58 protein-coding genes (2 of these 58 running past the window's edge) are annotated in these 57671 nt (G+C 42.8%); 13 read left to right on the forward strand and 45 right to left on the reverse strand.

The window, feature by feature from the left end; genetic code table 11:
- The 10 genes from prfA to BW986_RS13355 all read right to left on the reverse strand — a co-directional run.
- Window positions 1-644 carry the 5' portion of a peptide chain release factor 1 gene (gene prfA, locus BW986_RS13310; protein WP_076368363.1) on the reverse strand. The gene continues 427 nt to the left of window position 1, outside the view, so only the first 644 of its 1071 coding nucleotides appear in the window; it begins with the start codon at window positions 642-644; its stop codon lies off the left edge, out of view.
- Between the two features lie 160 nt (window positions 645-804).
- Window positions 805-1260, reverse strand: coding sequence for a hypothetical protein (locus tag BW986_RS13315; protein WP_076368364.1), 456 nt, complete (start codon window positions 1258-1260; stop codon window positions 805-807).
- Between the two features lie 198 nt (window positions 1261-1458).
- The gene (locus tag BW986_RS13320) at window positions 1459-2064 is read right to left on the reverse strand and encodes a thymidine kinase (protein ID WP_076368365.1); all 606 of its coding nucleotides are present in this window, start codon (window positions 2062-2064) and stop codon (window positions 1459-1461) included.
- 138 nt (window positions 2065-2202) lie between these two features.
- On the reverse strand, window positions 2203-2403 hold the full coding sequence (gene rpmE / locus BW986_RS13325) for a 50S ribosomal protein L31 (protein WP_034315847.1): 201 nt from the start codon (window positions 2401-2403) through the stop codon (window positions 2203-2205).
- Window positions 2404-2552: 149 nt separating this feature from the next.
- Window positions 2553-3842 carry a transcription termination factor Rho gene (gene rho / locus BW986_RS13330; RefSeq protein ID WP_034315849.1) on the reverse strand — a complete coding sequence of 430 codons (1290 nt, stop codon included), beginning with the start codon at window positions 3840-3842 and terminating at the stop codon, window positions 2553-2555.
- Window positions 3843-4160: 318 nt separating this feature from the next.
- Window positions 4161-5123, reverse strand: coding sequence for a class II fructose-bisphosphatase (gene glpX, locus BW986_RS13335; RefSeq protein ID WP_076368366.1), 963 nt, complete (start codon window positions 5121-5123; stop codon window positions 4161-4163).
- Between the two features lie 99 nt (window positions 5124-5222).
- Window positions 5223-6506 carry a UDP-N-acetylglucosamine 1-carboxyvinyltransferase gene (locus BW986_RS13340; RefSeq protein ID WP_076368367.1) on the reverse strand — a complete coding sequence of 428 codons (1284 nt, stop codon included), beginning with the start codon at window positions 6504-6506 and terminating at the stop codon, window positions 5223-5225.
- 208 nt (window positions 6507-6714) lie between these two features.
- Complete coding sequence (fsa, locus tag BW986_RS13345) at window positions 6715-7365, reverse strand: fructose-6-phosphate aldolase (RefSeq protein WP_034315855.1); 651 nt, start codon at window positions 7363-7365, stop codon at window positions 6715-6717.
- Window positions 7366-7553: 188 nt separating this feature from the next.
- Complete coding sequence (locus BW986_RS13350; protein ID WP_076368368.1) at window positions 7554-8411, reverse strand: class II fructose-bisphosphate aldolase; 858 nt, start codon at window positions 8409-8411, stop codon at window positions 7554-7556.
- Between the two features lie 247 nt (window positions 8412-8658).
- Window positions 8659-9030, reverse strand: a complete 372-nt coding sequence (locus BW986_RS13355; RefSeq protein WP_034315860.1) for a response regulator — start codon at window positions 9028-9030, stop codon at window positions 8659-8661.
- A gap of 309 nt (window positions 9031-9339) precedes the next feature.
- On the opposite strand from BW986_RS13355, the gene BW986_RS13360 reads away from it, so the two are divergent.
- Entirely contained in the window at window positions 9340-9870 is a 531-nt protein-coding gene (locus tag BW986_RS13360; RefSeq protein ID WP_076368369.1) for a DUF2529 domain-containing protein, read from the forward strand.
- 51 nt (window positions 9871-9921) lie between these two features.
- Here the strand turns inward: BW986_RS13360 and BW986_RS13365 are convergent, their stop codons facing one another.
- The 10 genes from BW986_RS13365 to BW986_RS13405 form a co-directional block, all read right to left on the reverse strand.
- Window positions 9922-11529 (reverse strand): CTP synthase, encoded by a 1608-nt coding sequence (locus tag BW986_RS13365; RefSeq protein WP_076368370.1) that lies wholly within the window; start codon window positions 11527-11529, stop codon window positions 9922-9924.
- 411 nt (window positions 11530-11940) lie between these two features.
- On the reverse strand, window positions 11941-12534 hold the full coding sequence (rpoE, locus tag BW986_RS13370; protein WP_076368371.1) for a DNA-directed RNA polymerase subunit delta: 594 nt from the start codon (window positions 12532-12534) through the stop codon (window positions 11941-11943).
- Window positions 12535-12746: 212 nt separating this feature from the next.
- Window positions 12747-12908, reverse strand: a complete 162-nt coding sequence (locus BW986_RS30230) for a hypothetical protein (RefSeq protein ID WP_179086067.1) — start codon at window positions 12906-12908, stop codon at window positions 12747-12749.
- 138 nt (window positions 12909-13046) lie between these two features.
- Window positions 13047-16313 carry a fused isobutyryl-CoA mutase/GTPase IcmF gene (gene icmF, locus BW986_RS13375; RefSeq protein ID WP_076368372.1) on the reverse strand — a complete coding sequence of 1089 codons (3267 nt, stop codon included), beginning with the start codon at window positions 16311-16313 and terminating at the stop codon, window positions 13047-13049.
- A 30-nt stretch (window positions 16314-16343) separates the two neighbouring features.
- On the reverse strand, window positions 16344-16976 hold the full coding sequence (locus BW986_RS13380) for a TetR/AcrR family transcriptional regulator (RefSeq protein WP_076368373.1): 633 nt from the start codon (window positions 16974-16976) through the stop codon (window positions 16344-16346).
- A gap of 111 nt (window positions 16977-17087) precedes the next feature.
- Window positions 17088-18227, reverse strand: a complete 1140-nt coding sequence (locus tag BW986_RS13385; protein WP_076368374.1) for an acyl-CoA dehydrogenase — start codon at window positions 18225-18227, stop codon at window positions 17088-17090.
- 25 nt (window positions 18228-18252) lie between these two features.
- Window positions 18253-19389, reverse strand: a complete 1137-nt coding sequence (locus BW986_RS13390; RefSeq protein WP_076368375.1) for an acyl-CoA dehydrogenase — start codon at window positions 19387-19389, stop codon at window positions 18253-18255.
- A gap of 35 nt (window positions 19390-19424) precedes the next feature.
- Window positions 19425-20276, reverse strand: coding sequence for a 3-hydroxybutyryl-CoA dehydrogenase (locus tag BW986_RS13395; protein ID WP_076368376.1), 852 nt, complete (start codon window positions 20274-20276; stop codon window positions 19425-19427).
- 31 nt (window positions 20277-20307) lie between these two features.
- The gene (locus BW986_RS13400; protein WP_076368377.1) at window positions 20308-21498 is read right to left on the reverse strand and encodes an acetyl-CoA C-acetyltransferase; all 1191 of its coding nucleotides are present in this window, start codon (window positions 21496-21498) and stop codon (window positions 20308-20310) included.
- A 200-nt stretch (window positions 21499-21698) separates the two neighbouring features.
- Window positions 21699-23828 (reverse strand): (Fe-S)-binding protein, encoded by a 2130-nt coding sequence (locus BW986_RS13405; RefSeq protein WP_076368541.1) that lies wholly within the window; start codon window positions 23826-23828, stop codon window positions 21699-21701.
- Between the two features lie 298 nt (window positions 23829-24126).
- On the opposite strand from BW986_RS13405, the gene cls reads away from it, so the two are divergent.
- Both cls and uvsE read left to right on the forward strand, forming a co-directional pair.
- Window positions 24127-25323, forward strand: coding sequence for a cardiolipin synthase (gene cls, locus BW986_RS13410; RefSeq protein WP_397222294.1), 1197 nt, complete (start codon window positions 24127-24129; stop codon window positions 25321-25323).
- Window positions 25324-25351: 28 nt separating this feature from the next.
- Window positions 25352-26305 (forward strand): UV DNA damage repair endonuclease UvsE, encoded by a 954-nt coding sequence (gene uvsE, locus BW986_RS13415; protein ID WP_076368379.1) that lies wholly within the window; start codon window positions 25352-25354, stop codon window positions 26303-26305.
- 50 nt (window positions 26306-26355) lie between these two features.
- Here the strand turns inward: uvsE and argS are convergent, their stop codons facing one another.
- The 4 genes from argS to speE all read right to left on the reverse strand — a co-directional run bounded on the left by argS (window position 26356) and on the right by speE (window position 30464).
- A complete protein-coding gene (gene argS, locus BW986_RS13420) occupies window positions 26356-28026 on the reverse strand; it encodes an arginine--tRNA ligase (RefSeq protein WP_076368380.1) in 1671 nt (556 codons plus the stop codon).
- 3 nt (window positions 28027-28029) lie between these two features.
- Window positions 28030-28470: a YwiB family protein gene (locus BW986_RS13425; RefSeq protein ID WP_076368381.1), complete on the reverse strand. Its 441-nt coding sequence runs from the start codon at window positions 28468-28470 to the stop codon at window positions 28030-28032.
- 274 nt (window positions 28471-28744) lie between these two features.
- Window positions 28745-29623 carry an agmatinase gene (gene speB, locus BW986_RS13430; protein ID WP_034315888.1) on the reverse strand — a complete coding sequence of 293 codons (879 nt, stop codon included), beginning with the start codon at window positions 29621-29623 and terminating at the stop codon, window positions 28745-28747.
- A 13-nt stretch (window positions 29624-29636) separates the two neighbouring features.
- Window positions 29637-30464: a spermidine synthase gene (speE, locus tag BW986_RS13435; protein WP_053348438.1), complete on the reverse strand. Its 828-nt coding sequence runs from the start codon at window positions 30462-30464 to the stop codon at window positions 29637-29639.
- 207 nt (window positions 30465-30671) lie between these two features.
- On the opposite strand from speE, the gene BW986_RS13440 reads away from it, so the two are divergent.
- On the forward strand, window positions 30672-32741 hold the full coding sequence (locus BW986_RS13440) for a transglycosylase domain-containing protein (protein ID WP_076368382.1): 2070 nt from the start codon (window positions 30672-30674) through the stop codon (window positions 32739-32741).
- A gap of 149 nt (window positions 32742-32890) precedes the next feature.
- On the opposite strand, the gene BW986_RS13445 is transcribed toward BW986_RS13440, so the two are convergent.
- Both BW986_RS13445 and BW986_RS13450 read right to left on the reverse strand, forming a co-directional pair.
- Entirely contained in the window at window positions 32891-33400 is a 510-nt protein-coding gene (locus BW986_RS13445; protein WP_063589657.1) for a YwhD family protein, read from the reverse strand.
- Between the two features lie 34 nt (window positions 33401-33434).
- Entirely contained in the window at window positions 33435-34115 is a 681-nt protein-coding gene (locus tag BW986_RS13450; protein WP_260320849.1) for a site-2 protease family protein, read from the reverse strand.
- Between the two features lie 139 nt (window positions 34116-34254).
- Between BW986_RS13450 and BW986_RS13455 the strand changes: the two genes are divergently transcribed.
- On the forward strand, window positions 34255-34440 hold the full coding sequence (locus tag BW986_RS13455; protein ID WP_034315897.1) for a 2-hydroxymuconate tautomerase: 186 nt from the start codon (window positions 34255-34257) through the stop codon (window positions 34438-34440).
- A gap of 29 nt (window positions 34441-34469) precedes the next feature.
- Here BW986_RS13455 and BW986_RS13460 read toward each other — a convergent pair whose 3' ends face one another.
- The 3 genes from BW986_RS13460 to BW986_RS13470 all read right to left on the reverse strand — a co-directional run bounded on the left by BW986_RS13460 (window position 34470) and on the right by BW986_RS13470 (window position 36777).
- On the reverse strand, window positions 34470-34979 hold the full coding sequence (locus tag BW986_RS13460) for a YwgA family protein (RefSeq protein ID WP_076368383.1): 510 nt from the start codon (window positions 34977-34979) through the stop codon (window positions 34470-34472).
- 32 nt (window positions 34980-35011) lie between these two features.
- Window positions 35012-36319 (reverse strand): HD domain-containing protein, encoded by a 1308-nt coding sequence (locus tag BW986_RS13465; protein WP_076368384.1) that lies wholly within the window; start codon window positions 36317-36319, stop codon window positions 35012-35014.
- Between the two features lie 236 nt (window positions 36320-36555).
- Entirely contained in the window at window positions 36556-36777 is a 222-nt protein-coding gene (locus BW986_RS13470; RefSeq protein WP_048683566.1) for a YuzB family protein, read from the reverse strand.
- A gap of 290 nt (window positions 36778-37067) precedes the next feature.
- On the opposite strand from BW986_RS13470, the gene BW986_RS13475 reads away from it, so the two are divergent.
- Window positions 37068-37814, forward strand: a complete 747-nt coding sequence (locus BW986_RS13475; RefSeq protein ID WP_076368385.1) for an RsfA family transcriptional regulator — start codon at window positions 37068-37070, stop codon at window positions 37812-37814.
- A 226-nt stretch (window positions 37815-38040) separates the two neighbouring features.
- Here BW986_RS13475 and lipL read toward each other — a convergent pair whose 3' ends face one another.
- Both lipL and pta read right to left on the reverse strand, forming a co-directional pair.
- Entirely contained in the window at window positions 38041-38889 is an 849-nt protein-coding gene (gene lipL, locus BW986_RS13480; protein ID WP_076368386.1) for an octanoyl-[GcvH]:protein N-octanoyltransferase, read from the reverse strand.
- A 34-nt stretch (window positions 38890-38923) separates the two neighbouring features.
- Complete coding sequence (gene pta, locus BW986_RS13485; RefSeq protein ID WP_076368387.1) at window positions 38924-39910, reverse strand: phosphate acetyltransferase; 987 nt, start codon at window positions 39908-39910, stop codon at window positions 38924-38926.
- Between the two features lie 258 nt (window positions 39911-40168).
- Here pta and hemQ point away from each other — a divergent pair, with 258 nt between their 5' ends.
- Window positions 40169-40918, forward strand: coding sequence for a hydrogen peroxide-dependent heme synthase (hemQ, locus tag BW986_RS13490; RefSeq protein WP_076368388.1), 750 nt, complete (start codon window positions 40169-40171; stop codon window positions 40916-40918).
- 516 nt (window positions 40919-41434) lie between these two features.
- A complete protein-coding gene (gerQ, locus tag BW986_RS13495; RefSeq protein ID WP_076368543.1) occupies window positions 41435-41851 on the forward strand; it encodes a spore coat protein GerQ in 417 nt (138 codons plus the stop codon).
- 75 nt (window positions 41852-41926) lie between these two features.
- Here gerQ and BW986_RS13500 read toward each other — a convergent pair whose 3' ends face one another.
- The 3 genes from BW986_RS13500 to BW986_RS13515 all read right to left on the reverse strand — a co-directional run bounded on the left by BW986_RS13500 (window position 41927) and on the right by BW986_RS13515 (window position 43526).
- Window positions 41927-42295, reverse strand: a complete 369-nt coding sequence (locus tag BW986_RS13500; RefSeq protein WP_076368389.1) for a DUF423 domain-containing protein — start codon at window positions 42293-42295, stop codon at window positions 41927-41929.
- A 22-nt stretch (window positions 42296-42317) separates the two neighbouring features.
- Window positions 42318-42575: a YwdI family protein gene (locus BW986_RS13505; RefSeq protein WP_076368544.1), complete on the reverse strand. Its 258-nt coding sequence runs from the start codon at window positions 42573-42575 to the stop codon at window positions 42318-42320.
- 270 nt (window positions 42576-42845) lie between these two features.
- Window positions 42846-43526 (reverse strand): uracil-DNA glycosylase, encoded by a 681-nt coding sequence (locus BW986_RS13515; protein WP_076368391.1) that lies wholly within the window; start codon window positions 43524-43526, stop codon window positions 42846-42848.
- Window positions 43527-43678: 152 nt separating this feature from the next.
- Between BW986_RS13515 and BW986_RS13520 the strand changes: the two genes are divergently transcribed.
- Together BW986_RS13520 and BW986_RS13525 are read left to right on the forward strand one after the other, a co-directional pair.
- The gene (locus BW986_RS13520) at window positions 43679-45112 is read left to right on the forward strand and encodes a phospholipase D family protein (RefSeq protein ID WP_076368392.1); all 1434 of its coding nucleotides are present in this window, start codon (window positions 43679-43681) and stop codon (window positions 45110-45112) included.
- Window positions 45113-45247: 135 nt separating this feature from the next.
- Complete coding sequence (locus tag BW986_RS13525; RefSeq protein WP_053536921.1) at window positions 45248-45595, forward strand: YflT domain-containing protein; 348 nt, start codon at window positions 45248-45250, stop codon at window positions 45593-45595.
- A gap of 69 nt (window positions 45596-45664) precedes the next feature.
- On the opposite strand, the gene BW986_RS13530 is transcribed toward BW986_RS13525, so the two are convergent.
- The 4 genes from BW986_RS13530 to mobA are packed head-to-tail and all read right to left on the reverse strand — an operon-like array spanning window position 45665 to window position 48024.
- Window positions 45665-46684, reverse strand: coding sequence for a MoeB/ThiF family adenylyltransferase (locus BW986_RS13530; RefSeq protein WP_076368393.1), 1020 nt, complete (start codon window positions 46682-46684; stop codon window positions 45665-45667).
- A 24-nt stretch (window positions 46685-46708) separates the two neighbouring features.
- The gene (moaD, locus tag BW986_RS13535; protein WP_076368394.1) at window positions 46709-46942 is read right to left on the reverse strand and encodes a molybdopterin converting factor subunit 1; all 234 of its coding nucleotides are present in this window, start codon (window positions 46940-46942) and stop codon (window positions 46709-46711) included.
- Window positions 46935-47399 carry a molybdenum cofactor biosynthesis protein MoaE gene (locus BW986_RS13540; protein ID WP_076368395.1) on the reverse strand — a complete coding sequence of 155 codons (465 nt, stop codon included), beginning with the start codon at window positions 47397-47399 and terminating at the stop codon, window positions 46935-46937. Before BW986_RS13540 ends, moaD begins: the two co-directional genes overlap by 8 nt.
- Window positions 47389-48024, reverse strand: a complete 636-nt coding sequence (gene mobA, locus BW986_RS13545; RefSeq protein ID WP_081395610.1) for a molybdenum cofactor guanylyltransferase — start codon at window positions 48022-48024, stop codon at window positions 47389-47391. Before mobA ends, BW986_RS13540 begins: the two co-directional genes overlap by 11 nt.
- Before the next feature lie 370 nt (window positions 48025-48394).
- Here mobA and pdxK point away from each other — a divergent pair, with 370 nt between their 5' ends.
- The 3 genes from pdxK to bshB2 all read left to right on the forward strand — a co-directional run bounded on the left by pdxK (window position 48395) and on the right by bshB2 (window position 50457).
- Window positions 48395-49222: a pyridoxine/pyridoxal/pyridoxamine kinase gene (pdxK, locus tag BW986_RS13550; protein ID WP_142244595.1), complete on the forward strand. Its 828-nt coding sequence runs from the start codon at window positions 48395-48397 to the stop codon at window positions 49220-49222.
- Between the two features lie 124 nt (window positions 49223-49346).
- A complete protein-coding gene (locus BW986_RS13555; RefSeq protein WP_076368396.1) occupies window positions 49347-49694 on the forward strand; it encodes a YojF family protein in 348 nt (115 codons plus the stop codon).
- Between the two features lie 97 nt (window positions 49695-49791).
- A complete protein-coding gene (gene bshB2, locus BW986_RS13560) occupies window positions 49792-50457 on the forward strand; it encodes a bacillithiol biosynthesis deacetylase BshB2 (RefSeq protein ID WP_076368397.1) in 666 nt (221 codons plus the stop codon).
- Between the two features lie 154 nt (window positions 50458-50611).
- Here bshB2 and BW986_RS13565 read toward each other — a convergent pair whose 3' ends face one another.
- From BW986_RS13565 to gntK, 7 genes are all read right to left on the reverse strand, one after another.
- Window positions 50612-51817, reverse strand: a complete 1206-nt coding sequence (locus BW986_RS13565) for an MFS transporter (protein ID WP_076368398.1) — start codon at window positions 51815-51817, stop codon at window positions 50612-50614.
- Between the two features lie 18 nt (window positions 51818-51835).
- Window positions 51836-52255 carry a MarR family winged helix-turn-helix transcriptional regulator gene (locus BW986_RS13570; protein WP_076368399.1) on the reverse strand — a complete coding sequence of 140 codons (420 nt, stop codon included), beginning with the start codon at window positions 52253-52255 and terminating at the stop codon, window positions 51836-51838.
- A 403-nt stretch (window positions 52256-52658) separates the two neighbouring features.
- Window positions 52659-53750, reverse strand: coding sequence for a PQQ-dependent sugar dehydrogenase (locus BW986_RS13575; protein WP_076368400.1), 1092 nt, complete (start codon window positions 53748-53750; stop codon window positions 52659-52661).
- A gap of 26 nt (window positions 53751-53776) precedes the next feature.
- Complete coding sequence (locus tag BW986_RS13580) at window positions 53777-54643, reverse strand: Cof-type HAD-IIB family hydrolase (RefSeq protein ID WP_076368401.1); 867 nt, start codon at window positions 54641-54643, stop codon at window positions 53777-53779.
- Between the two features lie 166 nt (window positions 54644-54809).
- Window positions 54810-55928, reverse strand: a complete 1119-nt coding sequence (locus BW986_RS13585) for a PRK06851 family protein (RefSeq protein WP_076368402.1) — start codon at window positions 55926-55928, stop codon at window positions 54810-54812.
- 88 nt (window positions 55929-56016) lie between these two features.
- Window positions 56017-56493 (reverse strand): Cys-tRNA(Pro) deacylase, encoded by a 477-nt coding sequence (ybaK, locus tag BW986_RS13590; protein WP_076368403.1) that lies wholly within the window; start codon window positions 56491-56493, stop codon window positions 56017-56019.
- 97 nt (window positions 56494-56590) lie between these two features.
- Window positions 56591-57671, reverse strand: the 3' portion of a protein-coding gene (gene gntK / locus BW986_RS13595) for a gluconokinase (RefSeq protein ID WP_076368404.1). 464 nt of this gene lie beyond the right edge of the window; 1081 of the gene's 1545 nt are visible here — the last part of the coding sequence; the start codon falls outside the window, past its right edge; it ends in the stop codon at window positions 56591-56593.

Here is a 57671-nt window from a genome sequence, read left to right on the forward strand (position 1 = left end):
ATTTCAACTTCCACTTCCTCAGCTTCAGGTAAAACGGCAACAGTGGCTGTAGATGTATGAATCCGTCCGCCTGATTCAGTTTCAGGTACCCGCTGAACGCGATGCGCTCCATTTTCGAACTTCAATTTCGAATAAGCACCATTGCCATTAATCATGAATATGATTTCCTTGTAACCTCCAAGCCCTGTAGGACTTGCTTCAATGACTTCAGTCCGCCAACCCTGCACCTCGGCAAAACGGCTATACATTCGGTAAAGACTACCTGCAAATAAGGCTGCCTCATCTCCGCCTGCCGCTCCGCGGATTTCCATGATCACGTTTTTATCATCGTTAGGGTCCTTCGGAATAAGCAATATTTTCAGTTTATCCTCAAGGCCTTGTATGGTTTCATCAAGTTCATTGATCTCTTCTTTTACCATTTCCCGCATTTCCGCATCAAGTTTCTCGTCCAGCATCGCCTTCGCTTCCTGGAGTTGCTCACGAACCGCTTTATATTCTTTATAAGTCGATGCGGTCTCTTGAATGCTGGATTGCTCCTTAGAATATTCCCTTAGCTTCTTAGAATCATTAATGATCTCCGGGTCACTCAATAGTTCATTCAATCTTTCATATCTATCTTCTACTGCTTGTAAACGATCAAACAAATTATTCACCTCATAAATTTTCCAAAACATCTGAAACGAATTGGAAGTAATCCATCTTTTCTAACTATAAATAAGTAGCTCAGTGCCCCATCTCAGTTCACTTCTAGGTTAATTATAGTATAGGTGAATAATCAACGTCAAAGAGGTTTCAAAAATGTCGTTATTTCTTTAATTCGACATCTAAATTATATTGAGGCACAACCCTGTTTATCATGCCCTGTATTCGCTGCAATTCCTTTTTTCTTTCTTTTTCCGTCTTGATTTCACCTTTATCATGTACCGTAACATGTATGGTATTTCCATTAAACCAAACGGAGCCTGCCTCATAATTAGTTTCCGATTCAATGACTCCGCGGATTTCATCAATTTGCTGCCCCATGGATGGAGAATTATTGGATGTATGATGCGGTGTATTGAGGACCTGATCCGATGGCCGTTCCGCTTCATTGTCCCAATCCTTATTGGATACTTGATTTAAACCCTTCCCAACAAAATCCCTGCCATCACGGGATTGATCCCCATATTCCGAATCATTATTTATTGCATTGTCATTTTGGCCGCATGCCGTTAGTACAGCAAGCAGAAAGGCCGTCATAATAAGCAGTTTCGATTTCAAATCTTTTCCCTCCATTTTGACTGGTTAAGAAGAACCTTTCCCCGTTAGCCTGCCCAAAATGGGGAAATATTTATCTTTTATTTCCCTTCCATGTATTGGTGATGCACCCCCAGTTTTCCAACCCTTATAATTGTTCCCGACCATTTCTTCATAAAAAAAAGCACCCTACGATCGCAGTGGATCATAGGGCACCATCATTCAAATATGTTCTTTAACCCCAACAGCCTGCTTACCCGGAACTTCGTGATGATGGCGGCAGCGGGGCTCGTATGATTCCGATGCACCCACAAGGATGATCGGCTCATCATAGGAGGCCGGCTCCCCATCTATCAATCGCTGTGTCCTGCTCGCAGGTGATCCGCACACTTCACACACAGCCTGCAGCTTAGTCACCGATTCTGCAAGCGATAATAGAACAGGCATGGGACCGAATGGTTCACCTCTGAAATCTTGATCGAGTCCAGCCATGATCACTCGATAACCGCTGTCCGCAAGATGCTGGGCAACCCCGATAATTTCATGATCAAAAAATTGCACTTCATCTATTGCAATGATATCCAGGGGTTTGTCCAAATACTTAAAAATATCCGTTGAATGGGCAATCGGTTTTGCCATCACAGAAGAGCCATTATGTGATACGACAGCCTCTTCCGCATAGCGATTATCAATAGCTGGTTTAAATACCGCTATTTGCTCTTTAGCAAATTGAGCACGGCTGACTCGTTTAATCAATTCCTCAGATTTACCTGAAAACATGCTTCCGCAAATAAGCTCGATCCAGCCTGTTTGTTTCATTACATACATGGAAACAGCTACTCCCTTCCACCTGTCGATCCCTTGGCCATAATTGAAGTCGACCCGGCTTTATATAAATTCTTACTTGTTTATGGAAAAGAAAAAACAGGCAAGAAAAATACTTGCCTGTTTTTTAAAAATTCCGGCTTATTTAATACCGTATTTTTTGTTGAAACGATCAACACGTCCGCCAGCTTCAGCGAATTTTTGACGACCAGTATAGAATGGATGGCACTCTGAACAAGTCTCAACTTTGATCTCTTCTTTAACTGAACCAGTTTCAAAAGTGTTTCCGCAAGAGCAAATTACTTTTGAAAGCTTATAATTTGGATGAATTCCAGTTTTCATTCTTTTCAGCTCCTTATGCCCTGAATCATTCGAAACAGAGTTATATACTTCAAGTTGAGGGAAAAACACCCTCACATTTATTGTAAAAACACATGAACTCATTATAACAACTTAAGACTAGTTGTGCAACTGTTTGTTTCTTACAGGGTTTAAGAACGTTTTACGCTCGCTGGCCCCTTTTTCATTTCTGACATCTCTTCATCCAGCTTACTGAAAAATTCTTCATTACCTTTTGTCTGTTTTAGACGGCGAAGGAATTTCTCCGAGAAATCAGGTGAATCTGACATCGTTTTCCTAATGGCCCATAGTTTATCCAGGCGATCTTTCGGAATTAACAATTCTTCTTTACGAGTGCCTGAGCGACGAATATCGATTGCCGGGAAGATGCGTCTTTCGGCAAGGGCACGATCTAAATGCAGCTCCATATTGCCCGTACCTTTAAATTCTTCATAAATGACATCGTCCATTCTTGAACCCGTATCCACCAACGCTGTAGCTAGGATCGTCAGGCTGCCGCCTTCCTCTATATTCCTCGCCGCACCGAAAAAGCGTTTTGGGCGGTGGAATGCAGCAGGGTCAATCCCCCCTGACAGCGTACGTCCGCTTGGCGGAATGACAAGGTTGTAAGCACGGGCAAGTCGAGTGATGCTGTCCATTAAAATGATGACATCCCGTTTATGCTCAACAAGGCGCATGGCTCGTTCTAATACCAGCTCAGCCACCTTGATATGGTTTTCCGGCACTTCATCGAAAGTCGAACTTACCACGTCTCCTGCGACGGAACGTTCAATGTCTGTCACTTCTTCCGGGCGTTCATCGATCAACAGCACAATCAATTCCGATTCGGGATGGTTTGTGGTTATCGCATTGGCAATTTCCTTGATGAGCATCGTTTTACCAGCTTTTGGCGGTGCGACAATCAGACCACGCTGCCCAAAACCGACCGGTGCCAGGACATCCATAATCCTGGTCGATAAGTTCTTCGGTGTCGTTTCCAGTTTAATTTGCCTGTTTGGATACAGCGGTGTTAAACCTGGAAAGTGGACACGCTCTTTAGCTGATTCCGGATTATCGCCATTGACTGCTTCGACATGCAGCAATCCATAATAGCGCTCGTTTTCTTTAGGAGGCCTTACCTTACCGGAGACTTTATCTCCATTTCGCAAATCGAACCTGCGGATCTGTGAAGCAGAAATATAAATATCCTCCGAGCTTGGAGAATAATTAATTGGACGCAGGAAACCGAAGCCCTCTGAAGGTATGATCTCTAAAACGCCCTCCATGAATAGGAGACCATCCTGCTCAGCTTGTGCTTTCAGGATAGCGAAAATAAGTTCCTTTTTTGAAAGTTTGCTGTAATAGGAAACTTTATATTCACGGGCGTGCTCATATAGATCCTTTAGTTTCATGTTTTCTAAATTAGAAATAGTTAAATTCATTATGACACCACACTTTTATTAATTAAACGTTTTCACCCATACTGAAAAAGAATTGGTTTGTTAGATGGAAGAAAAACCGCAATCCATGTACCCGACCAGAGTTTTCTTAGAAAGGATGATACATTTTTACATGTAAAGAAGAAAATTATTTGAAGGCTTCTTGAAGTTTGGAGTGAAAGGGCAGATTTTAAATTATCAATAGTAGACCAAGCTTTATTTTACTTTTTTTATTTTAATTATTCAACTTAAATTTTTTTAAAGAGAAAGCGAGCGATTAAACCGCTCGCTTTTTAAAAGTGATTTTTCTAAAAAACGCTATCAGTCAATCAAACCATTCGGTTTAATCTTAAGACTGTGACGCCCATCAATGAATCGAACGGTACCAGATTTAGCACGCATGACCACGGATTGGGTTTCACCGTAATGGCCTTTGAATTGTACACCGCGTAAAAGTTCTCCATCAGTCACACCTGTTGCAGCAAAAATTGCGTCATCTCCGCGAACAAGGTCTTCCATTCTGAGGACTTTTCCTAAATCAAGGCCCATTTTTCCACAGCGTGCCACTTCTTCATCACTATGAGGAACGAGCTTACCCTGAATTTCCCCTCCAAGGCATTTCAAGGCAACGGCTGCAATAACTCCCTCTGGAGCACCGCCAGATCCGAATAGGATATCAACACCGGTAAGATCGAAGGCCGTATTTATGGCTCCTGCTACATCTCCATCGTTGATCAACTTGATACGTGCGCCCGCCTCACGAAGTTCATGAATGATCTTCGAATGACGATCACGGTTCAATACTGTGGCAACCACGTCTTGGATATCTTTATTCTTTGCCTTGGCTACCGCTTTCAGGTTGTCCAATACGGAAGCATTGATATCAATCTGACCAACAGCCTCGGGTCCGACAGCTATTTTATCCATATACATATCCGGGGCATGAAGCAAGTTCCCCTTATCGGCTATCGCCAATACAGCCAATGCATTCCAGCCGCCAGATGCAACGATGTTCGTTCCTTCCAAAGGATCGACCGCAACATCCACTAGCGGCCCAAGACCCGTACCAAGTTTTTCGCCAATATAAAGCATTGGCGCTTCATCCATTTCCCCTTCACCGATTACAACCGTTCCTTGCATGGGAATAGTATTGAAAACATCCCGCATTGCAGTCGTTGCTGCATCATCTGCTTCGTCTTTCTTTCCTCTTCCCATCCAACGAGCTGAATTCAGTGCCGCCGCCTCTGTTACGCGGACAAGCTCCATCGATAAACTTCTTTCCATTTCCGGTTCCCCCTCATGTACACTAGCATGATTTATTTATATATTAGTATAACACATTATATCATTTATAGTAACACAATGAGGTAACAAGAAAAGGGATCAGCTTTTAAGCTGCTCCACTTCTTCTTGCGTCATTTCTTCACGCCAAATCGTCGCTCCCAAACCTGAAAGTTTTTCAACAAGATGGCTATATCCGCGATCTATATGTTCAAGCCCGGTCACTTCCGTAATCCCTTCAGCCATTAAACCGGCAATTACAAGAGCTGCCCCGGCACGTAAATCGCTTGCCTTCACTTTTGCCCCATGAAGTTGGACAGGACCATCGACGATGGCTGCCCTGCCCTCGACTTTGATCTTCGCATTCATGCGTCGCAGTTCATCAATATGCTTGAATCGTGCCCCATATATCGTATCTGTCACCATGCTAGAACCGCTTGCTTTTGTTAAGAGGGAAGTGAAAGGTTGCTGAAGATCTGTTGGGAATCCAGGGTAAACCAATGTCTTGATATCAACGGATTTATATTTTTCACCCGGTGAGACAAATATCTGGTCATCACCCGCTTCAATATTAATCCCCATTTCCCTTAATTTGGCAGTCAGTGACTCCAAATGCTGGGGAATGACATTATCGATCAGAATCCCTTCACCAACAGCAGCGGCTAAAATCATGAAAGTACCGGCCTCAATCCGATCCGGTATGATCGTATGCTTGCACCCATGCAAACTTTCCACACCATCAATACGAATGATATCCGTTCCTGCACCCTTTATTTTCGCTCCCATATTGGTCAACAGTGTGGCAACATCGATGATTTCCGGTTCTTTTGCAGCGTTTTCAATCACAGTGCGGCCTTTGGCCAAAACGGCGGCAAGCATGATGTTGATCGTTGCCCCTACACTAACGACATCCAAATATATGCGTGCTCCACGGAGCTCGTCCGCCCTAAGGTAAATGGCTCCTTGTTCATTAGTCACTTGAGCGCCTAGTGCTTCGAACCCCTTAATATGCTGATCTATCGGACGGGGTCCTAAATGGCAGCCTCCAGGCAAGCCGATCACTGCCTTTTTGAATTTACCAAGCATTGCCCCCATCAAATAATAAGAGGCACGTAACTTCTTGACCCTTCCATTGGGAAGAGGCATTGAAATCATCCTGCTTGGGTTGACTGTCATTTCCCCTTCATCAAAGGATACCTCACCGCCAATTTCCTCCATCAACGCTTTCAGCATCTGTACATCCGAGATATCAGGCAAGCCTTCAATCGTTACGGGAGAATCCGCTAAAATTGTTGCCGGAATGAGGGCAACCGCACTATTTTTTGCTCCGCTGACACGAATGCTTCCCTTTAGAGGATAGCCACCGGCAATTTTAAGTTTTTCCATAATAAACTCCCTTCCACGCTAAGCACTTAGAAGCTACTTTCAAAAGTAATATTTTACCACAGGAAAATTGCATAATCCGACAACATTTACTATCTAGTTCTTTAGTTTACACAAAAGTAGAAAATTCATGTAAAAAAAAGATAAAAATTTCTAATTTATGTTAATTTTATTAAAAGGGTGCAATCTATAGCGACTTAGCGGCAAGGCATTATGCTTCAGTACGTGAATTCCAATCGTTCAAGAAAGCTTCAATCCCTTTATCCGTTAATGGGTGGTGGAATAATTGCATCAAAACTTTATAAGGGATCGTTGCAATATGTGCCCCTTTAAGAGCCGCTTCTGTAATATGCATCGGATGGCGGATGGAAGCTGCAATGATCTCAGCGTTGATATCATGGATAGCAAATATGTCAGCAATATCCGAAATTAAATCCAAACCATTTTGGCCGATGTCGTCCAAGCGTCCTAAAAATGGCGATACATAAGTTGCTCCAGCCCTAGCTGCCAATAAAGCTTGGTTGGCACTGAAAATAAGCGTGACATTAGTTTTGACGCCTTGTTTCGTAAGTGCTGAAACAGCCTTCAAGCCGTCTGGGGTCATTGGCACTTTAATCGTGATATTAGGTGCAATTGCAACGAGTTCCTTGGCTTCAGCCATCATTCCTTCAAAATCAAGCGCAATGACTTCAGCAGAAACGGATTCCTTAACAAGGCTTGTGATTTCTTTTAGCCGGTCATGGAAAGAAACTCCCTTTTCTCTTGCAACAAGGGACGGGTTAGTCGTAACACCTGCTAAAACGCCAAGTTCGTGCGCTTGTTTGATTTCTTCCATGTTTGCTGTATCTATAAAGAATTTCATAAAATATCCTCCGTATGTAATCGATTTTTTATTTCCCAATATGCCTCTGAATTCTAATTGTTCTAAAAATGGAGCCCGGATTCAGCCCTGCATCTAAAAGAAACCATTAGGGGGGAGCCCCCCAATGGGAATATTGCCTTTATCATCTTACATTTATAGGGATGGAACCCTTATGTTACGTTTCTAAATCATGCTTTGCCGTTTGAACCGAATTCACGAATTTTGCCGATGACAGTTTCTTTAATAGCTTCACGGCCAGGTACCATGTATTTACGAGGATCGTACACTTCAGAATCGCTATTCAAAATTTCACGAACCGCTTTTGTGAACACAATTTGATTTTCCGTATTCACATTGATTTTTGATGTTCCAAGAGAAATCGCTTTTTGGATATCTTTCGTAGGTATGCCTGTACCGCCATGAAGAACAAGAGGTTTGTTCGTTAAATCCCGTACTTCTTCCATTTCTTTATAGCCAAGGTTAGGTTCACCTTTGTATGGTCCGTGAACGGATCCCAAAGCTGGAGCAAAACAGTCGACATTCGTTTCTTTAACTAACTGTTCACATTCTTGAGGGTCTGCATATACGACTCCATCAGCGATTACATCATCTTCTTGTCCGCCAACCGTGCCCACTTCCGCTTCAACCGAAACATTCCGTGCGTGAGCGAATTCGACAACCTTCTTGGTTGTTTCGATATTTTCTTCGATCGGATGATGTGAAGCATCGATCATTACTGAAGTGAATCCGGCTTCGATAGCTTCCTTACATTTATCAAAACTTGAACCATGGTCAAGGTGAATCGCCACAGGAACAGTGATTTTCATGTCTTCCAACAACCCTTGAACCATCATGACAGTCGTTTTAAATCCACCCATATGGCGGGCAGCACCTTCGGAAACACCAAGGATGACTGGAGATTTTTCTTGTTCTGCAGCAGCTAAAATGGCTTGAGTCCATTCAAGGTTATTGATATTGAATTGACCTACTGCATATTTTTCATCAAGGGCTTTATTAAGCATATCTTTCATAGAAACTAAAGGCATTTGATTTCCTCCTACTAGTGGATGTTATGATTTTTAAAGATAATTCTTTCTAGATATTCCCTAAAACCAAAGTAGCATACGCTTATAAATCAGAATATCTCTCCTCTTTTAGCATATCAATACATCAAAAAAACAGCAACAATTACACTATTCCAAGCCTCAAATTTTATTCCAAAAAAACACGGCCCATCTAAAAAAAGATAGCCGCGGCAATTTTCCCGTCAATATTATTAAATTTTCAAGACCATTAACTTGATTGAATCGGTAAGTATTCTCGAACGGCCTTTCTAATATCATCAATATCAAACGGCTTTGCAAAGTGTGTCATTGCCCCTAAATCCTTTGCTTCCTGAATCATATCAAGTTCACCATATGCCGTCATGATTATGACCCGGATGTCCGGATCGACGACTTTCATCCTTTTCAAGATCTCGATGCCATCCATTCCTGGAATCTTCATATCCAGCAATACAAGATCAGGTGAATGATTATTTAGCACTTCCAAGGCTTGAATGCCATTAGCCGCTTGAAATGTTTCATACCCTTCTTTATGTAAAACCTCGTTCAATAAAATACGTATCCCGAATTGATCATCAACAATCAATATTTTCCCTGGCATTTTATCACCTCTCCCCTTCCCGATTCATCAATAAAATATATTAGCCTATTCGGCCATATTACCCGAAAAAGGGTAGTTACATAGATTGCGTCACTTGAGGTCCAACGCATTTATTCCATCATGATTTCTATGTTCTATTCGATAATTGTAACAAAATTCCTGCTATATGGCTAAAAGGAATTTTAATTTTTTTGTTTTTTCGACCGATTTAGTAAATTCAGCCTTTCCGGATCAAAAGCCCTGAAACCTGTCAATGCAAAGGAAAGTCCTTTATAATAAGTATATTATTTTTTAAAGGAGTCCCGGATCATGTTAAAAATTTTCTCGACACAGATAAGCGGTTTATTTAAAAAGATGATTGAAAATGAGGCCTTTGAAATGGAGGATGCCGGACGCTTGCTCGCTCAGGCTGCGGTTGGGGACGGTTCTGTGTTCATTCACGGTTTTGGTGAAATGCAGGGCGTCACTGCCGAGGCTTTGAATGGGGCAGAGCCCTTTCCCAAAGCAAAAACATATGAATTAGGGGAAACCATTTCCAAGGAAGATCGATTTCTTATATTCAGCCGCCATTCGGACGATTCGGAAGCATTGATGCTGGCAAAACAACTCAAGAAAAAAGATATACCATTTGTTGCAGTTTCTACATCCGTCCCTTCTGAGGAAGATTCTCTTTTGGAGTTGGCTGACGTTCATATTGATTTACGCATCCAACGGGGATTGATTCCCGACGAAACTGGAAATCGATATGGGTACCCTACCCTCATTGCCGCTCTTTTCGCTTATTATGGGATTAAATTCACTCTTGAAGAAATCATAAAAGAATATGAAGATGAAGAATGATATCTTCATCCTAAACAAAAAAAACAGCCACATGGGCTGTTTTTTTATTTATTAAAGATTTTTGCCGTACTTTAATGACATACCGACAAAGTCACGGAATAGCGGCTGTGGACGGTTAGGACGTGACGTGAATTCCGGATGGAATTGAGAAGCCACAAACCAAGGATGATCTTTTAGTTCAACGATTTCAACTAGACGACCATCTGGACTTGTACCTGAGAACACGAATCCTGCCTCTTCCATAGCTTGACGATAGTGGTTATTGAATTCATAACGGTGACGGTGACGTTCATAAACAACCTCGTCATTATACGCTTCATATGCTTTAGTTCCTTCGATAAGCTTACATGGATACAAACCAAGACGCAGTGTTCCGCCTAAGTCTTCTACATCCTTCTGCTCAGGAAGAAGATCGATGATTGGATCTGGAGTATCTTCTTTAATTTCAGCTGAATGCGCTTCTGGCAATCCCAGGACGTTGCGTGCATACTCAATGGACGCCAGCTGCATGCCTAAGCATATTCCGAAGAATGGTTTTTTTGTCGTGCGGGCAAATTCGGTCGCTGCAATTTTCCCTTCAATTCCACGATCTCCAAATCCGCCAGGGACAAGGATTCCATCTGCATCTTGAAGAAGTTCAGCAACATTTTCTTTAGTTACGTCTTCGGAATTCACCCAGTCGATTTCAACATCTGCATCAAATGCGTAACCAGCATGCTTAAGTGCTTCCACTACAGAAAGATAAGCATCTTGCAATTCAACATATTTTCCGACTAAGGCGATTTTCGTTTTCTTCGATAAAGAAGTAACCTTTTTGACTAGTTCCTTCCAATCTTCCATGTCCGCTTCGCCACAGTCCAATTGCAAGTGATCACAAACGATTTGGTCCATATTTTGTGCTTGAAGCGCAAGAGGGATGGAGTAAAGCGTATCCGCATCAAGACATTCGATAACAGAATTTTTATCGATATCGCAGAATAAAGCGATTTTATCCTTCATATCTTGTGAAATCGGGCTTTCTGTACGTGCAACGATGATATTTGGCTGAATGCCCAGACTGCGTAATTCTTTTACACTATGCTGTGTCGGTTTTGTTTTCATTTCACCAGCAGCTTTGATGTAAGGAACCAATGTACAATGGATATACATAACATTATTGATGCCGATATCACTCTTGATTTGGCGAATCGCTTCAAGGAATGGAAGAGACTCGATATCCCCAACAGTACCGCCAATTTCAGTGATGACTATATCGGCATTCGTTTCATTACCTGAACGGAAAACGCGTTCTTTAATTTCATTCGTGATATGGGGAATGACTTGGACCGTTCCACCCAGATAATCGCCACGGCGTTCTTTCCTCAGGACGGTTGAATAAATTCTGCCTGTAGTCACATTGCTGTGTTTACCAAGGTTGATATCAATGAAACGCTCATAGTGCCCCAAATCCAAATCCGTTTCAGCACCATCATCCGTTACAAACACTTCACCATGTTGATATGGACTCATCGTACCAGGATCCAAGTTGATATAAGGGTCAAACTTCTGGATCGTAACATTCAATCCCCTATTTTTTAATAATCTACCTAAAGAAGCGGCCGTTATCCCTTTTCCCAAGGAAGAAACTACTCCACCTGTCACAAAAATATATTTTGTCATCTTATATCCTCCTATAGAATGTTTTCTTCCAATTCTGTTCTCCACATCAGTAAATCGGAACCTGAATCGAATCTTTCGCCACATGGGCGGTTAAAAGCCATAAAACGCAAACCAGTACAAACCATTAATCACTTAAAGGTCTTTAGTGAGAGTCATGCAGGATACATGAACAAGAATAAATTTCCTTAAATGACGTAAACATAAATATGTTCTCTATAGTTTTTACAATTCTACGAGAAATCATTTTTAAAAATAAAAAAATGATGTCATTTATTCATTCCATCATTAAAAACAAAAACGCTCCGCTTACAAAAAAAGTAAGGGAGCGATATAATTTAATCATTGTGTCCTTTTTTAAGGAGCCCAAAAATGATTCTACAAATTTCGCCTCAAAAAGTCAAGGGCGATTATTTATTTCTCATCCTCTTCATCCAAGTCATCTAAGTCATCTTCGTCTTCATCTTCGTCCTCATCATCTTCCAGGACAAATGCATCATCTTCGATTATTTCTTCTTCCAGATCGTCGTCATCATCCACGTCATCATCCAAAAGCACTTCGTCGATGACTGGAGAACCTAGAATATCATCATCATCGTCGTCATCTTCATCCTCGTCCAGATCATCGATATCTTCTTCAAAGTCAAGGTCTTCGTCTTCAAGTTCATCGAAATCGTCGATAACGACAGCTGCCTTTTTGGTTTTCTTTTTCTTTTTAGGTTTTACAACATGTACGACTTCTTCCTCGATTTGGTCAACCGGGTACCATGTTTTCAATCCCCAGCGGTTGTCCCCAAGTGAAGTGAAACGGCCATCCACATTTAAATCCGTATAGAATTGTGCAATTTTCTTTTCCACTTCGGCTTTGGATAAATGGTGCAGCGAAGCTAATTCACTTATTAAGTCTTTAAATGGAATCGGTTCATTTCTTTCCACTAACAAATCATATGCCATCTCTATTAAGGACATTTCCAACAATTGCTCTTTTGAGTATTGTTTTAAACTCAAATTCCGCACTTCCCTTCTCTATTCAAACACTGAATTCCGTGTTTTTTCACATAAAAAAATAATCTAAAACAGTAGTTCGATAAAATAACGACAATTCCTGCTAGACATATACTCCATTATAAACAATCTAAATGGGTTTATGCTAGTTCTATATGATACTTTCACACATTTACCTTATTGTCTATCATTCACGGGAAACCAAATGGTAAATATCATTCCTTTTCCTTTTTGGATTTCTGACGATAGGCTGCCGTAAAAAAGACAATCGTCAGGATAAAAAAAGAAATGGCACCCAATTGATGCTCATACAGCTCAAATAAAAAAATGATGGCAAGAATGTAACCTATGATTAATCCAATCATTTTCAGGTTCATTTTCTCAACTCCAATAGGGCTGATTCTTCATTTTTGCCCCTTTTCCAAATAATTATAAGGTAAAATCTTCATTTTGTTAAAAAAGAGGGGAATTATTTAAAAAAAGAGGCCCCTAAATGTTCGGAGCCCCTTCTTCGTTTACATATTTCTTCGATATTGACCGCCTACATCATATAGCGCCCTCGTTATCTGACCCAGACTGGCCACTCTCACGCAGTTCATGAGTTCGGCAAAGATATTTTCACCATTCATGGCTGCCAATTTCAGTTTAGTCAGCGCCTCATCCGTGAACTCCTTATTTCTTTCCTGGAATGCCCGGAGATTCATGATTTGCCCTTCCTTTTCTTCCTTTGTTGCACGGGCAATTTCCATGCTGTTCACCGCTTCTTCGGAAGGAGGGTTTGGATTCAAATACGTATTGACACCAATGATCGGCAATTCTCCTGTATGCTTTTTCATTTCGTAATGCATCGATTCATCCTGGATTTTCCCGCGCTGATACTGCGTCTCCATTGCGCCCAGGACACCGCCTCGATCGTTGATGCGATCGAACTCTTGCAGTACTGCCTCTTCAACCAGGTCCGTCAATTCCTCTACGATGAAGGCACCTTGCATCGGGTTTTCATTTTTTGAGAGACCATGCTCCTTTGTAATGATCATTTGTATGGCCATTGCCCGGCGCACGGATTCTTCGGTAGGCGTCGTGATGGCTTCATCGTACGCATTAGTATGCAGGGAGTTACAGTTGTCCTGCAGTGCCATCAAAGCCTGAAGCGTCGTTCTGATATCATTAAAATCAATTTCTTGCGCATGAAGGGAGCGTCCAGAAGTCTGTATATGGTATTTGAGCTTCTGGCTACGATCATTCGCACCATATTTATCCCGCATGACAGTCGCCCAAATCCTTCTTGCCACCCTCCCGATAACCGTATATTCCGGGTCGAGCCCATTTGAGAAGAAGAACGACAAATTCGGGGCAAAGTCACCGATATTCATTCCGCGACTTAAATAATATTCGATGTAAGTAAAGCCATTCGCTAATGTAAAAGCCAGCTGTGAAATGGGATTGGCACCCGCTTCTGCAATGTGATAGCCGGAAATGGATACTGAGTAGTAGTTCCTGACTTTGCGATCGATGAAGTATGCTTGAATGTCCCCCATTAACCTTAAAGCAAATTCCGTAGAGAAGATGCATGTATTCTGGCCTTGGTCCTCTTTCAGAATATCCGCTTGAACAGTTCCGCGTACCGTTTGAAGGGTATAAGCCTGCACTTCTTCAGTTTCGGCATCAGTAAGGGGACGGCCTAACTCTTCTTCTTTCCGTTGAATCTGCTGATCGACTGCAGTGTTCATATACATGGCCAAAATGATTGGTGCCGGTCCATTGATGGTCATGGAAACAGATGTTGAGGGGTGGCAAAGGTCAAAGCCTGCATACAGCTTTTTCATGTCATCCAACGTACAGATGCTGACTCCGCTTTCCCCTACCTTTCCATAGATATCAGGCCGATGATCAGGGTCCTCGCCATATAAAGTTACAGAATCGAAAGCCGTACTAAGCCGTTTAGCAGTATCATCCTTTGACAAATAATGAAAACGCCTGTTGGTTCGATCGGGCGATCCTTCACCGGCAAATTGACGCTTCGGGTCTTCCCCTTCACGCTTGAATGGAAAGACTCCCGCTGTGTACGGGAAGAAGCCCGGAACGTTTTCACGGTATACCCATCCTAAAATCTCTCCATAATCCACATATTTAGGCAGTGATACTCTTGGAATCATTAAACCTGATAAACTTTTGGTTTTCAGTTTTGTGACGATTTCTTTATCCCTGACTTTCGTTACAAACTGCTCTCCTGCATACTTTTCTTTTAAATCCATCCATCCAGAAAGGATTTTTTTAGATTCAGGTGATAAATTCAAGGCGGTTTCCTTTTTCAGTTTTTCTAAAGAAGCCACCATCTCGTCGTTGTTATCATTTTCCTTAATTGCATCCATTGCTCCTTCAAGCTGGAAAAGCCTCCGGGCAATACGTACTTGTTCAGCCGCACGCTTATGATACGATCTGACCGTATCACTGATTTCACGTAAATAATACCGACGGTCAGTAGGAATGATGACATTTTGCTTGTAAACATCCGCTTCTTTCGAAAAGGCCGTACTCCAAACCGTCCCTGATTTTTCATTTAACTTTTCAATCAGTGCCGCGAATAATGCATTGGTGCCTGGGTCATTGAATTGGGAAGCGATCGTACCGTATACTGGCATTTCTGATGGATCTTGATCAAAAAGTGTACGGCTTCTTTGGTATTGTTTTTGAACTTGGCTTTTTGCATCCTCGGAGCCTTTGCGCTCGTATTTGTTAATGACTATCAAATCTGCATAATCAATCATATCGATTTTTTCAAGTTGCGAAGGAGCACCGAATTCACTCGTCATTACATACATGGATACATCGCATATTTCGGCAATTTCTGCATCTCCCTGACCAATTCCGCTCGTTTCAACGATGATTAAATCGAAGCCAGCTGCCTTCACGACTGAAATGGCATCTTTTATCGCCAAAGACAACTCACTTTTTGAATGGCGCGTGGCTAGGCTCCGCATATAAACACGCTCTGAAAAGATCGAGTTCATTCTGATTCTGTCACCAAGCAGGGCACCGCCCGTTTTCTGTTTGGTCGGGTCCACAGATAGTATGGCGACTCTCTCGTCTGGAATTTCGTTAATGAACCTTCTTATCAATTCATCAGTCAATGAACTTTTTCCAGCGCCGCCAGTCCCTGTAATCCCTAGAACAGGAACCTTCTTTTCGGAAGTCTTGATCTGCTCAAAAAGACTTTCCACCGCTGCCGCTGATTCCTGTGAAACATCGAGTCTGTTTTCGGCAAAGGTAATAAATTGGGCAATGGCATTTGTTCCCCCGGCAATCAATTCATCAAAACGTTCTTGTAGAGATGGTTTGACTGTCGAGAAATCACACTCTTCCATCAATACGTTTATCATTCCTTGAAGCCCATATTCCCGCCCTTCATCAGGCGAAAAGATACGGGCAATCCCATAATCATGAAGTTCTTTAATTTCCCTTGGGATGATGACCCCGCCACCGCCGGCAAAAACCCGAATGTGCCCGGCTCCCTTTTCCTTCAGCAGGTCATACATATATTTAAAATATTCCACATGTCCGCCTTGGTAAGATGACATGGCAATGCCTTGAACATCTTCCTGGATGGCCGCATTCACGATTTCTTCCACCGAACGATTATGACCTAGGTGAATAACTTCTGCCCCGCTGGACTGAAGGATTCTCCTCATTATATTGATGGATGCGTCATGCCCATCAAATAAACTCGAAGCTGTGACGAATCTAATATGGTTCTTCGGTTTATACACCTCAACTGTACTCATATAGCTCCTCCTTATTGAAACTTATTTATATCAGTGGATTTTGGAACCCGATACATTTTGAATCAATAATTGCGTCTGCAGTTCAACATACTCTTGAAGCGTATACTGTTTATGCAAAGCCCATCTTCTAAAACTCCACATCTGTCCCTGAACGAAAATGTTATGTGAAACAAGGCTTATTTGTTTTTCCGTTAACGAGAGCTCCCCATTCTCGACACATTTCGTTATCACTTTTTCGAACATGCCAACCATCCGAATTTCTTTGTTCAGAACATATGGTAAAGCATCCTTCGTCAGGGCCTTCACTTCCTGATACATGACCAGCACTTCGTCCTGCATATCATCCATCACTTTATAAAAATAGGCGATCGTCAGCTTCAAACTTTCAAGTGTCCCATCACTCTGTTCTATTTCTTTCTGAAGCTTTTCCTGGACTTCATCATAGATAAAGTCACAAACGAGATATAATATATCTTCCTTGGTTCGGATATACTCGTATAACGTGCCAATACTAAAGCCTGCAGCTTTGGCAATTTCCCTGGTAGTCGTACGGTGAAATCCCTTTTCCTTAAAAAGGGTAACCGCCCCTTTAATCATTTGTGTACGTCTTTTTTCAACCAGCCGCTCATCCTTTACAGATGCAAGAACCTCTCTTTTTTCCATTTCCAAACTCCTTTTGAAAGCCCATTATTCAACTATCAAAGACATTCTGAAGAAATTGAAAAGGGAATTCCGGTAAAGGCAGTGCCTCATCGGAAAACCTCAGTTTCAACCCTATTTAGTAACCATCCGTGAGATGACCAGCTTTTGGATTTCCTGTGTACCTTCGTAAATCTGGGTTATTTTCGCATCGCGCATATACCGCTCCACTGGATAATCTTTTGTATATCCATAACCCCCGAAAACCTGCACGGCCTCCGTCGTCACTTTCATTGCTGTATCTCCAGCAAAAAGTTTGGACATCGCCGACTCTTTTCCATAAGGAAGGCCCACTGATTCCAACCACGCAGCCTGATAGGTTAATAGCCTTGAAGCCTCAACACCTGTTGCCATATCCGCCAATTTAAAACCGATTCCTTGCTGTGCAGAAATTGGCTTGCCGAATTGGACGCGCTCTTTTGCATAACCAACCGCAGCATCCAATGCACCTTGGGCTATGCCTACGGCCTGGGCTGCAATTCCATTACGGCCGCCATCAAGTGTCATCATCGCAATTTTAAAGCCTTCCCCTTCTTTGCCAAGGAGATTTTCTTTAGGCACTCGACACTCATCAAAGATGATTTCCGTTGTCGGTGATGAACGGATTCCAAGCTTCTTCTCTTTTTTACCAACACTGAAGCCTGGGAAGTCCTTTTCAATGATAAAAGCACTCGTTCCTTTTTGTTTCGATTCAGGATCCGTCAATGCAAAGACGACATATGTATCGGCAATCCCGCCGTTCGTAATGAAGATTTTTGAACCGCTGATAACATATTCATCACCTACAAGCTTTGCAGTCGTTCTCATACCGCCTGCGTCGGAGCCTGAGCCAGGTTCAGTCAGTCCGTATGCACCGATTTTTTCACCCTGTGCCATCGGGCGAAGGTATTTTTGTTTTTGTTCTTCAGACCCAAATTTATATATTGGCCATCCTGCGAGCGAAGTATGGGCTGATAAAGTCACCCCAGTGGATGCGCAAACGCGGGAAAGTTCCTCAATCGCTATGCAATATGCTAAATAATCACTGCCAATTCCGCCGTATTCCTCAGGCCACGGAATCCCAGTCAATCCAAGCTCAGCCATTTTATCGAAGATCTCACGGTCAAATCGTTCTTCTTCATCCCTCTCGGCAGCAGTCGGAGCCACTTCATTCTGGGCAAAGTCGCGCACCATTTTCCTGATCATTTCATGTTCTTCCGTTAGTTTAAATTGCATGAATATGCCCTCCAAATTTCCGTAATTATAGATTCTTACTGATGACCATTCTCTGTATTTCGCTGGTACCCTCATAAATTTCAGTTACCTTTGCATCCCTGAAATAGCGTTCGACCGGATATTCCGTTGTATATCCATAGCCTCCGAACACTTGGACTGCTTCTATCGCCACATCGACGGCCGTCCTCGAAGCGAATAGCTTAGCCATTGCCGCCTCTTTACCGCAATTCAATCCCTGCGAGCGTAAATATGCCGCCCGATAGACCAGTAGCCTTGAAGCTTCTATGCCCGTTGCCATTTCGGCCAGTTTGAAACCAATTCCTTGTTGTTGCGCAATAGGTTTGCCGAATTGCACCCTGCCTTTTGCATATTGGACAGCATGTTCCATGGCACCCTCAGCAATTCCCAGCGCTTGAGCGGCAATCCCGATCCTTCCAGCATCCAAGTTGGCCATTGCGATCTTAAAGCCTTCACCTTCTTTGCCAAGGAGATTGGCTGTAGGGATTTTCATATCCTCGAACGTTACCTGCACGGTGCTTGAGCCATGAAGGCCCATTTTACGTTCATCTTTACCGATGATTAAGCCTGGCGTCCCTTTTTCTACGATAAAAGCGGAGATTCCCTTACTTCCCTTCTGAGGGTCGGTTGAAGCAAAAACAATAAACACATCCGCTTCCCCGCCATTGGTGATAAAAACCTTGGACCCATTTATTCGATATTCTCCGCCTTCCTTGACTGCCACTGCCTTAGATTTCAAACTCGCAGCATCGGAACCTGAGCTTTGCTCAGTCAAGCAAAAGGCGCCTAAATATTTACCAGCGGCTAACTTAGGTACATACTTTCGCTTCTGCTCTTCCGTTCCAAAATAAACGATTGGATTTGTTCCAACAGAAGTATGAACGGACAGTATGACACCGAGAGTGGGACTTACTTTGGAAATCTCATTGATGGCAATGATATAAGACATGAAGTCCATACCTGCGCCACCATATTCTTCTGAAATCGGAATTCCCATCAAACCAAGCTCACCCATTTTTTTTAGAATCTCTTTTGGAAACACGCCTGTTTCCATTGCCCCGATATGAGGAGTGATCTCATTCTCCGCAAAAGCGCTTACCATCTTCCGCATCATTTCCTGTTCTTCTGTAAACTTGAAATCCATCCTTCATCCCCCCATAGCTGCACATCTTTCCATGATTAGTTATATTCGTAAAAGCCCCGTCCTGATTTCTTGCCTAGCCACCCAGCTTTTACATATTTCCTTAACAGCGGACACGGTCGGTATTTATCGTCTCCCAGCCCTTGATGAAGGGTTTCCATTATATACAAACATGTGTCCAGCCCAATGAAGTCAGCTAGCGTAAGCGGGCCCATCGGATGGTTCATTCCCATTTTCATTACGTCATCGATCGCCTCTTTAGTAGCAACGCCCTCATATAGTGTATAGATGGCCTCATTGATCATCGGCATTAAAATCCGATTAGCTACAAAACCTGGAAAATCATTGACTTCCACCGGTACCTTGTTCAAGGATTCAGCCATCTTTTCAACTTCTTTATAAACTTCATCCGATGTAGCAAGGCCTCGAATGATCTCAACCAGCTTCATGACTGGAACGGGGTTCATAAAGTGCATGCCAATTACCTTTTCCGGCCTTTTCGTGGCAGCGGCTATCTCGGTGATCGGGAGCGAAGAAGTATTGGATGCAAGAATGACGTGTTGCGGTGTGATTTCATCCAACTCGGCGAATATTTTTGTTTTTATTTCCATGTTTTCCACCGCAGCTTCAACCACTAAATCTACCTCAGCCGCATTTTTCAAATTCGTCGATGAAGTCAACCGGGAAAGGATTGCATCTTTCTCCCCGGATTCCATTTTCCCTTTTTCAACCTGCCGGGAAAGGTTCTTGGTAATAGTCCCTAACCCCTTTTCTACATACTCATCTTTTAAATCGTGTAAAAGAACTTCATAACCGCTCATTGCACAGACCTGGGCAATGCCAGATCCCATCTGTCCCGCACCAATGACCATCACTTTTTGAATGCCCATGAAAATCCCCCCTCATTTATCTATGAAACTATTATCCTTGCTTAGGCACTTCAATTAAAATGGCATCTCCCTGACCGCCGCCACTGCAGATCGCTGCGATGCCCAATCCCCCTCCGCGGCGTTTCAGTTCATGCATCAGCGTAATGATGATGCGGGCACCACTCGCCCCGATTGGGTGACCCAATGCTACAGCCCCTCCGTTTACATTCACTTTTCCCGGCGCGATGTTGGCAATTTTCCCACTGGCCAGCGCAACCGCTGCAAATGCTTCGTTCACTTCAAACAAATCAATTTCCTCTATCGATTTACCTGTCTTCTTCAGGAGTTCATTTATGACCAAACCTGGCGTTTTAGGGAAGTCCTTTGCTTCCACTGCCACTTCTGCATGAGCTAAAATATAGGCAAAAGGCGTTTTTCCTTCTTTTTCCGCGCGTTCCTCACTCATTAGCACGAGTGCACCTGCCCCATCATTGACACCTGGTGCATTACCTGCCGTAATGGTTCCCTCATTATTGAAAGCTGGACCTAATTTAGCTAACTTCCCGGCAGATGTATCTTTTCTTGGGGCTTCATCATGTTCAATGGTAATTGGTTCGCCTTTTCGTACCGGCACCTGTACGGAAATGATTTCTTCTGCAAGAATACCGCCATCGATTGCCTTTATCGCCTTTTGATGACTCTCGTAAGCCCAGCTATCCTGTTCCTCACGGGTGATTTCAAGATCCTCGGCCGTACTGTTTCCGTAAGTCCCCATATGGACGCCCGTAAAACTGCAGCTAAGTCCATCCGAAATCATCGTATCCTTCAGTTCTCCATCACCCATCCTTAGGCCCCACCTTGCTTTCGGAAGGATATAAGGAGCATTGCTCATCGATTCCATTCCGCCGGCAACAATGATTTCCTCTTCACCTAAACGAATGATCTGATCAGCCAATGTAACACTGCGAAGTCCTGATGCGCACACTTTATTTATGGTTTCCGTTTTCACTTCCCAAGGCAATCCAGCATGACGGGCTGCCTGTCGGGACGGTATTTGACCTTGGCCTGCTTGAAGCACATTCCCCATGATGACCTCGTCTACTTGGCTGCCTTCGATCCCTGCCCGAACAAGTGCCTCTTTGATTGCTATTCCACCAAGTTGTGATGCCGTCAAACTGCTAAGACCACCGCCAAATTTACCAAAAGGTGTTCTCACACCGCTAATAATCACTGTTTTCGCCATCATTATTTCCCCCTATAAGTAACATTGATTGAACGCTCGCTCAATTTGGAGTTAAAAAAATAGTGTTGTAAGCGCTTAATATTATATTATATTACACATTTTTCTCAAAAATGAAAATATTTAGTTTTTAAAAATTGAAAAAATTGCCTGCTTCCATTTGATCCATCCCATATAGAAGAAGCAGGCAATTCCATTTTAAATTAAGAGGCAATCGGTTTATTTTCACCAATGACCGCTTTTTCGAGTAGTTCAGCTACATCATACGTTTTAACATTTTCCTCAACTTCTTTTGCTTTCGTCCCATCAGATAGCATGGTCAGGCAATAAGGACATCCTGAACTGATCACTGTTGGACTGACGGCTAGCGCCTGTTCGGTACGGGCCACATTAATGCGGTTTCCTGTTTCCTCTTCCATCCACATCAAACCGCCTCCAGCTCCACAGCACATACCCTTCTCACGGTTACGCTCCATCTCAATAAGTTTCACACCATCAATGGATTGCAGGATTTCACGCGGCGGGCTGTAAACTTCATTGTACCTTCCCAAGTAACAGGAATCGTGAAATGTAATCGTCTCATTCACCGGGTACTGAGGCACCAACCTGCCTTCACTGACAAGTTTGGCTAACAGTTCAGTATGGTGATACACTTCCGCTTCCAAGCCAAAATCTGGATACTCATTCTTGAAGATATTGTATGCATGCGGATCGATCGTCACGATTTTCTTAATTTCATTCTTCTGGAACTCTTCTATATTTTTCATTGCAAGCTCCTGAAAGACAAACTCATTACCCAATCGGCGGGGAGTATCCCCTGAGTTCTTCTCCTTATTTCCGAGAATTGCAAATTTGACGCCAGCTTCATTCAATAATTTGGCAAAGGAAAGGGCAATCTTCTGGCTACGGTTATCGTACGATCCCATTGAACCTACCCAGAATAAATACTCGAATTCTTCGTCTGCCTTTTTTAATTCCTTCACGGTAGGGACGCTGACATCTTCCCGAAGGCTTCGCCAATCTTCCCTCTCTTTACGGTTCAGTCCCCAAGGGTTTCCTTGACGCTCAATATTCGTCATGGCACGTTGCGCATCAGGATCAAGTCTGCCCTCTGTCAACACTAGATAACGGCGCATATCGATGATTTTGTCGACATGTTCATTCATTACCGGGCATTGATCTTCACAATTCCGGCATGTGGTACAAGCCCAAAGTTCTTCTTCCGTAATGACTTCACCAATCAGGCTCGGACTGTATGCCTCGGTTGCTGCAGCAGATTCCTGCGCCCCCTGTGCGGCTCCAGCCAAAGCTATCTTATTTCCCTTCGTATTCCCAAAAACAAAAGATGGCACCCATGGCTGCTTAGTTGTAACGGCAGCGCCTGTATTTGTTAAATGGTCACGCATCTTGATTATGATATCCATCGGTGACAGCATTTTACCGGTACCTGTAGCCGGGCACATATTCGTACAGCGCCCGCACTCCACACAGGCATAGAGGTCCACCATTTGGTACTGCGTCAAATCTTCGATATATTTGGCACCGTAATATTGATTGCCTTCTTTGTCGAAAACCTCTTCTTCCAAATCAACCGGTTTCAATTTCCCCGGATTGTCCAATCGATTCAGGAATACATTTATCGGACCGGCAATCAAGTGGGCATGCTTAGATTGCGGGATGTAAACAAGGAAAGATAATATGATCAGTAAATGCAGCCACCAAGCTACATAAAAAACGACTGTTGCCGCTGTTGTCCCCATCCAGCCGAATAGGAAAGCGATGCTTGATGCGACTGGCTCTGACCAAGTTGCATCGTGTCCATGCCAGATCATTCCCATTCCATTCCCCAGTAATACGGTGATCATGATCCCGGTGATGAAGATGACAACCAAACCTGCTTTGAAATCCCTTTTCAAGCGAACGAGCTTTTCGACATAACGGCGGTATGCCGCCCATAGGATTGCAACAAGAACAGTGAGCGTCACAATTTCCTGGAAGAAAGTAAAGGCCGGATAAACAGGGCCAAACGGTAAATGCCACCCCGGTCTTAAGCCTTTAACGAAAAAGTCAAGTGCGCCAAATTGCACTAAGATGAAACCATAAAATAACATGGCATGAATGATCCCGCTCTTTTTATCTTTAAAGAGCTTCTTCTGTCCAAATACATAAACCCCTATTTTAACAAGACGATCTTTCACACGGTTATCGAATTCCACTTTTTTGCCAAGTTTTATATAAGCTATACGGGTCTTTATCAAGTAGACAAACAAACCGGCGGCGTAAGCGGTTACAAGCAGGAATGCAACTAAGTTGATCCACAGTAAGCCATTCATTTCCATGCAGACTTTCCCCCTCTTTAGTAAATTGCAAAATGCCAGGTACCATTTTGGGAAATTTGGCATTTTTCTGAAATTTGATTAATTCCATTATATAATGAATGAGCATTCAGTCAACTTTTTTCTTTCTAAAACTATTTAATTTTTCTGGACCTTAATTATATAATTCGACAATTTCGCGTATTACCCTTCTGCATTCTAAAAAAATGAGTACCCTCTCCCCGCTTTTTAATGATTACTAACAGGGAATTGGAGCCAAACTAAATATAATCATTTAGGGGGGATTTTTTTGAAGATAATCACTACGATTGCCTCAATATTTTTATTGATCTTCTCTTGGTGCTGGGTTGATCTTAAGGTAGGGCATAAGCGTTATTTGAAGCACGCAACCAACATAAAATATCCGCCTCGGAACAGCGATATGACTGTATTCACATCAGGGAAAATCCTGTTTGACGATTACATGAAGGAAGTAAAGCAAGCTCAGGATTCCATCCATATCCTTTTTTATATTGTAAAAAATGATAAATTCAGCAAGGATTTTTTGAAGTTACTGCAGTCAAAAGCAGAAGAGGGCGTGGAAGTGCGGCTTTTAGCCGATTGGGTAGGAAGTAAAAAGATGTCCCGCCAAATCATTCAGGAGCTAACTAAAAGCGGTGTTCATTTTTCTTTCAGCTTTAAACCGAAACTCCCCTTCCTTTTCTATACGATACAAAAAAGAAATCACCGTAAGATCACGGTGATAGATGGAAAAATCGGCTATCTTGGCGGCTTTAATATCGGTAAGGAGTATATAAACAAAGGGGAGAAGCTGAACCCGTGGAGAGATTACCATTTAAAAATGACCGGGGAAGGTGTAAAGGACCTTCAGGAAGTCTTCCTCGCGGATTGGTTCCATGATACAAACGAGGATTTCAGAGGAACGCCTGCCTATTTCCCGACATTGACTCCCGGAACGCAGGCACAGCAGTTTGTCGTCACGAATGGCAGTGATCTTGAACAGTCACTTACACACATAATTCGGCAAGCCACTAAAAAAATCATTATCGGGACTCCATATTTCATTCCCAGTGAAACTTTATTTCAAGAATTAAGGAAAGCACTTGCACGCAATGTTTCCGTTACGATCATTGTACCTGAAAATTCAGACCATGCCCTTGTCAAGGAGGCTTCTTTTCCCTATTTCCGGGTACTAATAAAAGAAGGGGCTGAAATCATGCAATTTCAAAGAGGGTTCTACCATTCTAAAGTGATTCTGATTGATGATATAATGTGTGATATCGGTACGGCTAATTTTGATAAGCGCAGTTGTTTTTTAAATAGTGAAATCAATTGCCTCGTATTTGACCGGACATTTATAGAAGATGTAAAAAAGGAATTGGAAGTGGACCTAGCCGAATCCAAGCCGCTTAACGGGGACGCAATTTCCAACATGAATGTAGTCCGTTCAGCAAAGGAATCGCTGGCCGCCATCCTTTCTCCTTTTCTTTGACATCCCGTTGCTCAAGGAGAAAAATATTATGAAAATAAGATTTGGATTCGTATCCAATGCCACCTGTTTATGGGAAGCTTCTCCGGCTAAGACACTTACTTACAAGCGCTATAGTTCACTTGGCGTGGAAAAAGGAATGGAAAAACTCCTGGACGTGACAAGGAAGAATATTGAAAATACCTTAAGGGTCCTTCAATATAACACGGCACACCAAATAGAAATATACCGGATGTCCAGTTCCATTGTTCCTTTAGCCACACATCCCGAAATAGAATGGGATTTCGTTACACCTTTTAAAAGAGAGTGGAAACAGCTTGGCGATTGGGCCACTGCACACAAGATGAGGATCAGCTTTCATCCCAATCAGTTTACGCTGTTTACCAGCCCTAAATCCGCGATTACACAAAATGCCGTAAAAGATATGGAGTTCCATTATAAAATGCTTGATGCAATGGGCATTGCGGACACCTCTTTCATCAATATCCATGTCGGTGGGGCCTATGGAGATAAAGAGTCCGCCCTTGTAAGGGTTCATGATAACCTTAAATCGCTGCCTATGCACGTCAAGGAAAGAATGACTTTTGAGAATGATGATAAAACCTATACAGCATCTGAAACCCTGAGCGTATGTAAGAGGGAAGGCATCCCACTTGTATTCGATTACCACCATCATCTCGCAAATCTTTCGGATGAGCCGCTTAACGAGCTGCTCACCGAGGTATTCACCACTTGGAGGCAAGCAGGAGCGGTACCAAAGATTCATATTTCATCCCCAAAATCTGCAGGTGAATTTCGCTCGCATGCAGATTATATCGATTTGGACTTCATCATGCCCCTTTTTAAAGTGCTTAAGGATCTTGGACAGGACGTCGATTTCATGATCGAGGCCAAGATGAAGGATCGGGCAATGTTGCAGCTGATTGAAGATATCGCTAAGGTTCGTGGTGTAAAAAGGGTGAGCGGCGGTGCCGTAGAGTGCTGATTAACCTAAAAAAAAGCGGCTTGTTTCGTTAGAAACAGCCGCTTTTTCCATTACATTTTTTCCGGTGCCGAAACCCCGATTATAGCTAATGCATTCTTTAAGGTAATTTGGACGGATTTGACCAGTCCTAAACGCGCCTTACTTCTTTCCATCTCTTCAACATCCAAAACCTTATCTGCATTGTAGAAACTGTGGAATGTAGAAGCTAGGTCGAATATATAATTCGTCATGCGGTGAGGCATCCGTTTTTCGGCTGCTTCCGCAATTGCCTGCGGGAATTCTCCTAATTTCTTCAAAAGTTCCACTTCTTTTTCAGTAGCTAGGGCAGAGAAATCAGTGACTCCTTCATAGCTGATCCCTTGTTCCACACCTTGGCGTAAAATGCTGGAAATCCGGGCATGGGCATACTGTGCATAATAAACAGGGTTTTCATTGGATTGTGAAACCGCAAGATCCAAATCGAAATCCATGTGAGTATCCGCACTTCTCATTGCAAAGAAATAACGGGTTGCATCGAGACCCACTTCATCAATAAGGTCACGCATCGTAACTGCTTTACCGGTACGCTTACTCATCTTCATTTTCTCGCCATCCTTGTACAGGTGAACAAGCTGGATGATTTCCACTTCAAGCTGCTCGCGTTTGTACCCCAATGCTTCGATCGCCGCTTTCATACGCGGTATATAGCCGTGGTGGTCTGCACCCCAGATATTGATCAGCGTTTCAAAGCCGCGCTCCAATTTATTACGATGATAGGCAATATCCGGTGTCAGATATGTGTAAGACCCATCCTGCTTAATAAGCACCCGGTCTTTATCATCGCCTAGTTCAGTGGAGCGGAACCATGTAGCCCCATCTTCCTCGTAGACATGGCCCCTGTCCCTCAACACTTTGAGTGCCTCATCAATTTTACCGTCTTGATATAGAGATGTTTCGGAGTACCATACATCGAATCCGACACGGAAATTAGCCAAGTCCGTTTTCAGTTTTTCCATTTCATATTTCAAGCCGTACTCACGGAAAAATTCAAAACGTTCCTTTTCATCGGCATTTACATATTTATCCCCAAATTCACTGGCAAGCGTTTTACCGATGCCAATGATATCTTCGCCATGATAACCGCCCTCCGGCATATCCTTTTCGAGGCCAAGTGCCTGGAAATAGCGGGCTTCTATGGAAATGGCCAAATTATTAATTTGGTTTCCTGCGTCATTGATATAGTATTCACGTGAAACATCATAACCTGCTTTAGAGAGGATATTACATAATGTATCACCTACTGCTGCACCACGGGCATGACCAAGGTGAAGATCACCGGTCGGGTTCGCGGAAACGAACTCCACCTGGATTTTTTCGCCTTTACCAAAGTCACTTTCCCCATATGCTTCATCCACTTTCAAAATGACAGGAACCAATTCTGTCAAATAGGAATTATTCATGTAGAAGTTGATGAAACCAGGTCCTGCAATCTCGATTTTTTCGATGGATGCTTTTGAGTTGTCAAAGTTTTCGATGATTGCCTCTGCTATCATCTTTGGCGCTTTCTTTGCAATCTTCGTTAATTGCATGGCCATATTCGTGGAATAATCTCCGTGTGTCTTATCTCTTGGCAGTTCCAATACAACATTTGGAATCTGCTCTTCCGTTGCCAACCCAGCTTTAATGACTGCCGCTTTAATCTCTTCTTTCAGTTTTTCCTGTACCTCTTTTACTATATTCATGCGCTATGCTTCCTCCTTGTAGGAAATCGTCATCTCATATTGACCGGGCTCGCTTCCCTGCATATGTAACGTATATTTAAGGACAAGTTTCCCTTGTTTGGTCTGTTCATCCCATTGATGATGTATCTTCTTCGCGGTCGTCCGTAATCCCAACCTGCCATATAGACTTTCATAATGTCCATTTGTCGCTTCCTGCAGGCGGAAAAGCTGCCTCATTTTAATGGCGCCATTTCTAAGCAGGATCGTTTCATCCGGTTTGTGCTTGATGGTCGTTTGTGTTTGACCGGCTTCATTTTCCTCTTTATATTGCAAATATAAATCTGCACCTTTATACATTTTTGTACCAAATGTCACCAGCTCATACGTTTCCGTTTCTGGGCCGTGCATGATTTTTGTCTGTAAAGTCACTTTAATAGCATGCTTATCTATATCATGAAGAGTCAAAGCTACACTTCCTTCATCATGTCGTTCTTAACTTTATAAGTATAAATATTCTTTAAGGAAGTTTCAACTTGGAGCGGAAAATAAAGTGTAAATCCAAAAGTGTGGGGATAAACTGTCGAAATCATGTTGTTGCAATTCATTTGATTTTAACGCAATAATGACACATTGGGGCGGAATTATTCAAAAAGGCTCCTTCAGATATAAAATTCTTTTCCTGAATGGATAAAAAAAGACCATTCCCGCTAAAAAACGGGAACAGTCTAGTCTTCCATCATTAACCTTTTTGAACCCAACCTAGAATCATTTCGCGAATCAGCTTGCTAGCCGTGTTCGCAGTTTGCTCGGATGGATCATAAATCGGTGCCACTTCTACTAAATCGCAGCCGACTACATTAATTTCAGACCGTGCTATCTCATGAATCGAAGCTAAAAGCTCTTTGGAAGTGATGCCTCCACAATCTACGGTGCCTGTCCCTGGCGCGTGCGCAGGATCAAGAACATCGATGTCGATCGTCACATATACAGGACGACCAGCTAACTGCGGCAGTACTTCTTTCAGAGGTTCAAGAACTTCAAATTTAGAGATGTGCATGCCATTTTCTTTTGCCCATTGGAATTCTTCCTTCAAACCGGAACGAATGCCGAAAGAGTATACATTTTTCGGGCCGATAAGTTCTGCGGATTTGCGGATGATGGACGCATGGGAAAGCGGCTCTCCCTCATAATCCTCACGTAAATCTGTATGGGCATCCATATGGATGATGGCCATATCGGGATACTTTTTGAACATGGCTTTAATGACTGGCCATGTGACAAGATGTTCCCCTCCCATCCCCATTGGGAACTTACCTGCATCCAACAAGCTGTCGACAAATTTTTCAATCATATCGATACTGCGCTGCGGATTGCCGAATGGTAATGGAATATCCCCGGCATCAAAGAATTTAACTTCCTCTAATTCACGATCTAAATATGGACTGTACTCTTCCAAACCAATCGAAACTTCACGAATCCGGGTAGGGCCGAATCGAGAACCCGGACGGAAACTCACCGTCCAGTCCATCGGCATGCCGTATAGTACAGCTTCTGATTCCTCAAATACAGGGTGGCTTTTAATGAATACATTGCCTGAATAGGCTTCATCGAATTTCATGGTCCATGCCCCCTTATTTCACTAAATCTTGAACGAATTTAGGCAGAACGAAAGCTGCTTTATGAAGTTCTTTTGTATAATATTTCGTTTCGATTTCATGGAAACGGTCTTCAGTCACTTCTAATGGATTATATTTTTTCGACCCGATCGTGAACGCCCAAAGGCCGCTTGGATACGTCGGGATATTCGCTAAATACAGGCTGGTGATCGGGAATATTTCTTTCACATCACGTTGTACATCGCGAATTAAGTCCGCTTTAAACCAAGGGTTGTCGGATTGTGCCACAAAAATCCCGTCTTCTTTCAAAGCTTTGGAAATCCCGGCATAAAAACCTTTTGTGAATAAGTTGACAGCAGGTCCGACAGGTTCAGTCGAGTCAACCATGATCACGTCATATTCATTCTCACTTTTGGCGATGTGCATGAAGCCATCCCCAACTTGTACGTCTACACGCGGATCTTCAAGCATACCTGCAATTTCAGGCAGGAATTTCTTTGAGTATTCGATAACTTTCCCATCGATATCCACCAATGTAGCTTTTTTTACGCTTGGGTGTTTTAGGATTTCACGGATGACTCCTCCGTCCCCTCCGCCTACAACCAAAACGTTTTCTGGATTAGGATGGGTAAATAAAGGAACATGGGCTACCATTTCATGGTAAACGAATTCATCACGCTGTGAAGTCATTACCATGTCATCCAGCAATAGCATATTGCCCCACTCTTCCGTTTCAATCATATCAAGCTTTTGAAACTCAGTTTGCTCCGTATGTAAAGTACGATTCACTTTCATCGTAATACCAAAATTCTCTGTTTGTTTTTCAGTAAACCAAATGCTCATTTATTAACGCTCCTTTTCCATTTCATATTGTCAGTCACCTTATAGGTTCCCCAAAATCGGTATAGTCATTAGCTAGAAAAATTATAGACGAATCTAGCAGAATTGCAAGATAAATTTCATAAATGCAGTTCTTATGTTTAAAATTTTCTTTTTTTTCCATAATAGTAATAGATAATAGATTCTTACCTGATAAGAGAGGTGAAAGCAATGGAATTGATTCCAAGCGAACGATTTAAAAGGACAACTAAATATGTACGGGCCTTCATCATCCTTGCCACAATCGGGCTCACGATACTCTTTGTATTGCTTCTCTCTTTACTGATTTATGCAAAGATATTAGGTCCTCCCCCTTTGGTCGTGCCGCAGTCCACTCTCTATTATAGTGATGATGGAAATGTGATCGGTGAAACGGATAATGGCCAGAAACGTTATTGGGCCGGAATGGAGTCGATTTCACCACAGCTCATCCAAGCGACTGTCGCCGTTGAGGATCGTCAATTTTATACTCATAATGGATTTGATATAAAGCGGATCGGCGGTGCCATCCTTGCTGATATTAAGGCAATGTCCAAAGTCCAGGGTGCAAGCACCATCACCCAGCAGTATGCCAGGAACCTGTTTCTCGGGCATGACAAAACGTGGTCGCGTAAGTTTAATGAGGCCTTTTATACGATACGTTTAGAAATGAATTACTCCAAAAAGGAAATTCTAGAAGGCTATTTAAATACGATTTACTACGGCCACGGCGCATATGGAGCCCAAGCTGCAAGTCAATATTACTTTGGCAAGGATGCCAAGGATTTGACTCTTCCTGAAGCGAGCATGCTGGCCGGAATACCAAAAGGGCCGTCAAACTATTCACCATTGGATAACTTTGAAAAAGCGAAATCAAGGCAGAAAGTTGTCCTGCAAGCCATGAAAAACAAAAACTACATTTCAGGAAAAAATATCGCGGAAGCATTGGGAACATCCCTTACATTAAAGGGCGAGCACGGAACGGTCACCAATAAGACCGCTCCATATTTCCAAGATGCCGTCAAACAAGCTTTAAAGTCCCAGCTTCATTTAGATGACCGGACGATCGAGCTCGGCGGGCTTAGGGTCTATACCACACTGGACGAAACCCAGCAGGATGCCGCCGAGGAGGTTCTTTCCAATACCATACCCAAGTCTTCAGGCATTCAAGCCTCGATCGTGGCAATGGATCCGGATACCGGGGAGGTCCGTGCGCTGGTCGGCGGCAAAGATTATTCCGAGTCGCCATTCAATCGAGCTACACAGGCTGTTCGCCAGCCTGGTTCAACCATGAAGCCATTGCTATACTATTCAGCGCTGGAGAACGGTTTCACACCGTCCACCACCTTAAAAAGCGAGACAACTACATTTTCTTTCGATGATGGTCACTCATCTTATACACCGCATAATTACAACCATCAATATGCGGAAGGCGAAATCACGATGGCTCAGGCCATTGCTCTTTCAGATAATATCTTCGCCGTAAAAACGCACTTGTTCCTTGGGGAACAGACATTGGTCGATACGGCGCATCGCTTCGGAATCACGGCAAAGATGGATGCGGTTCCTTCCCTGGCACTCGGTACGTCAGGTGTAAGGGCAATTGAAATGGTGAACGCATACAGCATTCTGGCCAACGGCGGCAAGAAGGTTAAACCCGTGTTTATCAAAAAAGTTGAAAATCAAAAAGGTGAAGTGATTTTTGACGAAAATGAGAAACCGGAACAGATTTTGGATGAGGACAAGGCATTTGTCATGACCCAGATGCTTACAGGTGTTTTCGATGAAACCTTAAATGGCTATACGAAAGTCACCGGCAGCACCATCAGTTCCCAGCTTACCCGCCCATATGCCGGCAAATCAGGCTCCACCCCGACGGATAGCTGGATGATCGGTTACACACCGGGGCTTGTTGCGGGAGTATGGACTGGATATGATCAAGGCAAAAAGATCGAAATCCCTGCTGAAAAAGGCTATGCCAAGAAAATCTGGGCTTCCTATATGGAGAAGGGACTGCAAGGGAAACCGGCAAAATCGTTTAAGGAAACCAAAAACGTAATCGGGGTGAACGTGAATCCCGTTAGCGGAAAATTGGCCACAAAGGATTGTCCTGTCTCAAGATTGACTTATTATGTTAAAGGAACCGAACCTGTCGAATACTGTGCCGAGCACTTTAAGGGTGAGGATCCGAAACATAACCCAAAAGAAGAAGAACATAAAAAGGCCCCGTGGTACAAAAAAGTCTTAAAACCTTGGGGATAACGAAAAACCCCCGAAGCCGGCAACGGCTTCGGGGGTTTTTCTGTCCTAGTTCCACAGTGACTAAACTGCTGTCTTTAAGTTTACTGATTTTATCGCTTTCCTACAAGTGCATTTTTCACTAAACTTAACATTTCATCCATTAACGAGACTCAAACCGTCAATGACTCCTTCAGCTGATCTGAAGAGCGCTCCCACATTCCTGCATCATGATTTTTCAGGAAGTCTGCAAGCACACGCTTTGATTTATCGTCCATGTCCTCGACGATGATTTTTCGTTTCAGCGATTTATCCATTCTGTTGACATGTTCCGGAAGCGATTTGTAACCGCGTCTAATTGACCTGTCGACCATCATTTCACATGCTGTCACACCTGCATAGTGCGGACCGTTTTGTGTGGCTTCAATGGTCACCCAAACAAGCCAGTAAGGTTTGGCATTCGGGACTTCCTCTTTAGTCTTTAAAAACTTGATCCCTTTCTCCACTGCACTCCTTGCATGCATCGCGCCGATATCGACCTCTGCTTCACCTGCATCCACATCGATGATGACCGGAGAAATATTATCGAGCGTTAAAACCCCTGCTCCATATCCGCCATGACCTTCTGTAGGGTCGTTTTTTATAATGTTGAAGCCTACCTTTTTCTTTGGTTGTTCTTCCATGTTTATATCCCCCTTTATCGTTTGTCATTCCTTATTATTGGTTAAAAAACAAAAGTGAAAAAAATTGACTCAAGATGCCTCCCACAAATTTAATGCCAGTATCCAAAATCGGTCTGATTGTATAATCGCCCAGCGGTGTGATTATCAGAATCAAGAAAATCAGGGAGCCGTATTGTTCATACTGTGTCATTTTTGCCCGCAAGTCCGCTGAAACAAGATCCTGTACGATCCTATAACCATCGAGCGGCGGCAGTGGTATCAGATTAAATACAAATAAAAGGACATTTAAATTTATTAGTATATTTACGAAGGGCTCGACGAAAAACGGTAAATCAGGTCCGACGCCTGCTGCAACCAATCCGTAAAAAATTAAAAACCCCAAAATTGCAACAATCAAATTACTGAACGGACCGGCAAAAGAGACGAGCACTCCTGCCAATTTTGGATTCTTGAAATGAAAACGATTAACCGGTACAGGTCTCGCCCAACCGAATCCGGCTATTAATATCAACAATGTCCCGATCGGATCCAAATGAGAAATCGGATTCAACGTGACTCTTCCTTCATTCTTCGCAGTCGGGTCACCGAACTTATAGGCCACATAAGCATGGGAAAATTCATGAACCGTAAATGCGATTAACAGTGACACAATGACATACGGAAGTTCTTCCAAGCTATAATGCAAAAACTGTCCTATTTGATCAATGAATTCCATCTATAGCTTCTCCCCCATTGTTTATTACCGTTAGTATACATCAAAAGTCCAAGAAGTGAAAAAACTCTGACTTCCGTGTCTTGCAATTCTTTTTCCATTGTGAAACACTACAAGATAAGAGAGGAAGGGGGGAAAAGAGATGCCATATGTAACAGTCAAAATGCTTGAAGGCCGTACAGACGAACAAAAAAAGGCTTTAGTCGAAAAGGTGACTGCAGCCGTTACGGAAACAACTGGAGCACCAGCTGAAGCCGTGACGATTTTCATTGAAGAAATGTCAAAAAATCATTTAGCAGTAGCCGGTGTCCGTAAAAGCGATTTATAAGCTTTACATAATGGGGAAAAGCTAAGCCATCAATTCGGCTTAGCTTTTGTTTTTAACTGCTCAATATATTCATATGCCTCATCAATTTCTTCAAGCGTATATTTTTGTTTGCTTTTCAGCGTGAAAATTTTCTCGGTGACTTCCTCTTTTTCAAGCGTGTCGAAGTATAACACCGTTGAAACCAGCTCCAAAAACCGGGCATTCTGTTCGTTCATATCCAATAAGCATGCCTCAAGTGCCGGCATCTCCACTTCCTGTATGGATAGGAAATCCTGGCCGGCATCCGTTATCGAATAACAATATTGATAATAGCCTGCTTTTTTTTCCCTCACTTCATTCAAGTAACCCATTTCGCAGAGCTCTTCAATCCGTAAGGTCAACTCCTCCGAATACGGTCCGTAAAAGTGAAATTGAAACTTTTCATGAAATGGGAAGGAAAGCTTCTTCGCGATATAAACGATTTTTTGCAACTTTTTCCGACCCGAAATTTCACCTGCAGTAGAAATTGCATTGATAATGTTTGCATGATCCTTAAACAAGGCTCGTCACTCCTCACCAAAAATGTACCACTTTAATCCGCTAGCTCCAAAAGCTTACGAATCTGTTTTTTTATATTTTTCTTCGTAGATTCATCACGCAATAAATCTGCTGGATAATACAACTTATGATCCGTTCTTCTTTTCCCTGAAATTGCATCGACAATTTCGGATTCACGTGATAATTCACGAATTTCGCCATTATTTTTCAGCAAGTGAATCGGCAGTCTCTCCTCTTCCTCACCTGGCCGGTAAAAATCATACGGCAGATCTGATGAAGAATCGACGACAAGATAATAATCCGGATCGATGCCTGCCCTCTTGAATAGCGTCCTTAATTCCATCAACCTGTTCATTTGACTGTTCGATGGATGGAATTCCACATATTTAAATAGTTTACGGTTAACGAAGCGAGTGCATAAATCTTTTAAAATCGCATCGTTCTCCTCTTCCCATGCTTCAAAATAATAGAGCATCACCGCTTCATCCATTTTCAAGTAGTCCGTTAAAGTCACTTCTCCCTTGAACAATGAATAAAAATGGTGCGGTTCTTGAGCAAACTCATAACCTGATTCATATAAATGCTTCGCCCTATGCAGAATCTTGGTAAGTATGACCTCCGCACTTCTCGTAACTGGATGGAAATAAACCTGCCAGTACATTTGGTAGCGACTCATGATGTAATCCTCAACCGCATGCATCCCGCTTTGTTTTATGACGGCATGTTCTTCCCTTGGCCTCATTACACGCAAAAGCCTTTCCATATCGAAATGTCCATAACTAACGCCAGTGAAGTAAGCATCACGCTGTAAATAATCCATTCTATCAGCATCGATCTGACTTGAAATCAGGCTGACTACTAATTTGCCTTTATAGGTTTTCGCTATGACTTCTGCCACTTTTTTAGGAAAATCACGTCCAACTCTAAGGAGGATCTTATTCACTTCCGTATCGCCGAGGATTATTTGCCGCGTGAATTGCTCATGATCCAGGTCAAACACTTTTTCAAAAGAATGAGAGAAAGGACCATGACCCAAATCATGCAGCAGTGCTGCGCACAAGGATAGTAACCGTTCCTCAGGTTTCCATTCCGGTCTGCCTTCGAAAACATCATCCACGATTCTCCGGACAATCTCATATACTCCAAGCGAGTGGCTAAGACGACTATGTTCCGCACCATGAAAGGTCAAATAAGTCGTTCCCAGCTGTTTGATCCTTCTAAGACGCTGGAATTCCTTCGTCCCTATTAAATCCCATATAACCCGGTCACGAACATGTATATATCGGTGCACCGGGTCCTTGAATACCTTTTCTTCTTGTAATTTTTCGCCGGAATATTCCATGAACTACCCTCTTTTTCATAATCTCGATGCACTCATTATAGCGTGTTTTGACAAAAACCCCTAACATCCACCTTGCTAGCAAGAGAGGTCCTTTTGTAAGAAAACGGAAGTTTCAGTCTGGTTTTGTCTTGAAAATAAGAAAATAAAAAATCACCGCAGTGTGTTGAATCTGGGTGATGATCACTTGTTCCATTTATCATAAGCAAACAATCCACTCTACCTATATATCATGGATCCTACTTTAGTTTTTTATTGATTTTATCTAGTAACTCGTCTTCTGTCGGTGCAGCAACTGGACGGTTATTGACAAAGGCAAAAGACTTCTTTCTGCCAGGACCGCAATAGGATTGACAGCCCACTTCAATTTTCGCGTCGGGATCAAGCTTTTCAAGACGCGGGATCAATGTTTTAATGTTTACCGCCAAGCAGTCATCGCACACTCTGAATTCATTGGACATCCTCCGGTCACCATCCTTTCCATGACAAACTATTTTTCATCCATTTATATGACTAAAGGGTATTTTACCGCTTCTACTTATGAATATCAAGAGGGCTTGATCATGTGAAAAGGAATGGGCAGCCGCTGTAAAAGGATGTAATTAAGCAAAAAACTAGTATCCTTTTAACCTTTTTGTATAAAAAATCCAGATTTTGTCCAAAATGCTAGTAGAACACTCATAAATCACTGCCACACGATATTTTATATAGTTATTTATTTTAAAAGTTACCAGAAAGGGAGTATGTAGAAATGAAGGTTCGTCAAGACGCCTGGACAGAAGAAGATGATTTGCTTTTGGCTGAAACGGTATTGCGCCATGTGCGGGAGGGCAGCACTCAGCTTAATGCTTTTGAAGAGGTAGGAGATAAGTTGAATCGCACCTCTGCAGCATGCGGATTCCGCTGGAATGCAGTTGTCCGCCATAATTATGATAAAGCGCTTTCCCTTGCCAAGAAACAGCGTAAGCAGCGGCAAAGGATCCTTGGAAAAGATCAAGGAGGGAAAAAACGGCTTCTTTATACACCGCCGTCCCCAATGATTTCCGACATAATGGTTCCCCATGTACAAGAAGAGGAACTAGAGTTGAAATCCGAAGTCGATACTACCAATTATGAAGCAGCAGAGGAATTCGTTGTGGCTGAAGCCCTCACTCCTAAGACACAGCAAACACCAGTGACTTTGGAAAAGGCCATGAGCCTTGATGCCGTCATCGCCTATTTGGAATCTATGAACGCCCGCATGCTTCAAGCTGAAGTATTAAAAACCGAAAATGAAAGATTGAAGCTTGAAATTAAAGGGCTGAAAAAGCGAAACGAAGATTTGGAGAATAAAATCAGCCACCTGGAACAAAACAGCGGCTTGATGCAGGAAGATTATGAAACTTTGATGAATATCATGAATCGAGCAAGAAAGCTGGTCTTGTTAGAGGAAGAGGAACGTCCGGCAACGAAGTTCAAGATGGACCGGAATGGCAATTTGGAAAAAATGGCCGAGTAATAAGATAATGTGGGGTTCAGTTATAATAGATCAACCACATGCCAAAGGCCGTTTCACCCATGTTTATCTTAAAAAAGGGAGCCGACAAGGCTCTTTTTTCATTGTTTCAAGGATGAGGCAATAATATCTTCGCCTATCATACATGCATTTTACAGTTTCAGTGAATGCTAAAGTCGTATTAAATGAAAAAATCCGTTCCTGAATTACTGGAACGGCTTCTTTCATATCAATCCTTTAATGCATCGAATACTTTATCATTGCGTTCCACCACTCTTGTCAAGTATGCCTCATACATCGGCCATTCCTGAACGGAAAGAGTGTCTGAGAATATCCTTTCGCTATGTTCCTTCAATACATTCAGGAATCTGAACATAACGTCCTGAACACTCAATTGCACGCCCAACAATTCCGTTAGGGACGCCATTACCGAAGGGACGATATCAGGATAAGCGAACTTGGTTTCTGCATTTCCTTTTGCTGCATCATAAAAACCCTTCACGAGACTGGCACGTTCAGCCCCGCTTCCATTGACACACAAATAGATTTGCACCGCTACGCCATTACGAATCCTGCGTTGGGATATACCGGCAAACTTTTGCCCATTTATACTTAAATCATAACTTCCAGGACAATAGGAACCGATGATTTCCCTTGCCTCCATCGTGACTGGGAAATCGGCAAACATCAATTGGACAAGCTCCCACATCGCATCATATCCACGATTGATTTCGATTTTCTGCTCGTTTTCAGGAAAAATGAGCGACAAATTAAGGACACCTTCATCCAGCACGACTGCCAGCCCTCCGGAATTCCTAACGATGGCCTGAAAACCGTGTTCTTCTAAATGATCCAAACCCTTTTTAAGAAAAGGCAACTTCGTATCCTGTATACCCATGACGATGGTTCGATGATGTACCCACGCCCTGGCTACGGCCGCTGATTTACCTGACCCTACGGAAGCGCAAAATGTATCATCCATCGCAAAGGACTCCAGAGCTGGAAACTGAGGTCCAACGGAAGATTGATCAATGATCCTCCACTCTTGCTGCATTAATAATGAATCTGTTTCACTCATACGAATCTCCCTCTACATTTAATCCTTAAACTGCTTATTGATACAGCGCCACAAATCCCTGTGCCGCTGTAATGACAGCCAGTTTATATACATCGTCTTCACTGCATCCCCTCGAAAGGTCATTCACCGGACGGTTCAGCCCTTGTAGGATCGGACCGACCGCTTCGAAACCACCCAAGCGCTGTACCATCTTATAGCTAATGTTCCCTGCTTCGAGACTTGGGAAAATAAAAACATTCGCATCCCCCTGAATAAGGGAATCCGGCGCTTTTTTTCTTGCCACCGAAGGAACGAAAGCCGCGTCAAACTGAAATTCCCCATCAAGAATGACTTCAGGATCCATTTCTTTTGCCAAATCGACAGCATCAACCACTTTTAAGGTCTCGGGGGATGTTGCCGATCCCTTCGTCGAAAAGCTCAGCATAGCCACACGCGGTTCGATATCGAACATTCGTGCAGTCTTCGCACTTTCTATCGCAATTTCAGCCAGGTCTTGGGAATTGGGGTTTATATTGATCGCACAATCCGCGAACACATATTTTTCTTCATTCCGGACCATGATGAATACTCCCGATGTTTTTTGGACGCCTGGCTTTGTTTTTATGATCCTTAAGGCGGGACGAACCGTATCGGCAGTCGAATGCGTTGCACCACTCACCATTCCATGGGCCAGTTTCATATGGACGAGCATGGTTCCAAAGTAGTTCTCATCCATTAAGATTTCACGTGCTTGTACATCGGTCGCTTTACCCTCACGGACCTTCACGAACGCTTCAACCATTTCATCTATCATGATATAATTCTTCGGATCATATATTTCGATTGCATCAAGGGAGATTTTCATATCTTTTGCCTTCTCTTGAATCAACCCGATATCCCCGATCAATACCGGTGTCACCAGTTTAGCTTTGGCAAGCCTTGCTGCCGCCCCCAAAATCCGTTCATCCAGCCCTTCTGGAAAAACGATCCTTAAATTATGCCCCATGACTTTCGCTTCCAATATTTCAAATAAATCACTCATTGGCTCTTCCTCCTTTTTAGATACGTTTTCCCTCTTTCCTTCTATATTTAACCATCCGGTGAAAATCCATAGTCGTCTTCTTTTAAGAATACTCTAGCAGCCAGGTAATTTCCAGCCACTTTGGTCTCCTGCCAATCCGCAAATTTGAAAATTGTTTGAACACCGAAAAACAGGGATGGTGTTTGCGGGTTGATATAAATTTCCTTATACTGAAACTATGTTATATTAAAGTTATAATAAGACTTAGGAGTGATCGTAATGAGTGAAGCAGCACAAACACTGGACGGCTGGTATTGTTTACATGATTTCCGTCTGATCGACTGGGCTTCTTGGAAAACGTTATCAAGCGACGAACGCCAATTGGCCATCTCGGAATTCCAAGGTTTACTGGATAAATGGAATATGACACAAAGCGACAATGAAGGCAGCCACGCCCTATATTCCATCGTAGGTCAGAAAGCGGACTTCATGCTTATGTTTGCCCGTCCAACCATGGAAGAATTGAATGCAATTGAAAACGAATTCAATAAAACGAAGCTTGCCGAATATACAGTTCCCGCTTATTCATACGTTTCCGTCGTGGAATTAAGCAATTACTTAGCTGGAGGAGATGGTGAGGACCCTTACCAGAACCCTCATGTCCGTTCAAGACTTTATCCGATACTTCCAAAAGCGAAACATGTATGCTTCTATCCAATGGACAAGCGTCGTGATGGCGATGATAACTGGTATATGCTTTCCATGGAAGAGCGCAAAGGCTTAATGCGTTCCCACGGCTTGATTGGCCGCAGTTATGCCGGTAAAGTAAAACAAATCATTTCGGGTTCTGTCGGTTTTGACGATTATGAATGGGGCGTTACACTATTCGCAGATGATGTCCTTCAATTTAAAAAATTAATCTATGAAATGCGTTTTGATGAAGTGAGTGCACGTTACGCTGCATTTGGTTCTTTCTTTGTAGGCAATATCCTGCCGGAAGAAAACGTATCTTCATTCCTATACGTATAAGACGATGGGCTTCCGGTTTCCGGAAGCTTTTTTTTTTGCGTCCCCTCCTTTTTATTTTTCCCCGGCTGTGGAATAAATCCAATCAACATCCCATACATTTTCAATAGTGATGAATTTATTTTTTCACAGTCCCATTTAGCTTCAGGAAAATTGATCAAGGCAATTCCTGACTCCAGAGAGGTGAAGGAACGTTACTTCTATTCATTGGCCGGCAAGAGGATATGGTTTATATCATGAACGGCAGCCGTTATGTATCGCTTAACTTTCATTGTGGTTTTTTAAGCCACCCGGGGATTGTCCAGAAAACATATACAATACTACCGGTCGCTATAAATCGCACAGTTTCTCCCAGTCCACACTCTTGGATTGTCCAAATTCCACAGCATCAACTAAACCTTGAATTTAGGAGGGAATGCAATGTCACAAAATAATCCTTATGGTAACTACCCGTACGGGGGAAGCCCCTATTACCCCTATGAGAATAATGAGCCTGAACTAAGGCAGCAGAATCCTAACATGCAACAAGGTTACCCGCAGCAAGGATACCAACAGCCATCATACCAGCCACAACAGCCCACTATGGCAGGCACGCCACAACAAATGCCGATGCAGGTGAGTCCAGCCACTTCCGGACCACAGATACCTGGCATGCTTCCGGTCGAACAATCATACATCGAGAACATCTTGCGTTTGAATAAAGGGAAATTAGCCACTGTTTATACAACGTTTGAAAACAACAAGGAATGGAATGCCAAGATCTTCAAAGGAATCATTGAGGCTGCAGGACGCGATCACTTAATCATAAGCGACCCTCAAACGGGAAAACGATACTTAATCCCGATGGTATACTTAGATTATATAACGTTTGATGAAGAAATCGAATATGAATATCCATTTGGAGGCACTGGGCTTACCACCTATTCGCCAAGGTGATTAAAATCCAATAAAGAAGAGCCTCGGAATCCATTTGATTCCGAGGCTCTTCTTATATTGGAATGCCTTTTTTCATTACAAGTATTTATATGCAGCAATGATCATCAAGACCCAAGCAACCAAGAATGAAACCCCGCCAAGCGGCGTGATGGCACCAAGGACCTTGATTTGCGTAACGCTTAGAACGAATAGGCTTCCAGAAAACAGGATAATTCCTATTAACATAAGCCAGCCGGACCAGTTAATCAGCGGACTTGAAATCTTTCCAGCCAATAAACCGATTACCAATAAACCAACCGCATGGAACATTTGATATTGAACAGCGGTTTGCCAGGTTTCTAAATATTTATCAGGAATTTTCCCTTCCAGTCCGTGTGCACCGAATGCACCTAGTGCCACAGCAATAAACCCATTCAATGCACCTAAAATGATGAACAGTTTCAATTATTCGCTCCCCTTCCCTCATTTAAAAATCGAACAAGGACTCCCCATTGGCCTCATCCATTTTAACCGGTTCTACATTCGGTGTAGCCGACATAACAGGCTGGGTCAATGTGATTGGCTTCGGCATGCTGATGTTCGCCGCTTTTTCATCCACCATTACTTCACAAAGGGACTTAATGGCGATTACATACCCCTGCACCTTATCCTCTGAATTTGCCTGTTTCGCTTTTAAAACAAGCTCTTCGATTTTATCCAACATTTGTCTTGATGAAATATCCAACTTTACCACCTCGTCTATATACAGGTCAAAACTATCATAACTAGCATAGCAAAAATCAGAGAAGAAAACACCTTGCATATTTCCTACCTCTTTATTGGCTTGGCCTGAAATTTCAAGCATGGCTGTCCTGAAGAATGAAAAACATCAAGAGAAGGCTGGTTTGATGTTTTAAATTGAAAAGCACGGCATCCCTTTGGAAAACTGGGATCCCAAGTTATATAGAAATGACGGCACGCCATACAATTCACCCGTTTCGTTTTCTTGCCCCTATCATCGGTTCGAGATTTTCCAATCAATTGGGGATTCCCCCATTTCCATCAACAATTGATTTGTTGTGGAAAAAGGTTTGGTGCCAAAGAAACCACGGGAAGCCGACAGCGGACTCGGATGTACGGACTTAATGACTTTATGACGGGTTTCATCAATCAAAGGGATTTTGGTTTGTGCAGGTTTCCCCCACAGGATGAATACAACAGGTTTCGGACGGTCATTCAATAGGCGAATAACTTGATTCGTAAAGATTTCCCATCCTTTTCCCCGGTGTGAGTGGGCCTCTCCCTCACGAACAGTCAAGACGGTATTCAATAGAAGCACTCCCTGTTTTGCCCATTCGACTAGGTAACCATTATTCGGAACCTCATAGCCTAGATCGGTGTGTAACTCTTTAAAAATATTTCTTAAAGAAGGCGGGATGCGAACCTCCGGCTTAACCGAAAAACTAAGGCCATGCGCTTGACCAGGGCCATGGTAAGGGTCCTGTCCAAGGATGACAACCTTTACGTCATCATAAGGAGTATAGTGAAGTGCATTGAAAATATCGTCCTGATCGGGATGAACGACTTGCTGACTGTACTCTTGCTTTACGAATTCCCTTAGCTCCTGATAATATTCTTTTTTGAATTCCTCTTTCAATAGAGGCCACCAATCATTTGTTAATAACTGCTTTGCCATCTGCCACAGCCCCTCTCCACTTTTTGAAACTATATTATATCAAACTACATCGCCTTGCCTTTTTCCATAGACTACGATTTATGTTTCTATATACCCCAAAAGTGGGAAAATAGAAAGTTAGCAAGCATTTTAACCATGTTGGAGGAATCCCTATGAAAAAATGGTATAAAAGAAAACGATTTTATCTGCTTGTCAGCATTTTGATCGTCATTTCTCTCGTAATCGTCTATAACAGCTACAAGCCTCTCCCCGATGGTATTTCCTATGAAGGAAAGGTTCACCATGTCGAGGATATCGATTTCATCTATGACCTTTCCTATCACGATGAACAAGGGGATCTGCAACATGAGCAGCGAATTTTTAAAACCATAAATCAAGCCATAGAAGAGGCTGATTCCTATATCGTAATCGACATGTTTTTGTTTAACGCTTTTTATGATGAAAAGATAAACTTCCCGAAGTTAACCGAGAACCTGAAGGATAATCTGGTTGAACAGAAGAAAAAGAAACCTGGCCTCCAGGTCATTTTCATTACTGATGAAGTGAATACTTCCTATAATGCCTACCAGCTAGAGGCATTGGAAACGATGAAGAAAAATGGCATTGATGTCATTGTTACCAACTTAGACCGCCTCCGGGATCCGAATCCTCTCTATTCAGGTGTATATCGAACCTTTTTCCAATGGTTCGGTGAAAGCGGGAAAGGCTGGATTGTGAATCCAATGGCTAAAAGCGCACCAAAGGTCACATTGCGTTCTTATCTTAGACTGATGAATATCAAGGCCAATCACAGAAAAGTGGTCGCTACTGAAAAAACGGCCATCATCTCATCTGCCAATCCTCATGACGCAAGTGGATTCCATTCCAATATTGCGTTCCAGATGGATGGGAATATCATCGGAGATTTTGTTAAAGCCGAAGAAGCCGCTTCGAAATTCTCGGGAGGACCGAAGTCATTTCCTGAATTCAAAGGGACATCAGCAGATAAAGGACCGATAACGGTACAACTGCTAACGGAAGGAAAAATCAATAAACATGTCCTTAAGTCAATTAAAGATGCAAAAAAGGGTGACAACATCCAGCTTGCCATGTTCTATATTGCCGATCGCGAGGTTGTCGAGGCATTAACGGATGCAGCTAAACGGGGTGTGAAGATTCAAATGATATTGGATCCGAATCAAAACGCTTTCGGAAGTGAAAAAATCGGGCTTCCCAATCTTCCGGTTGCTGCCGAATTCGAAAAACTAGGGAATGAAAACATCTCGATTCGCTGGTACAAAACAGATAAAGAACAGTTCCATACAAAGTTGATGATGATCCAAAGGGCTAATGAAACGGTTATCCTTGGAGGATCGGCTAATTATACGTCACGCAATCTGGATGACTATAATCTTGAAGCGAATGTTGAAATCCATGCTCCAAATGATGCGGACGTTTCCAAGGATGTGGATAGCTATTTTCAAAGACTCTGGACAAATCAAAATGGAACATACACGGTGGATTACAGTGATTACCAGAAGAAACTGCCTGTCTTTAAATACTTGACCTACCGCATTCAGAAGGTGTTCCGCTTCACCACTTACTAAAATTTTCTTCGAAATGAATGTTTATCAGTGCCCAAATGAGGTTATATACTACTATAGCCAACAAGCAACTGTAATAAGCAAGATTCCATTTACCTATATTCAAGAGAATCTCACTAAATTCAAGGAGGAGTTTATATGTATCAAGTACATGTAGTAGAAAACGGTTTACAAGCAAAGGAAAAAATCGATGAATTAGTTACATCAGGTTATACGAAAGACGATGTATATTTGTTTGCCCATGATAAAACCCGTTCAAAACACCTTACCGAGAATACAAATACAGAAGGTGTAGGCATGAAGGAACAAGGTTTCCTTGATACCGTCGGAAATCTTTTTAAATCACGCGGAGATGAACTTCGTAACCGAATGAGCAACCTTGGCCTTAGTGATATGGAGGCAGAACGTTACGAGGAAGTGCTTGACGAAGGAAAAGTAGTCATCGTTGCTTCCAAGCAAGATAATAAAGACGGGGTTACACACTAATACCCGATAACCATTACCCTATATAAAAAAGCGAGGCTCCTTAACCGGCAGCCTCGTTTTTTAAACTCATTATCCCAGGATGCTTTGGTACGTGGCCTTTGCATGGACCATGTCCTTCGTACCGTGAATCAACGCCCGGCCATCCTTGAAAATGACGATACGCTCCCCAGCTTTTTCACAAGAGAGAAGAAATGGATTGAATTTCACCAAATAGCCGCTGCTGTCCAGATCTTTGGCTAGTTTCTCGAGATGCAGTTCCAAAGGTTTTGGCGGTCTTACCTGTACAGTATCCCTCCCGCAAAGAACAGCCGTTTTCGTTGCATTTTCCAGTGTTAAAAAGGGGTATGTCCTCTGCTCTCCGCATGAGAGACAATCTTTCTTTTTCGCTTTTGTCAATTTAACGGTTTGGTATTGATTGCTCCAAAGGTCAAAAGAAACAAGTGCAGGCCGTACTGATTCCCAATCTTCAGCAAGGATTTTCAAAGCTTCGGCAGTTTGGTGTGCCACTACCATCGTTACAGCTGGTGATATGATTCCCCCTGTGTCACAGGTCATTCCTTGAATGGGGATTGCTTTAAGCAAACAGTGCAAACATGGAGTCTGTCCGGGAAGGATCGTCAAAGTCATACCTACACTCCCCACACATGCCCCATAAATCCACGGTATATGAAGCTTTTGTGATAAATCATTAATGATCATCCGTGTCTCAAAATTATCGGTTGCATCCAATATCAAATCAACATCACCAAGCAGCTGTTCTAAGTTCTGGGCAGTTGCGTCCATGATGATGGCATTCACTTCAACTTCATGATTGATATCAAACAAATGACGCTTTGCCGCTTCTGCTTTTGGCAGTTTCTCCTCGACATCCCGTTCCGTATACATTTGTTGGCGCTGTAAATTACTGGTCTCGACATAATCCCTGTCGACAATGGTAAGCTTCCCTACTCCTGCCCGAGTAAGGGCCTCGGCATTAGCAGATCCCAAAGCCCCTGCACCAAGAAGCAAGACATGCTTCTTCATAATTTTCAATTGGCCCCCTTCACCAATGGGGGCGAATAAAGTCTGCCTTGAATATCGTTCTTTCACCGTGAACCCTCCCTTCCGAACGCCTTAGCCCCCACTTACTGGCGGAATGAAAGCAACTGTATCTCCATCAGATAGAATCGTGTCATCATCGGCAAATTCTTCATTGACCGCCGTCATCACGGTTTCAAGACCTTCCAATTGAAAATCCACCCTCATTTTTCCTTTTAGCTCCGCCACACTCATTCCATTTCCTTCTATAGAAAGAGTCTCTTTGCCTAGCTCATCTTTCAATTGGGCAAATAAAAGTACATTAATCATCAATATCCCCCTTTTCCGGTTTCCCCGATGGATATGGAACGGTTTCCAACTGGTTTCCTACCCATGTCTCCCCATCTTCCCAGTGTTCTTTTTTCCAGATCGGGACGATTTCTTTAATTCTTTCAATCGCATACCTGTTCGCCTCATATGCATCATTTCGATGTGGCGTACTAACGGCAATAACCACTGCGATATCCGTGATTTCAAGTTTACCTACACGGTGGGTGATCGCCGTTTCTGCATCAGGCCAACGTTCCTTGATCTCAGATCCGATTTGCTCCAATTTCTTGATGGCCATCGGTTCATACGCTTCGTAAATTAAGAAGAGAGTCTTTTTCCCTTTCGTCATTTCCCTCACTGTACCAATAAATGTCGTGACGGCACCTGCATTTCGATTGACTACTTTATCAATCACTTCCTGGATGACAATCGGCTCTTTTGAAATATTATAATTCATGTCTACCATCCTTTATATATAATTCAGTTTGATCAATATAACCTGCCTCTTGATAATCTTCCATCGTATTCATATTGAAAAAAAGATATTGAAAATGTTCAGGATTCTCGCGATATAACTTAAAGTCGGTTTCTTTCATGACTTTCACCGAAATCTTTTCCAAAAATAGACTCATTTTTAATTCATGTTTCAATAAACACTCCGTCAGTACAGGAAGACACCTTTTATGGTAAACAGCAAAAAGCGGCTGAAGCCTGCCATTTATTTCTGGAACGACAGCATCGAATTCAGGTTCATAATGGGAAATGATATCCTTTATGGCATCTGCACTCACAAACGGCATATCACAGGCTGCAAGGAATTGAAGCTCCGTTTTCGATGAGGTCAACCCTGCATGCAATCCGCCAAGCGGGCCTTGATCTTTATGTAAATCCGGAATTAGCGGAAGTTGCAGAAAATGATATTCTTCAAATGTATTCGTAATGACCATGACGTTTTCTGACACCTTTTTCAATTCGGATGCCACTCTTGAAATGTTCACAACGCCACCTATGGTCAACAGGGCCTTATTCACTCCCATACGGCTTGATTTCCCACCAGCTAAAAGCAACATTGTCCATTCCACAAGAATCTCCCTCCCTTTTTTGGGTTTAATCCAGCATCGAACGGTAAAGCTATACTAAATGTGTCCACTATATTTAAATATTTTAAATCAACTTTGAAAATAATGACACCTTCTCAAACTTTGCTTTGTATATCAAAAGGTGGAAAGTGGGGTCCAAAGCTGAAAAAGCGGGCTACCCGTCCATCCGATTTCCAGAATTCCAGGTCCGAAAAATGACTTATGCGTGGCCATTGCACTTCTTTCTCCAAAACACTCATATTAGGGTGAAAACTAAGTTTTACATAAAAGAAATTTTGGTATATTCTAAAAATAGGATATTAACTGGTATGCTGATAATATCGATAACTTATTCTCCTGAGGAGGTCACATAATGACTATGAAAAGAGCTATGACAGTTGCCGGATCTGATTCGAGCGGCGGTGCTGGTCTTCAAGCAGATTTAAAGACATTCCAAGAATTCGGCGTTTACGGTATGTCCGCTTTAACGACAATCGTGACGATGGATCCGAAAAATGGCTGGTCCCATAATGTATTCCCTACACCGGTCGAAGTTTTGGAAGCCCAAATCGAAACGATTTTATCAATCGGCATTGATGCAATGAAAACGGGAATGCTTGGATCAGTGGAAATCATTGAACTTGTTGCCCGTAAAATAGACGAGTTGAAGCTGGACAAAGTCGTAATCGATCCAGTTATGGTATGTAAAGGTGAAGATGAAGTATTGCACCCTGAAACGGCCGTAGCTCTGCGGGAACTGCTTGTTCCACGTGCAACTGTAGTCACGCCAAACCTGTTCGAGGCCGCTCAGTTAGCGGGAACTGCGCCTATCAAGACGATTGATGACATGAGGGCTGCAGCTGAAAAGATTCATGCACTTGGTGCAAAATATGTCTTGATCAAAGGCGGTAATAAGCTGGATCTGGATAAAGCCATCGACCTTTTATATGATGGAAAGGAATTTGAAATCCTTGAATCAGAAAAAATCGAAACGACCAATACACATGGTGCCGGCTGTTCTTCTTCTGCAGCTATTGCTGCTCAATTGGCTGAAGGGAAAAGCCCGCGTGAGGCTATCCTCATTTCTAAAGACTTCATTACCGAGGCGGTTCGCCATTCTTGGAAGATGAATGACTATGTTGGACCTGTCAATCATGGTGCATACCACAAATATGGAATTGCGGACAAAACACAAAAATAAAACATCAAGTTTAATGGCTGCTCAAATTCATCGAGCGGCCTTTTTCGCTTTTTTTGCTTTTATTTAGTAAAATGGAAAGAAGGAAAAGCTTATCTAGCCGCCCAGTTAAGGAGGAAATCATAGAATGAAACCTATAGACCGTACAGAGGTGCAAAATGCCATTGATTCTTTCGCCGGACAAGATGTATATCTTCACCTTGAAACGACAAATGGCGCCTATGCCACTCATGTAGATGAAGCTTTCTTTTCGGCAGGTGCTTATATTCGCAATGCTTTTATACAGTATGAACATGGGAAGATAGTTGGGGATGGACCTTACCGCATCGGCTTGAAGCTCAATATTGGCTGGGTATATGCAGAAGGCGTTAACCACTTCGAATTGGATGAACAAGGGAGATTGCTATTGGCAGGCCTTGATTTTTCCGGAAAGCTTGCTGTCTCCATGCAGCTCAGTCCCACTCCCTTTGAATGATGACAACTTGCTTGATATATATCATATAATTCCGATAAAAAATCCCATTCACCGATAACCATGCTCACTGTAAGTAGAACGGAAGGAGAAATATACCTTGGAAAAAGAACGCCATGTATTAGTTATATTCCCACATCCCGATGATGAAGCCTTCTCGGTCTCCGGAACGCTTGCCCTTCATAGAGAAGCGGGCACTCCTGTCACCTATTTATGCTTAACTTTAGGAGAAATGGGACGTAATTTAGGAAACCCTCCATTTGCAACAAGGGAATCGCTCCCTAAAATTCGTAAAAAGGAATTAATCGATGCAGCAAATGCGATTGGCATCCAAGATTTGCGCATGCTTGGATTGCGTGATAAGACGATTGAATTCGAAGATGATGAAAAGCTGACTTCATTATTTACCGATGCCATCAATGAATTGAATCCTTCATTGATCATTACGTTTTACCCAGGATACAGTGTCCATCCAGACCATGAAGCGACAGCATGGGCTGTAGTTCGGGCCGTGGAAAGAATGGAAGAGAAAGAGAGACCTAAACTTCATTGTGTCGCCTTCTCGAATAACTGCATTGACGAATTGGGACAGCCTGACATCATCCAAGATATCTCTGCCGTCGAAGAAAAAAAGGTGGCTGCATTCACTGCCCACCGTTCGCAAACGCAGGCAATGGTGATCGATTGGAAAGAGAAATTCGAAAATCAGGATGCAGATTTTCTGGACTGGATCCGCAAAGAACGATTATGGACCTATAAATTTTAAAGAAACCGCCAATAGGCGGTTTTTTGTTTTTTTGTTTATGGCATAAAAAAAACGCCTGTGGATTACAGGCGGAGAAAAGGGGGATACTTTGGAAAATCAATCATAATATAAGCATCCCCAAAATTTTTCATTTTATACAATCATTTTCAAAAAATTAGGCAGACAAGCGTTCCTCATGCTGCATTTTCGTTCTTGCCGAGGCTTTTTTTCCATGCGCCAAGTAATAAATGCCAATAAGTACGAATGCAAAGATCGACATTCCTATGAATAGCCCTTTGAACCCTGTAAATGGAATAAGGAATCCCAATAGGAACGGGCCGACACCTATACCGAAGTCATACATAGTAAAAAACGTGGATGTGGCTAATCCCATCCGATTTGATGGGGCTTCCTTAATCGAAATCGCTTGACAGCTTGATTGGAACGTACCATATCCAACTCCGATTAAGGCGCCGGCAATCAGAAGCGTGATACCATGATGGGATTGGCTTAGGATGACCATACCGACGGCAAATAGTATGAGCGATGGGTAAATAACTGCATTTTCCCCCTTCACATCAAACATTCGTCCTGTAAACGGACGGGAGGCTAAAAGGAATACAGCAAATACGACGAAGAAAAAGCTTGCCGCATCCATTAAATCCATTTCCTTTGCAAAAGACGTTAAATAGGACAAAATGCTGGAATAGGTAAATCCGGCAAATCCGATGAAAATGGAAATGGGCAGCGCCCTTTTCTCAAAGTAATCACTGATTTTAAATCCTTTTTGTGGTGAAGCTCCGCCCTTTTCCCCTTCAGGCACATTCATGAATAATGATGCAACTAAAGAAAATGCGGCAAATAAGGAGGCTGCATAGAAAATGATGGAATAGCTGAAATGCTGTGTAATCAGCAATCCAATAAACGGACCGAATGCCATTGCCAAGTTTGTACTCATGGCGAAGTATCCTGTACCTTCCCCGCGTCTCTCATTCGGAATGATATCTGCAGCAATCGTTCCAGTTGCGGTAGTGGCAAGGCCAAAAGCAAAACCGTGAATAAGCCGGTCGATCAATAAGAGGGATAAACTATTCACCAGGAAATAGCCAATGGATGCAACCAGGAATAGAACCAACGATCCAAGCAACATCTTTCTGCGGCCAATCTTGTCAATTTTTTTCCCTGCAATCGGTCTGACAAGCACAGCTCCGAGAACAAAGATACTTGAAGCAAGTCCTGCTTGTGCTTGCGACGCATGAAAATTATCCATCGTGTAAATGGTCAATGTCACCATCAAGACATAAAAAGTTAAAAATAAAAAAAAGTTCGCAGACGAAACTATCAAGAAGTCTTTCGTCCACAATTTCGGTTTTTGATTCATTTCAATCCTTCTTCCTTACTATTGTTTTAATTTTTCCTTCAGGAAAATCAACGTTCGTAACGTTGCCTCCCGATCCTCTTCAGCCAAACCGCTCATTAATTGAAGTTCAAATTCTTCAACTACCTTTTTGGCCTCGTGATAAGTCCTTAAACCTGACTCCGTTAACTGTATTCTCCGTTCCCGCTTATCTTTTCCTGGTACTTGTTCAATCAAATCAAGTTCTTCCAACCGGTTTACCGTCCTGGTTACCGTCGGTTTCTCCACATCTAGATATGTGCTTATTTCAACAAGCGTAGAACAGCCAAACTGTTTCAGATAATATACAATCGACCATTGTGAATGAAAAAGATCAACCTTGGCCAATTGTTCATTTAACTTTTTGGTAAATGACCTCGAAAATTGTAAGTTATGATGAAAAAAACCATTATTAAAGGACAAAGGAATTCCTCCTGAAAAGTAGTTACCTAGGTAACTATACACCTATTCATTAGAAATGTCTAGCTTTCGGATGAACGAATATAAACCGTATGCACACGTGTTTCTTTGCTTCTACATTGCTTCGAGGACAAAAAATACACTTTTCAGGAGGTTCGTGCTTTTAACTTGGGAGTTTGGGGAAAATACTGTGTATTTGGAGCAAATACTCGTGAGTCTGGGCGTTACTAGTGAATTTTGAGCGAATACCCGTGAATTTGGCGAAATCGTATGGGGCAAATCGGGACCATGTCATGCTCTTCATGATCTATGCTTCGAGTCCATAAACAAAAGGAAAACCCCGCTATTAAAAAGCGAGGCTTCCGATATTCGATCAAATCCATCTCCGAGCTTCTCATTGATAACTTCAGGGCATATTTCCTTTTAACCTAGATAGTGGCAAACGATAAAGTTTATCATCCTTTTCATCGGGATTTCCTCGGCCGTCCGTATTATTGCTTATGAAATAAAGATATCCTTCATCAACGAATACATCACGTATCCTTCCTGAGCCCGTAATGATATTAGTCAGTTTTCCGCTTTTTTCATCATAACTCTTAAGCGCTTCGCCCCTTAAGACTGCAAAATAGAGCTTTCCGTCAAAATAGGCCATGCCAGATGGAGCCCATGTATTTTCACCGGATTGAATTAAGGGCTTTACCATATCAGGTTTTTGCTCATCGCCCTCTATATCTGGCCAGCCATAGTTCTTACCCGGATCAATTTTATTTAATTCATCGTGTGCCGAATCTCCGTGCTCACTTTCATATAACTGTCCTGCTTCATTCCAGGCCAGACCTTGTGGATTGCGGTGACCGTATGAATAGACGTATGAATTCCCGAAAGGATTATCTTTCGGAATGGTGCCATCCAGGTTCATGCGCAGAATTTTTCCGCCTAAAGAATCTAGGTCCTGTGCGATTTCAGCCTTTCTTGCATCGCCTGTTGTTGCGTATAGCTTATCATCCGGTCCTATCTTGATCCTGCCGCCATGGTGGTAGTCCCCGCTTGGTATTCCGTCGATTAAGGTCTCCATCTCCTGCCATTTATCATCATTTTTTTCTAAAATGACGATTCGATTGATCGAATCCCCGCCTTCTTCATAGGTATAATAGGCGAAAGCTTGCCCGCTCTTAGAGAAATCGGGAGCTAGCAAAAATCCAAGCAACCCAGCTTCCGCTTTAGCTGACAATGTCTTTTTAAGGTTGACCCTTTGCCGTGTCATCTTATCCTTGTCCCATTCAACGATGGTTCCTGCCCGTTCTGACACATACATTGTGTCCCCATTCTTCTGGATCGACCATGGGGCATGCAGGTTCGTTATCAGCACATCCGGATCTTCCCCTAAAGTGTCCGTCACTTCTTTTTCAGGATTCGGCTGTGTTTTGCTGTCGCCATTCATGTTACAACCAGTTAAAATCAGTGTAGCCATAAGGAAAAAAAGGAGCGATTTTATCAAAGTCTTTCCCCCTTCGGTTCATGAGTTTAATAGGCTGACTGTTTTAGTACCTTTAAAATGGCCTCCGCGACACCGGCTTCATCATTCTTACCTGTTACTTCATCACACAGTTTTTTAATTTCGAGCGGGGCATTTCCCATTGCGACAGACAAACCTACCCGTTCAAACATGGATACATCATTATAATTATCCCCAATAGCCATTGTTTCCTGCATCGAGCCGGATTTTCCATTCACATATGTTTCAAGTGCCGTACCTTTTTGAGCTGTTTCACTCATGATTTCCACGTTTTCGCGTCCCGATGAAGTGACTGTAACTCCCTGTCCTTCCAATTTCGAAGCAATTTGATTTAATAAAGTTAAATCCTTTGAGAAGCTGAGAATTTTATAATATTCCTCATTTGAACGGCTGAATAACTCGGAATAATCGGAAATGGAAGTTACCTGTCCAAGCTGTAAACGCTGCTCTGCATATTTCCGCATGTTCTCAGGGTCAATGTCAGGATTCGCTGTAACGAATACATCAACCAAAACAGATATTGCATTTTCATAGTCTTTGGAATAAATCCCCTGACTCGTATATATTTCGAAATAAATCCCTTGTTCTTCGAGGAATTCAGCGACCATTTTAGCAGTGGCAGCTGACATTGGATTGGAAGCGGCAATTTTTCCGTCCTCCGTGAAGATGGCAGCACCATTTACACAGATGACAGGGCAAACAATTCCAGCTTCATCCAAGGCGAACCTAGCTTCCACATAAGATCTTCCCGTAGCGATGATCACTTCCACACCCTTGCTTTGCGCCTTCTGGATGGCATGTTTATTTTCCTCACTGACCTTTTGCATTTTGTTTAGCAATGTTCCGTCCATATCAATCGCAATCGTCTTTATCAATTCAATCGGCCCCTTTTTTCAATATAATCCCTATTTTAACCGAAAGATCGTGGATAAACACGTTTAACAAATCCGTATAAATTCTTGGTGTGACTTCAGTCATTAAAAAATCCCATTATGTATATAAAAAAACTGCACCTAATTAAGATAGGTGCAGTTTGTTTTCTTAATGTAGAATCGTTTTCCTATCGACATCTTGGGCCCGTTCATTAATCTGTTCGTGGATGTCTTTTTGAATGTCATCGATGGCTGTAAAATCCATTGCTTTTACATAAATCTTTTCAAGTTCGTCATGCAGCTCTTTTGCCTTAGCCAGGTTAGCCGTCGCTTCATTCATTTTCGTCCGGTACCTAGTGGAAACATCCTTTAACTGTTCGGCATATATTTCATCTGTTCCTGGCAGGATGGCTGTTTTATATATATCAATGATTTCATCCCCTCCACAACTCGGGAAATATTCATGCGGGGATGTGCTGTCAAATATGGCGATTCCAACCTCCCGGACGATTACCATGTCCAAGCTATGCGGATCGAAACCACAATGATATATTTCCACATCAAAGCCTCTTTGCTCCGCAGCCTTTGCAATCTTCTTCAGCAACGTTGATTTTCCTGAACCTGGACGTCCCTTTAAAAAGTACCGTTTTTGTATTCCCTCAGTAATATTGGGGATGAAATCAACTGCACCCGTTGGTGTAGCTGCACCTAAGAATCGGTGACGAACATCCGACTTCTTATTAAGGACGATATCTCTATAAAAGCTTTCTATCAATTTATTGGTCAACCCATTCAATTTTGCGAAATCAATATTTGCCTTATAAATGTCTTCCCATTCATCATGTATCTTCAATGCTTCAGCGAATAGGGCATATGCCTTCTCGAAGCTCTTGCTTCTCGCATTCGTCAACTTTATGATGGCCGCTCTTTCAGAAGCCAGCTGCTGGGAATCCCAGGCAGCTCCTAGATTGACATACTCCTCAATGGCCCCTGGTGCCTTCGGTTCAATCACATGCGGCGCGGTCCCATCCACAATCCCGATTTTCAAAGCCGGTATGATTACTCCATCAATGGAATCATTATCGGACGAACAATGTAAATACTCGATGTCATAGCCTTTATCCAGCCATTCTTGGCCGATTTTTTTCATAATCGTCGATTTACCGGAACCAGGTCCGCCTTTTAATATGAATAATCTTTCCAGACCTTTTAGATTGGAATCATATAAACTATAAAAACCTTTAGCCGTATTGCCTCCAGCAAAATAATTCATCACTTTTCCTGTCACTTTCACACTCTCCCTCACAATACAGATGTAACTTCAAGACAGCGTATGAAAAAAAGACCCAATAGGTGAATACCTAAAGGCAAACATTTTATTTTATTAGGGCTACAGCTTCCGCTTGTGTGACTTCCAGGAATTCTGACGGTTTTAATACGATCTGTGTACCGATTTTCCCTCCACTTACGATGATTTCGGGCAGGTTTGTTGCACTTTCATCGATAAAGGTCGGGTATTGCCTTTTCATTCCGATCGGGGAACAGCCTCCCCGAATGTACCCTGTGTATTTTTGCAGATCTTTAACCGCAAGCATTTCAATTTTTTTTGCCCCTGCGGCCTTCGCTGCTTTTTTCAAGTCCAGTTCGGCTGCTACAGGGATGACAAATACGTAAAGCTGCTGCGGTCCGTTATGGGTAACAAGCGTTTTAAAAACGGTTTCCGGCGCTTTTCCAATCTTGTCCGCAACAGTGGCCCCGTCGATTTTTCCATCGCGGGCATCATAACTCATCATGCCATACTCTATACGTTTGTTATCAAGAATCCGCATTGCATTCGTTTTACTGGCTCCCATAAGAAAATTCCCCTTATCGTTTTCTACCATCTTACCATTTTAAAGACCGGGCAAAAAGAAAAGCACAGTGCTTATTCATCTGTGCTTTCCCTAAAAATTATTCTAAATGGCGCCTTTGGAAATCAGCGATCCTCTTGTAGTCGCCCTCCAATTGCCTGCTTACGGATAAATAAATCGACATTAATTCTTCATACACTTTAACGTTCTCTTCGATCGGGACAAGTTCATTCGTTTCGCCAACCATTCCCTCAACCTCATCAAGGCTTTCGATTTCGCCTAATGCGTATAATCCTAGAACGGCGGCACCTAAGCTCGAACTCTCAAAGCTTTCAGGAATGGTCACGTTTTGATTGAATATATCAGCCATGATTTGGCGCCAGAGCTTCGAACGGACAAATCCGCCGCTTGCATGAATCTTCTCGGGAGCACCAGTCAACTCCTTTACAGCAATAAGGACACTGTACAAGTTATACATCACACCCTCCAGCACTGCCCGGACCATATGGTCACGAGTGTGATGAAGCGCCAGTCCAAAGAAGGAGCCCCTTGCATCGGCACTCCATAATGGTGCCCGTTCCCCTGCCATATACGGGTGGAATATCAACCCATCAGAACCAGGTGCAATATTGGAAGCCATATCCGTCAGAATCTCATAGGAGTCCTGTCCCGAAGCCTTCGCTTTTTCGATTTCCACACGGCCCAATTGATCGCGGGCCCATCGGAAGGTGATTCCCCCATTGTTGACCGGTCCTCCGATTACCCAATGATTCTCAGTAAGTGCATAGCAGAATGTCCTGCCTTTGGGATCGGTAAGCGGCCGGTCACTGACGGTCCTTACCGCTCCGCTTGTTCCGATTGTCACTGCCAGAACCCCTGGCTTGATTGCGTTTTGCCCTAAGTTGGCAAGCACGCCATCACTCGCGCCAATCACAAACGGGGTACCGGCGTGAATGTTCATTTTTGCAGCCAATTCCTCACTTAATCCTGAGAGGATATGCGTTGTAGGGACAAGCGTCGGCAGCTTGTCAGCCCCAATTCCAGCGATGGTGAGTGCCTCTTCATCCCACTTCAGGTCATTCAAGTTGAACATGCCCGTTGCAGAAGCGAGTGAATAATCCATCACATACTCATTGAAAAATTTATAGATGATGTATTCTTTAATTCCTATAAATTTTTCC

This window comes from Peribacillus simplex (assembly GCF_900156045.1).
GTDB classification, from domain to species: Bacteria; Bacillota; Bacilli; order Bacillales; family DSM-1321; genus Peribacillus; species Peribacillus simplex_D.

Bases quoted from the DNA above. Each gene is read 5' to 3' on its own strand.
- BW986_RS13385 (WP_076368374.1), bottom strand. From the start codon at position 18,227: ATGCAATTTAAACTAACGGAAGAACATGAAATGATCAGGAAAATGGTG.
- BW986_RS13380 (WP_076368373.1), bottom strand. From the start codon at position 16,976: ATGGAAAAAAGAGAGGTTCTTGCATCTGTAAAGGATGAGCGGCTGGTT.
- icmF (WP_076368372.1), bottom strand. From the start codon at position 16,313: ATGAGTACAGTTGAGGTGTATAAACCGAAGAACCATATTAGATTCGTC.
- BW986_RS13395 (WP_076368376.1), bottom strand. From the start codon at position 20,276: ATGGGCATTCAAAAAGTGATGGTCATTGGTGCGGGACAGATGGGATCT.
- BW986_RS13400 (WP_076368377.1), bottom strand. From the start codon at position 21,498: ATGGCGAAAACAGTGATTATTAGCGGTGTGAGAACACCTTTTGGTAAA.
- BW986_RS13520 (WP_076368392.1), top strand. From the start codon at position 43,679: ATGAAAAAATGGTATAAAAGAAAACGATTTTATCTGCTTGTCAGCATT.
- speE (WP_053348438.1), bottom strand. From the start codon at position 30,464: ATGAGCATTTGGTTTACTGAAAAACAAACAGAGAATTTTGGTATTACG.
- BW986_RS13445 (WP_063589657.1), bottom strand. From the start codon at position 33,400: ATGGAAGAACAACCAAAGAAAAAGGTAGGCTTCAACATTATAAAAAAC.
- lipL (WP_076368386.1), bottom strand. From the start codon at position 38,889: ATGAGTGAAACAGATTCATTATTAATGCAGCAAGAGTGGAGGATCATT.
- BW986_RS13565 (WP_076368398.1), bottom strand. From the start codon at position 51,817: ATGAATCAAAAACCGAAATTGTGGACGAAAGACTTCTTGATAGTTTCG.
- BW986_RS13475 (WP_076368385.1), top strand. From the start codon at position 37,068: ATGAAGGTTCGTCAAGACGCCTGGACAGAAGAAGATGATTTGCTTTTG.
- hemQ (WP_076368388.1), top strand. From the start codon at position 40,169: ATGAGTGAAGCAGCACAAACACTGGACGGCTGGTATTGTTTACATGAT.
- BW986_RS30230 (WP_179086067.1), bottom strand. From the start codon at position 12,908: ATGAACCTGAAAATGATTGGATTAATCATAGGTTACATTCTTGCCATC.
- BW986_RS13465 (WP_076368384.1), bottom strand. From the start codon at position 36,319: ATGGAATATTCCGGCGAAAAATTACAAGAAGAAAAGGTATTCAAGGAC.
- BW986_RS13365 (WP_076368370.1), bottom strand. From the start codon at position 11,529: ATGACAAAATATATTTTTGTGACAGGTGGAGTAGTTTCTTCCTTGGGA.
- BW986_RS13440 (WP_076368382.1), top strand. From the start codon at position 30,672: ATGGAATTGATTCCAAGCGAACGATTTAAAAGGACAACTAAATATGTA.
- BW986_RS13350 (WP_076368368.1), bottom strand. From the start codon at position 8,411: ATGCCTTTAGTTTCTATGAAAGATATGCTTAATAAAGCCCTTGATGAA.
- pta (WP_076368387.1), bottom strand. From the start codon at position 39,910: ATGAGTGATTTATTTGAAATATTGGAAGCGAAAGTCATGGGGCATAAT.
- fsa (WP_034315855.1), bottom strand. From the start codon at position 7,365: ATGAAATTCTTTATAGATACAGCAAACATGGAAGAAATCAAACAAGCG.
- BW986_RS13390 (WP_076368375.1), bottom strand. From the start codon at position 19,389: ATGGATTTCAAGTTTACAGAAGAACAGGAAATGATGCGGAAGATGGTA.
- uvsE (WP_076368379.1), top strand. From the start codon at position 25,352: ATGAAAATAAGATTTGGATTCGTATCCAATGCCACCTGTTTATGGGAA.
- BW986_RS13515 (WP_076368391.1), bottom strand. From the start codon at position 43,526: ATGGCAAAGCAGTTATTAACAAATGATTGGTGGCCTCTATTGAAAGAG.
- glpX (WP_076368366.1), bottom strand. From the start codon at position 5,123: ATGGAAAGAAGTTTATCGATGGAGCTTGTCCGCGTAACAGAGGCGGCG.
- BW986_RS13405 (WP_076368541.1), bottom strand. From the start codon at position 23,828: ATGAATGGCTTACTGTGGATCAACTTAGTTGCATTCCTGCTTGTAACC.
- ybaK (WP_076368403.1), bottom strand. From the start codon at position 56,493: ATGGGAGCCAGTAAAACGAATGCAATGCGGATTCTTGATAACAAACGT.
- gerQ (WP_076368543.1), top strand. From the start codon at position 41,435: ATGCAACAAGGTTACCCGCAGCAAGGATACCAACAGCCATCATACCAG.
- BW986_RS13525 (WP_053536921.1), top strand. From the start codon at position 45,248: ATGTATCAAGTACATGTAGTAGAAAACGGTTTACAAGCAAAGGAAAAA.
- BW986_RS13540 (WP_076368395.1), bottom strand. From the start codon at position 47,399: ATGAATTATAATATTTCAAAAGAGCCGATTGTCATCCAGGAAGTGATT.
- BW986_RS13450 (WP_260320849.1), bottom strand. From the start codon at position 34,115: ATGGAATTCATTGATCAAATAGGACAGTTTTTGCATTATAGCTTGGAA.
- rpmE (WP_034315847.1), bottom strand. From the start codon at position 2,403: ATGAAAACTGGAATTCATCCAAATTATAAGCTTTCAAAAGTAATTTGC.
- BW986_RS13320 (WP_076368365.1), bottom strand. From the start codon at position 2,064: ATGTATGTAATGAAACAAACAGGCTGGATCGAGCTTATTTGCGGAAGC.
- pdxK (WP_142244595.1), top strand. From the start codon at position 48,395: ATGACTATGAAAAGAGCTATGACAGTTGCCGGATCTGATTCGAGCGGC.
- BW986_RS13360 (WP_076368369.1), top strand. From the start codon at position 9,340: ATGTTAAAAATTTTCTCGACACAGATAAGCGGTTTATTTAAAAAGATG.
- moaD (WP_076368394.1), bottom strand. From the start codon at position 46,942: ATGATTAATGTACTTTTATTTGCCCAATTGAAAGATGAGCTAGGCAAA.
- BW986_RS13470 (WP_048683566.1), bottom strand. From the start codon at position 36,777: ATGTCCAATGAATTCAGAGTGTGCGATGACTGCTTGGCGGTAAACATT.
- BW986_RS13340 (WP_076368367.1), bottom strand. From the start codon at position 6,506: ATGGAAAAACTTAAAATTGCCGGTGGCTATCCTCTAAAGGGAAGCATT.
- argS (WP_076368380.1), bottom strand. From the start codon at position 28,026: ATGAATATAGTAAAAGAGGTACAGGAAAAACTGAAAGAAGAGATTAAA.
- speB (WP_034315888.1), bottom strand. From the start codon at position 29,623: ATGAAATTCGATGAAGCCTATTCAGGCAATGTATTCATTAAAAGCCAC.
- BW986_RS13455 (WP_034315897.1), top strand. From the start codon at position 34,255: ATGCCATATGTAACAGTCAAAATGCTTGAAGGCCGTACAGACGAACAA.
- BW986_RS13555 (WP_076368396.1), top strand. From the start codon at position 49,347: ATGAAACCTATAGACCGTACAGAGGTGCAAAATGCCATTGATTCTTTC.
- BW986_RS13355 (WP_034315860.1), bottom strand. From the start codon at position 9,030: ATGCCAGGGAAAATATTGATTGTTGATGATCAATTCGGGATACGTATT.
- rho (WP_034315849.1), bottom strand. From the start codon at position 3,842: ATGAATTTAACTATTTCTAATTTAGAAAACATGAAACTAAAGGATCTA.